The sequence below is a fragment of the Borreliella americana genome, from assembly GCF_021043605.1.
Lineage (GTDB): Bacteria > Spirochaetota > Spirochaetia > Borreliales > Borreliaceae > Borreliella > Borreliella americana.
Genome location: NZ_JAJNFB010000012.1, coordinates 1 through 40,563, shown reverse-complemented (window position 1 = coordinate 40,563; position 40,563 = coordinate 1). Strand labels below are relative to the sequence as shown.

The window sequence follows — 40,563 nt, the reverse complement described above, 5'->3', positions numbered from 1 at the left end:
ACTTAAATTATGTCCTTTTCAAGGATGTTAATTTTATTTTAGATACTTTTAAATTTTTAGAGTTTAAGATTAAAATTTTGTTTGAAAACATATTAAGTTATTTTCCCTTTTCAAATTCATTGGATATAAAAAAAGATATTAAAGTTTATGGAGATCCTGTAGATGATCCTAAAGATTCTCAAGTTTTTGATGAGAAGAAGAATATTATTAATGATGAAGAATATCAAGCTTTATGGTCATTTAGTGCTTTTTTAAGAAACAATAAAAAACCTTCCAATATTAATTTAGACAAAACTGTTTTTGAAGGCTCAGATCTCGAAGAAGAAAGTCCTTTAAATAAGGATGCTTTAAATGAAAATGCTTTAAATTCAGATGAAAATGCAGATGAAATTGATGCGTCTTGTGAGTATAAATATTTAGACAATCTTGAGGATAATAAGTTAATTATTAGCGGGAAGGTTAAAGCCTGTGATATAAGGGCTAAGGGCATAATTAGTCAAGTTGCTATTCCTCATGTTTATAGCGAAAATGTAGCTTTGAATAAAAAAAGCGATTCTTACGTTATTGATATTTCAGTTTTTGATCAGAAAGAGATTAAAAATGATGTAGAGGATATTGAATATGATAAAGAAATTCAAAAGCAATCAACTATTCTCCAGGAGACATTAAAAGAGTTTAATATTAATGCCAAATTAATTGATATTATTAAAGGCCCTGTTGTTACAATGTATGCTGTTTGTCCTGATAAGGGAATTAAGCTTTCTAAGATTACTTCTATTTCTGATAATATTGCCTTAAGGCTTGCTGCTATTAGGGTTAGGATTATTGCTCCAATTCCTGGCAGAGAAGCTGTAGGAATTGAAATTCCTAATAAAAGGCGTGAGTTTATTTTGATTTCAGAGATAATAGACAGCAAGGAATTCAGAGGTGATTTTAGAATTCCTTTTGCCCTTGGAAAGGAGATTAGTGGTGAAAATATTGTTTTTGACCTTGTTAATTCTCCGCATTTATTAATAGCTGGCGCAACTGGGGCAGGTAAATCTGTTTGTGTGAACTCTTTAATTGCTTCAATTATTTTTTCAAAATCTCCAGATGAAGTGAAATTGATTATGATAGATCCCAAAATAGTTGAGCTTAAACTTTTCAATGATATTCCCCATTTATTAACTCCAGTTATTACAGATGTAAAAAGAGCTTTAGAGGCTCTTAGATGGTGTCTTGATGAAATGGAGAGAAGGTATGTCCTTCTTGATAATTTATTGGTAAGAGATATTTCTTCTTATAATAAAAAAATAAAAGATGAAAATTTAAATTTAATGATTTTACCATACCTTGTAATAATTATTGATGAATTTGCAGATCTTATTCTTTCTGCAAGAAAAGATTTGGAAAATTTAATTTCTAGACTTGCTGCAATGGCTAGAGCTGTGGGAATTCATTTGGTTCTTGCAACCCAAAGACCTTCGGTTGACGTTATTACGGGGGTAATAAAAGCCAATTTTCCTTCTAGGATTTCTTTCATGGTAGCCAGCTCTATGGATTCAAGAATAATTCTTGGATCTTCTGGGGCTGAAAAGCTTTTGGGAAAGGGGGATATGCTTTATATTAGTTCTTTAAATCCTTTTCCACAAAGAATTCAGGGTGGATTTTTAAAAGAAAGAGAAGTTTACAGGCTTGTTGAAGAGGTTAAAAAATTTGGTTCTCCAAATTATATTGATGATGAAATATTTATTGATAGTGTAAAAGAGCCAGATTTAGTTGCTCTTGGACCTTCTGATGAACCAATGTTTGATGAGGCTCTTGAGATTGTTAAAGCCACAAGAAAAGCCTCAGCATCTTATCTGCAAAGAAGGTTGAAGATAGGTTACAATAGAGCAGCCAGAATTATTGAAATCATGGAAGATATGGGATATGTAGGCCCTGTTAATGGATCAAAACCAAGAGAGGTATTGATTTAAAATAAAGAGATATCCATTTGAACATCTCTTGCGATCTATCTATTAGTTTTTTGTTTTAATTTTCTTACTTTTTTTGCCTGTTTTCTTTTAAAAGCTTTTTCCTTTTTTACACGTATTGTGGATGGTTTTTCATAGTACTCTCTTCTTTTCCATTCGCGAATAATTGCTTCTTTTTCAATCATTCTTTTAAAACGTTTTAATGCTTTTTCAAGATTTTCATTTTTGTCCACAGTGACTGTTACCAAAAAATCACCTCCTTTTATTCTATTCTTTTAATATTATTTATTATTTTATTTTTGTCAATAAGCATGCCATTTAAAAGAAAATCTGGGTTTATTGCTATACCATTAATTCTTACTTCGAAGTGTAAATGAGGGCCTGTTGAAAGACCTGTATTTCCAGTATGTCCAATATATTCTCCAGCACTAACTATTTTATTTTCACTTATTCCCAATTTTGAGAGGTGAAGATAAATTGTAAATACTCCCGGTAAATGTTGTATTATAAGGGTATTGCCCGTTAGCTCTCTATTTTTTGCAAACACAACTTTTCCTTTACCAGCAGCAAAAATTGGAGTATTTTCTTTTTTAAATGGAGCATAATCAATCCCATTGTGCATTGTATAATTTGAAATTTTTTTGCCATCTTGCATGTAAAGCCTCAAATCTCCATATTGGCTTGTTACAATGTATTGATCTTTTATTGGTTTAACTAAAGTATCATAGTGATATATTGTTGTGTCTCCAGTATTGCCAATAATATTCCACAAAACCAAAGCTTGTTCTTTTTGTTTTGTTGATTTTTTTTGGGTTATAAGCTTGGCTTTTTCTTTATTAAAACTAATTTTTGTTCTTTTGAAGTTAAATTTTTTTATTTCTATTTCTTTGATGTAGCTTTTATTTTTGAATTCTATTTGAATTTTTCTTTTGCCCTCTTTTATCATTGGTGTAATTCCTATGAATGCTATATAGTAAGTTTTGCTTCCTACTGTAAATTTAAGCGGAGAAGAGCTTATGATTGGATTTTTACTTGTGCTTAAAAGTGATAAACTTTTAAAGATTTGATTACTTGCAAAGTATATGTAATCTCCTTGAAATGCCTCTTTTTTATATTGAACTTTGGGGATAGTATCTATTATTTCTGAATTTATATTTTCTATTCCTAGAATACACAATACAAGTAAGGCTTTTTGTATTCTATACATTGATTTGAGCACTCTTTTTTATGTCTATGATTTTCAAAATTTTTTCTCTAGGATAATAAAAATCTTCATTAACTGTAAAAATGATGTCTAAATATTGATCTTCTTTTATGTCCAATTCTTCTATTTTTTTTGTTCCGTTAAAAAAAATAGCTTTATAGTAATCGTTTTGTGATTTAATTCGCATATTTATATGTTTTGAGCTATGATTTTTGTCAATTATTTTGAGTTCTTGAAGGTAGACGTTTTCCATCATTAATACCGGCTCTCTAAATTCATAGCCATAAGGTTCAAATATTTCTATTGTTTTGAAAAGAGAATCTTTTGTTAAATTCTTTGGAAGAATAGCATCTATTAGTATTGATTCGTTTTCATCAGTAGTTTCATATTCAACTTTTGTAGTTGCATATTCTAATTCTTTAATAAAGTCTTCGAGTAAATTTTCATGCAGTGTAAATCCAGCTGCAGCTTTATGTCCTCCTGAATTTATTACTAAATGGGGAGGTATTATTGATATTAGTGTTTTTGAATTGATTTTATTGTTTGATCTAATTGATCCTTTAATAATATTATCTTGCTTTGTTAAAAAAATAGCAACTTTTTGGTAGTAAGAAGAAAGTCTAGTTGCAATTCTAGAACTTATTCCTTTTGGAGTATTTTTATCATAGCAAACTATGAATTTATCGTTTTTAAAAATGGTATTTTTATTATGCGAATTCCAAGCTTTTTCTTCTTTGTATTTTCTCAGTTCGTTGATTTCTTTTATTTCTTTAAATTTGTTCTCTATTTGATTAATATCGTTAGTTAGTAAAAAATTTATTGCAATATCTGCTTTTTCAAGCCTTCCTGTTGAGTTTAGTATTGGTGCAATTTTATATGCAATATCCATTGAAGTTATATTTGGTTTTGTTAATATGTTTGCATCTTTTAATAGATAATTAATAGACATTCTCTCTCTTAGGGCAATTTCTTTAAGCCCTACTTTTAGGATTATTCTGTTTTCATTAATAATGGGCATATTGTCTGCTATTGTTCCTATTGCAACAAAACTAAGTCTTTTTAGGCATTTTTGGAGCAAGTTTTTATTAGTTTCAAAAATTATGTTGTAAAATATGTAGTAAAGCTTGTCTTTAATTTCAACTTCTTTATATTTGAAATATTTAGTTGCTTGGATTAAGTCTGTTAATGTTTTTTTTCTAAAATTTGGATATTTTTTTATAAAATTTTCACTAATATCAATTGTGTTTATGTTTATGTTTCTTGCTAAGTGTTTATTTAATAATTGATCTTGATCTTCTTTATTAAAGATTGCTATGTATTTGTTTTGTACAAATTTTTCTAGTTTGTTTGAGTTAATTAAGGGATCATTTTTATTATTTAATCTTAGATATTGTTTTAGAATATAGTTGTTTATTTCTATTGCATGAAGAATAATTTCATTTTTTGTTTTTTCTAAAAATAAAAATACAAGGTTTTTAGAATAAAGGTCTGTAAAGGACATGCTAAGTGCAAGGCAAGTTTTAAAGCTTACACAACAGCCTGCTATTTCTTTGAATGGATATTTGTCATCTTTTAGGTGAGGATTTATAACTATGCTTTCAGTTTTAAAATCTTCGCTTGGAAGATGGTGGTCTGTTATTATTATTTCTATTCCTTTTGAATTTGCATAGTTTATTTCTTCAATGCTAGAAATACCATTATCAACAGTTATGATTAAAGAGATTTTTTTTTCTAAAGCCATATTGATTAATTCGTTTGAAAGTCCATAAAATTCTCCATTTGAAGGTATTTTGTAGCTCACATTAAGTCCAAAATCTTTAAGAGTTTCATACATTATTATTGTTGCTGTGATTCCATCAGCATCTTTATCTCCAAAGATTAATGTGTTTTCATTATTTTTTATTGCTTTATTAATTCTTTTTATAAATTTATCTATATTTTTCAATAAAAATGGGTTGTGTAATAAATTGACGCTGTCTTCAAGGAAAAACATGAAATCTTCTTCTTTGATTTCTCTTTTTATAAGTAAACTTGCCTGAAAGGTATTGATATTGTATTGCTTAGCAACGCGAGTTAATTCTTGGGTTTGTATATTAGTTTCTTTTTGTTTCCAAATTTTCATTTACTTCTCTAGAATTTATTTTTAATCGATTTTTCAAGGATTATTCTTTACTAACTTCACCATGGATTAATTAATTTTAAGTAGTAGTCATTATGTTTGTTGTTGAATGGTATATTCTTAGCGGATTGTGATTTTTATCATAATCCAAATTTATAGGCATAATTTTAATTGTTAAAATTCTCATTTTATTATTTTATAATAAAAAAAATTATTATTAAATGAATTTTCATAAAATATTTGTTTTGTTATAATTAGCTCAGGAGATTTCAAATTTTATGGATGAATCTAAAAAAGCTAGGTCAGTAGATAAAAAAAAAGAAAAAGCCATAGCTGGGATTTTGCCTCATTCTAATAAACCTGCAAGGGTGCCTTTAATATCGGTTCCTTCTCACCCAGTTTTTCCAGGGATGTTTATTCCGATTGTTCTAATTTCTGATTCTGATATGAAAGCAATCGATTATGCTATGAAAGGCAATGGGATCATTGCCTTGTTTGTTTTGAATGATAAATTTTTAGAAAAAAACAACAATAATGCTCAACAGAAATTAATTATTGATTATAGTAAAGATATTTATTCTGTTGGAGTTACTGGAAAGATAATAAAAAAAATTAATCTTCCAGATGGTGGTTACAATATATTTGTTTCAACTTTTGATAGGATTAAATTTGTTAAAGTTGTTCTTAATGACAAGTTTCCCATAATTGAGATTGACTATTTAAAGCAAATTCCAGTTAGAAAAGATGATATTCAATCAAAGGCGGTTTACAGTAGTATTTTGCTTAGAACCAAAGAAATATTTGCACATAGGAAAATGCCGGAAGTTCAATTAAATATGGTTAATATTGAGGATAAGGGAAAACTATGTGATATTGTGGCCAGCACTATTTCATCTTCAAAAAATGATCATCAAATAGTTCTTGAAACTTTGAATGTAAAAGATAGACTTAAAAAAGTTTTAGAACTGATTTATGAAGAGCTTAATTTAATTGAAATTCAAAATAAAATTACTAAGGGGATTCAAGAGAGATTAGAGAAACAGCAAAAAGAATTTTTTTTAAAAGAACAGCTTAAGGCTATTAAAGCTGAACTTGGAATAGGAGATAAAAAAAGTAGCGATTTAGAAAAGCTTAAAACTAAGCTAAAGGCTTTAGAGTTAAAGGGAGAGCCTTTGGAGGTAGTTGAAAAAGAGCTAGAAAAATTTTCACTTCTTGAGACAAGTTCGGCTGAATATATTGTTGTTAGAAATTATCTTGAACTTATTACTGAGCTTCCTTGGCGAGATTTGAAAATTAATTTTGATAAATTAGATTTGCAAAAATCTAAAAAAATTTTAGATAAAACTCATTATGGAATGAACGAAGTTAAGGATAGAATTATTGAATATATTTCTGTTCTTAAATTAAGAAAGACCCAAAAGGGGGCTATTATTCTTTTGGTGGGACCCCCTGGTGTGGGTAAAACTTCTATTGGGGCCGCTATTGCAAAGGTTTTGCGTACTAAGTTTTTCAGATTTTCTGTTGGCGGAATGCGCGACGAGTCAGAGATTAAGGGACACAGAAGAACCTATGTTGGTGCTTTGCCTGGAAAAATTATTCAGGGTTTAAGAATTACTAAGACAAATTCCCCTGTTTTTTTAATTGATGAGGTAGATAAGATTTCTGCTTCAAGTTATGGAGATCCTTTTTCAGTTCTTCTTGAAGTTTTAGATCCTGAACAGAATGTTAGATTTAGAGATCATTATCTTGATCTTCCTTTTGATATTTCGAATGTATTTTTTATTTTAACTGCTAATTCTGTTGAAACAATTCCAAGACCTTTATTAAATAGAATGGAGATTATTGAAATTTCTGGATATGTTGATAACGAAAAAATAGAAATTGCAAGAAAGTATCTAATTCCCAAAGTTTTAAGTGAAAACGGAGTTGATAAAGATTCTTTAAAATTTCAAAGTTCTTCTCTTGTTCAAATTGCTCAAGAGTATGCAAGAGATAATGGGGTGAGAAATTTTGAAAAATATTTAAACAAAATTGTAAGGAAGGTTGCTAGAAAGCTTATTGAGAATACTGAGGTTAAATCTTATCAAATTTCCAATGACAATCTAGAAGAATATGTTGGTGTGCCTGTTTTTAGAAAGGAAAGCATGTCTAATGCTATGTATTCAGGAATGGTAATGGGTCTTGCTTGGACAAATTATGGAGGTTCAACTTTAATGATTGAAACTGTAAAGACAGAGTCCAAGGTGGGTGGAATTAAATTGACAGGTAGACTTGGTGATGTTATGAAAGAATCTGCTAATATTGCCTATACTTATGTTAATAGTATTAAGGAAGAATTAAGTATTAGTAAATCTTTTTTTGAAAAAAATATTATTCATTTACATATTCCAGAAGGAGCTACCCCAAAAGATGGACCTTCTGCAGGAATTACAATAGCTAGTGCTTTTATATCTCTTGCTCTTAATAAGGTTGTTAGACCTCATTTGGCTATGACAGGAGAACTTTCTCTTACTGGGAATGTAATGATGATAGGAGGCCTTAGGGAAAAAATAATTGCAGCAAAGCGCAGTGGTGTGGAGCACATTATTGTTCCTAAGGCAAATAGAGTGGATTTAGAAGAGATTCCTATTAATATTAAGAGTGGTATTAATTTTTATCTTGTAGATAATATGCGCGAGGTCATTAAATTATTGTTTTAATTTTTTAACATTGTTGTTTGAGACTAATTTTACTCTAGGTTTAAATAAATGAATTAATAATGGAAGAAGGGTTAGCGATGCAAGAGATGTTGTTAGCATTGTAAACGCAATTATTGCTCCAAGAGTTGATATTATTTTATAAGACGAAAATGTTAGTGTTAAAAATCCTATTCCAACAGAAATGGAATTTGCAAATATTCCATTAAAAACGCTGGGTATTGATTCAAGAAGTGCAGTTTTGTAGATTTGATTTTTTTTGTATTGTAAAATAAACGTATTGAAAAAATGAATTGAATAATCTACTCCCACTCCCATGCTTACAGATGCAATTGTTGCTGTTGCAGGGTTTAAAGTTATGCCAAATAATCTCATTATAGCAAAGTTTAAAAACACTGACCATGCTACTGGGATTGCAATAATTATTCCGGTTTTTATAGATTTGAAGAAAAACATAAGTAGTAGTGTTATTGATCCAAGAGTTGTTATAATGTTCATAACCTGTTCTTTTACCATTGTTTTAGCTATTAATACCTTATCATAAACTCCTGAGAAATGATATTTATTATTTCTCATATATTCATTAATTGTTTTAATAGCATATTTTTCAAATTTTTTTATTCCTTCGGTTGAGTTGTCTTCAATTCTTACTATAATAGATATTAACGACCAATCATCATTAATGTACATTTTTTTATTTTCTTTAGTCCAATCACCTCTATCTACCAAATTTATTAGTTTGTTTAGTATAATTTTGTTTTCAGGCAGTTTATACTCTAGTGGCGATTCTTTTTTAATTTTAAAATTTGTAAATTTTAAAATTCCATTAATAGAACTAGATTGAGTTTTTGTAGAAAATGCATCAAGTTTGTCTGTAATTAAGTCTAATGTTTGCATTGCTTTAGCATTTTTGAATTCACCGGGGTTGCCTTCAATTTCTATTTTGAAAATCGATATTCCCCCCATCTCTTTTTGCATTAGATTTAGTGTTTTTTTTACACTTGTGCTTTCTTTAAAGTAATCTTTTTCATCAAAATTGATTTCTATTTTTAAAAGACCTACAACAGAAATTCCCAGTATAATAAGTACCATTATAGAGGATGTATATTTTCTTTTTAATATAGATTTTGTTGTTTGTGTGTTTAGTTTGGCAAGCTTTTCAAGGAAAAATATTTTATTTGCTTTATTTTCTTTTTCAAAAGACCTTTTTTTTGTAAATGGGATTAATGTTATTATTCCAGGTAAAACGGTTAATGAGATTATCATTGAGATAATTACTCCAATTGACATGAAAATTCCCATTGTTTTGTATGCATTAATTGAAGAGGTTGTAAGAGATAAAAATCCAAATGCAGTGGTAAGAGATGTGAGCAAGATGGGCGTTTTAAGTTTTTTAATTGTTGCTTTTATGGATTCTTTTGAGAGCTGTTCTTTTTTTATTAATTTAAATATTTCATTTATTATGTGCACAGCATTGGCACATCCTATTGAAATAAGTAAAACAATCATTGAAGTTTCTGGCACTGTAATAGGGGATTGTACAAGCCCTTTAATTCCAAAAGTCCAAATCAATGATAATAATGCAATAAAAATAGGAATTAATGCGCCAATTAGATTTTTTATAATAAGATAAAGTAAAATTATTACTACAAAAGTAGCAAGAGGTCCTAAGATCTTAAAGTCTTCAACCATATAATTTAATATTTTTTCTCTTACTATTAAATCCCCCGTAAGATACAACTTTAAGTCGTCTGTTTCATATTTTTTAATTGTTTTCTCCATTTCATCAAGTTCAGTTTTTAAATTTCTACTGAAGTTGATTTGGTCACTCTCTGATGGAATTATTATGAAGTATATTAAATTTTCTGAGTTGCCTAAGAATGTGTTTTTTACAAATGGAGTTGACTTTATTTTGTTTTTTATTTCTTCTATATCTTTATCCGTGTAGATTTCTTTTTTAAATTGTGGAAAATAAGAAAATATGCTTGTAACAGCATTTGGAGATACTTTTAAAATTTTGGTTATTTCATTGATTACGCTGTTTATTGTTTCAAAATTTTTTTTATTGAAAATATTTTTTTTATCTTGAAATATTACTATTGTAGATAAAAGTGAATTACTTTTGTCAATGTCTATTAAGCTTTCAGTTTCTTTGGTCTTGGGTATAAGTTTTAAGATGTTTGCATCGAATTTAAGATTTTTTAAAAAAAATCCTAAAAAAATAGTAATTAAGATAAATATTGTGAATATAGTTCCTTTATGTTTAATGCTTAGACCTTCAAAATCCATATCATGCCTCTTTTTTACTTTATCACTATGTTGACAAGCTTGTTTTTAATTACAATTATTTTTACTATTTTTTTATTTAATAAGTTTGATTTTATTTTGCTATTTCCCATTGCTATTTCTTTTAGTTCTTTTTCGCCTGTCTCTTTGTTTAGTAAAATTTTGTCTTTTATTTTTCCATTTATTTGTAAGACAATTTCTTTTTTATCTTTAATAATAAGGCTTTCATCGAATTTTGGCCATTTTGAATTTTTGAATAAACTGGGAAGCTCTCCAATATATTCCCATAACTCTTCTGCTAAATGGGGTGCATAGGGAGATAAAATAATGATAAACGGTTTAAATATGTTTAAATAATTTTTTTCATACTTTAGAAGTTCATTTATAAATATCATCATGGCGGAGATTGCTGTGTTAAAATTTAGTTTTTCTGTGTCTTCTGTGACTTTTTTTATTACTTTATGTAGTTCAGATATTATTTCCTTTGGGGGATTCTCTTTTGATAGTTCTTTTTCTCTTAAGTTCCAAATTTTGTTTAAAAATCGAAAAACACCAATAATGCCTTTAGTGTTCCAAGGCTTAGAATCTGTTAGTGGTCCCATAAACATTTCATAAATTCTCATTGAGTCTGCTCCAAATTCCTTAATGATGTCGTCTGGGTTTATTACATTTTTTAAAGATTTTGACATTTTGGCAATTACTTGTGTTACTTCTTTGTTATCTTTTTTGTCAAAAAATTTATTGTCTTTTTCTATAACTTGGTCATTGGGTATTAAAATCCCATTTTCTTTTTGATAAGAAAATGACGTTATTATGCCTTGATTTATTAATTTTTTAAAAGGTTCTTTGGTATTTACGTATCCTAGATCATAAAGAACCTTGTGCCAAAACCTTGAGTAAAGCAGGTGTAATACTGTATGTTCGGCTCCCCCTATGTATAGGTCAACTGGCATCCAATATTCAATTTTTTTTTTATTTGCAAACTCTTTTGGGTTTTTAGGGTCTAGGTACCTTAAATAATACCAACAAGAGCCTGCCCATTGAGGCATTGTGTTTGTTTCTCTTGTAAAACCCATATCTTTTACGTTTATCCAATCTTTAATTCTTGACAAAGGAGATTCGCCTGTTCCAGAGGGTTTATAGTTTGCAATTTCTGGGAGTCTTAAGGGGAGGTCATTTTCCTCTAAAGGTATTGTATTTCCAAGCTTATCAAACAAAATGGGTATAGGCTCTCCCCAGTATCTTTGTCTTGAAAAAATCCAATCTCTAAGCTTGTAGGTAACTTTTTCTTTCCCTTTTTTGTTTTTAGTAAGCCATTTTATTACTTTGTCTTTTACTTCAGAATTTTTAAGATTATTAAATTCATTAGGAGAATTTATTGAAATTCCATCATCAATAAATGCTTTTTCTAATATTTCATTTTTTCCTGATTTTGATATCACAGGTAAAATTTTTAATTGATACTTTTTAGCAAATTGAAAGTCTCTTTCATCATGAGCTGGAACACCCATTACAGCTCCAGTCCCGTAAGTTCCTAGCACGTAGCTTCCAACCCAAATTGGAATTTTTTCATTTGTTATTGGATGAAATGCGTAAGATCCTGTAAAAATTCCCGATTTATCTTTTTCAAGAGAGGCTCTACTAAGATCGCTTTTGAGTTCTTCCTGCTTTACATATTTTAATACATCTTTTTTAAAGTTGTTTTTTGTTATTTTTTCTATTAGTTTATTTTCTGGTGCGATTACTAAATATGTTATGCCAAAAATTGTGTCTGGTCTTGTTGTAAAGACTTTGATTTTATCGTTGTGGCCTTCAATTTCGAAGTCAATTTCAACTCCTATTGATTTGCCAATCCAATTTCGTTGCATTTCTTTTACAGATTCAGGCCATTCCAATTCTTCAAGGTCGCCTAACAATCTTTCAGCATACTTTGTAATTTTTAAAACCCACTGTCTTAAATATTTTTTTTCTACGTTGTAAAATCCTCTCTCAGATTTTGGTCCATCTGAAGTTTGAATAATCTCTTCATTTGCCAGTACCGTTCCAAGCTCGTGGCAGTACCATACAGGCATTTCTTTTACATAGGCCAGCCCTTTTTTATATAATTGCAGGAAAATCCACTGAGTCCATTTATAGTAATTCTCCTCATGTGTTCTAATTTCTCGATCCCAATCATAGGCAAACCCTAAAGCTTTTATTTGTTTTTTAAACTTATTAATATTTTCTTCTGTACTTTTTTGAGGGTGAGTTCCTGTTTGTATTGCGTAATTTTCAGCAGGAAGTCCAAAGCTATCAAATCCTATTGGGTGAAGTACATGAAATCCATTCAAAAGCTTGTATCTTCCAAATATGTCAGTGGCTGTGTATCCTTCTGGATGGCCAACATGAAGTCCGTTGGCAGAAGGATAGGGAAACATGTCAAGTATATATAATCTTTTTTCCTTGGGAATGTTTGGGTCTTCTTCTACTTTGTATGTTTTGTCATTATCCCAAAATTCTTGCCATTTTTTTTCAATTTTTATGAATTCGTATTTAGACATTTATCCTCTTGAAAATAACTCATAACAACTTATTCTCTAATATCCTTTTATATCGCATTTTTGTCAATTTTATTTAATAATATGCTAACAATTTTGATGCTGTGAACTGGACTTGAACCAGCACGGGCTTACGCCCACTAGCCCCTCAAGCTAGCGTGTCTACCACTTCCACCACCACAGCACTATTAACCATTATATTTTTTATTTTAAATTTTTGTCAACTTTTTTATTTTTTTTAATTACGTAAATTATTATTGTTGTTGCTATTACAGTAATAAATATTGCAAATATAATTATTTTTATTTTTGAAAATATTATTTCAAATGATTGGCCTAGTTTAAAGCTTAGAGTAAAATAAACGATTATTGAGAGCAAAGTTGCAAAAAAGTCAGAAACAATAAATAGATTAGATTCCATATTTCCCATTCCCGCTGATATAAATATTGCGTTTCTAACTCCAAAGGGTATAAACCTTCCTATAAATAAAGTTAATACTCCGTATTGACCATAATAGTAATTTATTTTGTCAAGCAAGTTATTATTTTTTTTGTTTTTAAATAATTTATTCCCCATTAATTTTCCAATGTAAAAAGATATTATGTCTCCAAGATAGGCTCCCCAAAAAATTCCTAAAAATATTAATACAGTATATTCATTTTTTCGACTAGATAAAATTCCGCCCATTAGTACTATTGCATCTTCAGAAATAGGAACATTAAGTCCTGCTAAAATTAGTAAAGAAAAAAATACTATTGGGGAATAAGCTATGTTTGAATCAATATATTCTATTATTGTGTTTATATACATTTTTGTCATCTATTTTTTGTTTTATAAGTTAAATATATGCTTGCTAAGGTTAAATATGCAAAGTAAAGAATAAGAACTGTTTTTGCCATTTTTAACGCTGATGTGGACAGCTCTGAAAATATTGATACAACAAATATTAGGCAACTTATTATTGTTACTGGTATGGTAATTTTCCTTAATTCTTTGGTTTTTGATGGGTAAATAAATTTTATTGGAATAAAGCTTGCTATAATGCATATTGACATTGTAATAAGATTTGTTATTTGTTCCATTTTAAAGATTATGTTTAATATTACAAAGAGATTCCATAGGGAAGGAAATCCCCTAAAGTAGTTGTCATCTGTTTTTGCATCTGTTCTTGAGAATTGGTATGCTGACGAGAGTAAAATTCCGATGCAAATGGCGACTTTATATTTTTTTTCAATAAATTCTCCTAAATAAAAAAATATAACAGGTATGAATGTATAGTTTATATAGTCTGTAATATTATCAAGTAGAGTGCCATCAATTTCAGGTATTAATTCTTTAACTTTAAGTTTTCTTGCCATAGTTCCATCAATTCCGTCTATTATAAGTCCTATTACTGTTAACTTTAAAAGAAGAGAATAATTGCCATTTACAATTGAAATTATTGAGTATAATCCTACAATCAAGCCAGATGCTGTAAAAATATGTACAAGCCAAGCTAAAATCAAATTGATATTTTTCACAGTAAATCTCCTTTTATTGGAATATTTTCTTTATCTCTTCAAGTCTACATTGAAAAATGTTAATAGTGTTTTCTATTGTTGCTTTTTTTGTTAAATCTACTCCAGTAATATTTAAGGAATCTAGTGGATATTTAGAACCACCGGTTTTTAAAAATTTTATATAATTTTCTACTGCATCTTTTTTATTTTCTTTAATGTCTTTGTATATTGAAAGAGCAGCTGCAATGCCTGTCGCATATTGGTACACATAAAAGGGTGAATAAAAGTGGGGGATTCTAAGGCATTCAAGGGGACTTAATTCATCAAATTTTAGGCTAGATCCAAAGTATTTTTTTAGCAAATTCATATAAGTTTCTGTTAGTGTTTCTTTTACTACGGGTTCTTCTTTACTAATCATTTCATGAATAATGTACTCAAATTCAGCAAACATTGTTTGTCTAAAGAATGTTGAAATTATGTCGTCAATTTGTGTGAGTTTTATATATTTTATTTTGTTAGTATCGGTTTCGTTTTTAAGCAAATATTCTGCTAATATTTGTTCGTTTATTATTGATGCTATTTCTGCTTCAAAAATGGAATAATTATAGTGTGGGAATGGGTTGTTTTTTATGCTAAAGTAAGAGTGCATTGAATGTCCTGCTTCATGTGCAAGCGTAAACATATCTCTTATTGATTCGTCTTTGTAATTAAGAAGTATATAAGGTTTTCCGTTGTATGATCCAGCACTAAAAGCTCCTGATCTTTTTCCAGTATTTTCGTATTTATCAACCCATCTTTCTTTTAAAAGACCATTTCTTAAGATTTTTGTATATTCATTTCCTAGTACCTCTAAAGATTTTAATATCTTTTCACAAGCTTCTTCAAACGAATTTTTAAATGTTATTCCTTTTGTTAATGGTACGTAAACATCGTAGTGATATAGATATTCTTGGTTTAAAACTTTTTTTCTAAACTCATAATAGTCATTAAGCACAGATAAATTTTTATTGACAGTTTCGATTAAATTTGTATAAACTTTTTTATCAATATTGTTTGAAAAGAGCTGCATTGAAAAAGTATTTTGAAACTTTCTTGTTTTTGCAATAAAGTGACTTTTCTTAAAGTCTGAGATAATAAGATTAGCAAGCGTATTTTCATTATTTTTGTATTTTTGATAAAATCTTAAGAAAGCTTCTTTTCGTATTTTTTGATTTTCGTTTTGTAGAAATAGTGTGTAGGTAGAATTGGTTAAAGGGTGTCCATTAATTTCTCCAAATTCCATATCAGCATTTGTTAATGCTGAGAATATCTTTTGATAAGATGAGTAAAGAGGTGTATACTTAGCAAGTATTTTTTCTTCTTGTTCACTTAAAATATGGCTTTTTTCTCTTAGTATTTTTTCAATTGCAATTTTTTTATCCTTAAGTTCAGGATCATTTGTCCAAGCTTGAATTTTTTTTTCGTCTGTTTTTAGTATTTTGGGCATGAAGTATGCGGTAGCATTAGCTACTTTTGTAGCTAAATTGACACATATAGAATATATTTTATTTGAATTTTTATTGGTTACATCTGTTTCTAATTGAAGCATTGCATAATAAGAGACTTTCTCTAAATTTTCCATGATTTCGTAGTATTTATTTAAAATTTCTTTAAACAAATTAAAATTTAATTCCAGTTTTTCATATTTTTTAAATTCTTTGATTTTAATTTCAATAGCATTGATTGCTTTTGTATATTCTTTTTCATTTTCAAATAGAAAAGATAAATCCCATTTATCGTTTTCATTGATTTCATTTCTATTTATCACTAAATTCTCCTATTCCTTTTTTATTGTTTGAAAAGAAATAATAAGTTAAAATTTTATAAACATTGTGCTTTTTATTTTACAATAAAGTCTAAACTTTATACATTAAAAAGCCTTTAAGTTTAACTGTTGAATAAAGATTCTAATAAAAATTTTTTAAATTTTAAAAATGCTATTCCTCTATGGGATATTTTGTTTTTTTCTTCAAGAGTGAGGTCGCTAAACTTTTTATTATTTCTAGTTAAAAATATTGAATCATATCCAAATCCATAGTTTTTATCGCCATTTAAACTTAAGGCAATTTGTCCTTTAATAATTCCTTCAAAATTTAATATTTGTCCATTTGTTGATATATAGCTTATGTTACATATAAAATATGCTTTTCTGTTTTTTTCCTTTTTCATTAAGTCTAAAATTAGTTGATTTTTTTCATTAGTGCTTAATTTTTTACACACCTTATAAGTGTCATATCTTTTAGAGTAAATTCCAGGTTCCAAGTTTAGTGCCTCAATGCATAACCCAGAATCTTCTCCGAAAACATTTTGATTTTTATTTAAAATTTCAAACAGTGCTTTTGCTTTAAGCAAAGAGTTTTCTTTAAATGTTTTTCCTGTTTCTTTTATGTTAAAGTTTTGAGGGACTATTAAGTTTAAATTGGGGATATCTAATATATTTTTTACTTCATTTATTTTATTTTCATTTGTTGTTGAAAAAAATAGTGTTTTCATCTATATAATAATAAAGTATTTATGAGTTTAATTGTACAATTATATTGGTTTTAAGTATTATTCTCTTTAATTTTGTGCATTTGTTACGTATTTGTGTACCAGGGTTTTATTGAAAAATTTGGATTTTTGTCTAAGGTATTAAAATAAATTTTTAATTTTTTGTTTGAGCATGGTAATTTTTGGTAAGGTTTGTTATGAAGAAAAGAATTAAATTTAAGATTATTTTGGGTTTTAAAGGAATTTTAAAGTTTTTTTTAGCTATTTATAATTCTTTGTTTATGGCCCTTAAAGTTATACATTCTTTTTTTAAGCAAAATATTAGTTTTATTGTTATTCCTCATGTTAAAGGGAATGTAAAAAATATTAAAATTTCTTTTTTGACTCTATTTTTCTTTTCTATTTTTTTTTTAGGTGGTTTTATAGGGTTTGTTTTGCTTGCTGTTAATTATGTTACTCTCTCATCCATTGTTAAGTCTACAGAAAAAAATTACTCTTTAGCAGAATCTGAGATTGAAGATTTTAGAAATACAGTTGTAGAAATTAATTCTGTTGCAAAAAATTTTTCTAAAGTTTTAGATGAGCTTAAAACTTCTTTAAAAATCAATTCCAATGGTGTTGATTTAAATAAAAATAAACTAGATGGAGATCTTTCTGATTTTATTGATTTGCAAATTTTAGAAGCTAATTCAATAAAAGAGCTTAGCGATCTTAAAAATATTAAAAGCAAAATTGAAAGTTCAATTCCTCCTCTTAAAAGCATAGTTAAGGTCTTGCACGCTCAAGATAAGCTTTTAAATGATATTCCGTCTCTTTGGCCTCTTGCGGGTGGATCTGGAATTATTACCTTACATTTTGGGCCTGCCATTGAACCTTTTACTAGGCAATGGTATATTCACAAGGGCATAGATCTTGGGGGAGTTAGAATTGGAACTCCTATTGTTGCAACTGCTGATGGGGAGGTTGTTAGGGCAAGTTATCAGTCAGCAGGCTATGGCAATTTTGTTCAAATTAAGCATAAATACGGACTTGCAACCCTTTATGCGCATATGTCGCGTCTTAATACTTCTAAAGGGTCTTATGTTAAAAAGGGGCAGATAATTGGATTTATGGGGCAGACAGGTTATGCAACAGGGCCACATGTTCATTATGAGGTTCGTGTAGGTTCTCAAGTTATTAATCCCGATATGTATTTGAATTTAGCAACAGGGGCTTCAAAATAGATGTTAAATTTTTTGACTTTAAAAAAAGAAAGAAAAGCCCCTTCTTTGTTTATTTTTGATGAAATAAAAACAATAGTGGGTGTTGGTGATTTTTTTAAAGGAGACTTGGTTTCAAACAATTTTATTCGTCTTGATGGTGATTTTATAGGCACTATTAGCTCTACTAAAAGAGTAATTATTGGAGAGAGTGGTAGGGTTAAATCTAGTATTGATGCTAATGAACTTGTTATTTCTGGAATGGTTGTGGGCAATATTTATGCTAAAAGCAAGATTAAAATATTTGCATCAGGATGTGTTATTGGAAATATTTCTTGTAAGTCAATTGAAGTTGAAGAGGGCGCTATTATTGATGGGTATATGGATATTGGTGCTGAATATCTTAGAGCTCCTGAAAGAAATACATTTTTTTATACTGGTTCTTACAAGGTCAATGAAGATCTTTTAATTGAAATCAATAAAGCGCATCAAGAAGATAAAAAATCTTTTCAACTTTTAGAAGGTAAAGATGATAAATATTTTTCAAGTATTGTGAACAAAATAGATGAAAGTAAATAATTTGATTGCTGGGGCATTAAATCTCAATTCAAAAAATTATAAAAAAAGTGGCAAAAAGGTATCTTTTGATAAGAATAATCCATTTTCTTCGGTGTTTCAGACTGAAAGCGTTAAAGAGGATAAGCATTTTATTTTGCTTGAAAATGGAGAATTTAATCTTGATTTAATTAAAAGTATGTTAGATGGAATAAATGAGACTGGCGAGAGACTTTTGAGCGAGCCTTCCAGACAAAATGTGATTTTTTATAAAAAAGTTATTTCAGAGTTTATATCCATTATCATATCATCTTCTGTTTGTTTGAAAGAGCAAAAAGGGGGAAGTTTTGGAGACCCCAAGCGTCCCAAGTATAGAATTATTAAGATTATTAATGATAAGTTGGACAAACTTGCCTATTCTGTTTTACAAAATCAAATGACTCAAATTAAACTTTTAGATAGTATTGAAGAGATTCAGGGCTTGCTTGTGAATTTGCTAATGTGAGTTGGGTTTAAAGGCTTTTTAATGTTTTAATTTTTAATATTAAAGAAAGGGATTGTTAAACAATCCCTTTCTTTAATATTAAAAATTAAATTAATTTTAAATTAAATATTTTTTACTTATTTCTAAAAAGGTTTTTATTTGATCATTTTTCCACTCTTCAGATTTATTTAATTTTTTCATCATTATTTCAGCAATTTTTGGAGCAGCCTCAATTGTAGCTTGGGGATTTAAAGGTAGTGATCTTGTTCTTCTTGCTAAAACATCCTCAATAGTTTTAGCTTGTTCAAATTTAATTGAAAAATCTATTTGAGCTTCATTTAAATCCAAGTTATCGTGTATTTTTTTGTCAAAACCTTCCATATTTTTTAGAATTTCAAAGTCGCTGCCATAAGCTCTAAAAGGTTCAGGAATTTTCATTGCCTCTTCTTTTTTAAGATAACCGTGCAACTTTAAATCTTCTGTAACTGGTGCACAATCTGGTATTAAATTTTGTTCTATGGCCTTAAGTAAGGTTTTTTCTGCCATTTTTCTATATGTAGTATATTTACCCCCCGCTATTGTAATAAGATTTGAATCCGATATAAATATTTTTTCATTTCTTGAGATTTTTGAAGTGTTTCCTTTAGCTTTTGGATCCATTATTAATGGTCTTATTCCGGTATATACACTTTTCACGTCTGACTTTTCTATTTTTATATTTAAATAGTTATTTAAATTATTTATTATAAAGTCAATCTCTTCGTCAAATCTTTTAGGTTCTTCTTCTATTTCTTTTATTGGAATGTCGGTGCTTCCGCAAACAACACTGCCATACCAAGGAATAGCGAATAAAATCCTATTATCACTGGTTTTAGGTATTAATATTGCATTATTTTGGGGAAATTTGTCTTTTTTGACTATTAAATGGCTACCTTGGGAAGGTTTGATTATGTTTAAGGCTTTTTCATCATCTAACCTTCTTATTTCATCTGAAAATATTCCCGTTGCGTTTATTATGCATTTGCTTTTTAATGAAATTTGTTCTTTTGACAATTTATTTTGTATGAGAACTCCCGAAAGCTTTCCGTTTTCTTTGTTAAATTTTTTAAGTTCTGTGTAGTTAAGGGCAATGCCTCCTTTTTCGGTAAAAGTTCTTAACAATGTTATTACCATTCTAGCATCATCGAATGAATTGTCGTAATATAGAACAGAGCATTTAAGGCCTTCTGTTTTAATATTGGGAGCTTTTTCAATGGTAGATGCTTTGGATAATAATTTAGTTTTGTATTTGGTAGTTTTTTCTTTACCCATAAGGTTGTGGTAATAACTTAATCCAAAATAATAATAAGGTATTTCTAAGGAATTATAAATAGGGGTGATAAGCGCACATTCATTAATTAAATGAGGTGCATTTTTTTCAAGAATGGCTTTTTCGTGCAAAGCTTCTTTAACTAAAGAAATATTCCATTGGGCTAAATATCTTACTCCACCGTGAATTAATTTGCTTGATCTAGAGGAAGTTCCTTTTGCGTAATCAAATTTTTCTATAAGTATTGCTTTATATCCCCTTGTAATTGCATCTACCGCAATTCCAAGGCCTGTTGCGCCTCCTCCAATTATTATAAGATCAAATTCTTGATTTTCAAGATCTTTTAATTTTGTTTCTTTGTTATTATTCATGAAATTTAAATATTCCTCCATTTTGGTTAATTTCTTTTCTTTTTAGTTAAATACTAGATTTAATAAATTCGAAAAGACCATTTGTTTTAATTTTATTGAATAGCGCTATAGATCAATTGCACTGGTGAATTTTTCAATTTTTTGTGATTTTCCTTTAGATTAAATATATTATTAATCATTTTTTGTATTGCTCCAATGATATTGTTTTGCTTTTAAAAAATTAAATAAATTATGCATAATTTTGTTCCCAGTGTATTTTTGTTATAATCTTAAAGCTCTGTTTTGAACTTTTATAGATTATTAGAATTCTGTATCCATGATTTTGCTTTTTCAATTGCTTTGTTCCAATTCCCAAGAAGCATTTCTTTTTGATTTTTTGGCATTGAAGGTTCAAATATCTTATCTACTTGCCAAAGACTTACTATTTCTTCGGCGCTTTGCCAATAACCTGTTGCAAGCCCCGCAAGATAAGCAGCGCCAAGAGCGGTTGTTTCTGTTATTTTTGGTCTTACAACTTTGCATTCCAAAAGGTCAGCTTGAAATTGCATTAATAGATTGTTTTGACTTGCTCCTCCGTCTACTCTTAATTCTTGAATTTCAAAGTTGGGAACGGATTTTTTCATGATATTTAGTATATCAAAACTTTGAAATGCGATGCTCTCAAGAGCGGCTCTTGTAATGTGAGCTTTTGTTGAGCCTCTTGTTATTCCAATGATTGTTCCTCTTGCATAAGAATCCCAGTGAGGTGCACCAAGCCCAACAAATGCTGGCACAAAATAAACTCCACCATTATCTAAGACAGAGCTTGCCAATGCTTCTGCATCTGAGCTTTTTCTGAAAAATTCAAGACCGTCTCTTAGCCATTGGATTACAGCCCCGCCAATAAAAACACTTCCTTCAAGAACATAAGTTACAGATTTTTTTCTTCCCCATGCAATTGAGGTTAAAAGCTTGTCATGGCTAATGATTGGTTCTTTTCCTATATTGACTGTTAAAAAGCAACCAGTTCCATAAGTATTTTTTGCCATACCTTTTTTAAGGCAGGCTTGTCCAAATGTTGCTGCAAATTGATCTCCAGCAATCCCTGCAATAGGAATTGCTGCTCCAAATAGTGCTTTGTCTGTTTTGCCATATATTGCAGAACTTTCTTTAAGTTCAGGCAAAATTGCTTTTGGGATATTTAATATGCTTAAAAGCTCATCATCCCACTTTAATGTTTTAATATTTAGTAATAATGTTCTTGAAGCATTAGAGTAATCGGTTGCATGTTCTTTTTTTTGAGTCAGATTCCACAATATCCATGTATCTATTGTTCCAAAGCACAATTCGCCATTTTCAGCTTTTTGTCTGGCGCCTTCTACATTATCCAAAATCCACATTATTTTTGTTCCACTAAAATAAGAATCTAACACCAAGCCTGTTTTTTCCAAAATAATTTTGTCTTTTCCTTCTTTTTTTAATTGGTCACAAATTTTTGCAGTTCTTCTGTCTTGCCATACTATTGCATTATAAATGGGTTTTCCTGTATTTTTTTCCCATATGACCGTAGTTTCTCTTTGATTGGTTATTCCAATAGCATCAACTTCATTTGGCAAGATTCTTGCATTTGCCATAGCTTCTGTTATAACTCCAAGCTGTGAGCCCCATATTTCTGTAGGATCATGTTCCACCCAACTTGGTTGTGGATAAATTTGAGTAAATTCTTTTTGAGCAAACCCTTTTATGTTTGCATTTTTATCAAATACCATTGCTCTCGAGCTAGTAGTACCTTGATCAATAGATAAAATGTATTTCATAATTTTTCCTCTTTTCTTTAATAAGATAAATATCTTTTCTTTTAGTCTTTGTTATTTTTTAGTGTAAATTCGTAAATTGTAGCTCCCAAAATTGCTCCAATTATTGGGCCAATTATTGGTACAATAAATATACTTAGGTTGTTAAATCCATGATTTTTAAATCCAGCAAATAAGAGTAAAATTCTTGGTCCCAGGTCCCTTGCAGGATTAATAGCATAACCGTTCATTCCCCCAAAACTTATTCCTATTGATAAAACCACTGCTCCCACAATAAATGGAATAAATGGATTGTCGCTATGTTGTTTTGTAAAATCTCCAACAACAGAAATTAAAAACATTAACAAAAAGGTTCCAAAAATTTGATCAATAAATCCAGGCAAAAATCCAGGAATAGCGGGGAAAGTTGCCATTATTCCTTGAGTATTTTCAAGTCCAGGATCCATTTCTATCCATTTAGGATAAAATACGACAAGTGTCATTAATGCACCTGTAAAAGCTCCTAATATTTGCGCCACAATGTAATGTAAAAGTTTTGAAACGGGAAATTTTCCAACACTTGCCAATCCTATGCTAACAGCCGGGTTTAGATGTGCTCCACTTATTCTTGCTGCCGTATAAATACCAAACGTTACACCCAGTCCCCATCCAAATACTATATTTGTATATCCCCCTTTTATTATTTCTCCTGGTATTTCAGGACTTGAGGAAAATAATACTGTCATTGCAACAGATCCTGTTCCTAGTGCCAATAGGATGAATGTTCCCAAAAATTCCGATATAAATTCTTGGAATTTTGTATAATTCATAATTACATCTCCTTATCTTTATAACAATTTTATTCTTTCTTAAGAAGTTTTAATTTTTGATTTTTGAATCCGAATATATTTAATTTTTTAATTAAATTTTATTTTGTTTTTTGCAAGATAGTCAAGATTTTTTATACTTTAGCTTTTTTTTATTAAAAATAATTAATTTTTTTAATAAAAGCTTTATTAAAATTATATTTATTATCTTATTTTTAATTAAGATTAATGTCAATAATTTAAGAATTTTAATTTTTTAATTCTGAATTTCTTTTCTAAAATTTGTTTAAGGATTTTTTATTTTATATTAGAATTTTTACATTGGATTTTTTGATTAATGAAGTTTTATTCTTTAGCAATTCTTTTTTTAGCTTATATTTGAATTTATTTAAGTTATTTTGGAGGTAGACTTGGTGATTGTAATAGAAGGTTTAATTGGAGTAGGAAAGACTACTCTTGGAAATATTTTATCAAAAGAGCTAGAAGTTCCTTTTTACAGTGAACTTAACAATGATTTTACTTTGGCTGTATTAGACAAATTTTATAAGGATAAATCCAGATGGGCATTTCCAGTTCAAATTAATTTTCTTAACGAGAGGTTTAAATTAATAAAAGGCATATTTAGAACAAAAGGGGGCATACTAGACAGATCTATTTATGGCGATTGCGTGTTTGCGTCTCTTTTAAATTGTGATGGGCATATTTCTGATGAGGAGTATAAAATATATATTGATCTTCTTGATAATATGCTTGAGCATTCTCAGCGACCAAGTTTGCTTGTTTATCTTGATTGTAGTATTGATGAGGTTGAGCGCAGAATTAAAAATAGAAATAGAAGCTTTGAAATGAATATTCCCAGGGATTATCTTGAGGGTCTTAATAGAAAATATTTAAAGTGGTATGATGAATATAGCTTGTCGTCAAAAATAAAATTTTCTTACGATAATATAAATATTTTTAGTGAAGAAGATAAGAATAAAGTGATTTCTTTAATTAGAGATAAACTTGTATTATAATTATTTATAGTAGATTGACATTCTTTTGTTTTATTTTAAGGCTGAGTGTTAATGGAGGTTCTTATGAGAAGATTATTTCTTCTGTATATTTTATGTTCTTTTGTTTTTTTGAATTTGTTTGCTCAAGGCGGCGGTTCTTCTTATATTGATAAGCAAAAAGAGCTTGCTATTTTTTATTATGAGGTTGGCCAAAGATATATAAACGTTGGTAAAATTAAAAAGGGAAAACTTTTTCAAGCAAAAGCTTTAAAGATTTATCCAGATTTGAAAAAGGGAGTTGATATCAAGCTTGCAGTTAAAGAGCTTGATGCTAGGATTAAGGATGACAATTCCAAGGTTGTTGTTATGCTTGAGGATGTTAAGCTTGAGGAGATACCTGGAATAGTGCACGAAAAAATAGAAATCAATGATTTTACAAATGCTCCTAAAATAGAATATATTGCTCAAAGAGAGAGAAGCAAAAATCAAGATAAAATTATTAAGTTTCAATTTGGAAAGTTTGCAAGAGCTTTAATTTCTAGAAACTTTGATTTGTTTGATTCTGTTATTGCGGATAAAATTAATGTTATGGGTCAATTTGAATCAAAAGATGCTTTTATATCAACTTTATCAAAGGCTTCATCTAAGGCCGATGCTGATGAATTAGAGTATTTATCAGTTGATGATTATTACGATTTAAAATCTTTGAAAATTTCAAAATCCAACGACACTTCTTTTGCTGTTAATGTGAATGCCAAAAAAAATGATGTTACTAAAAATTTTCCATTTTGGAAAGAACGTCAGACCTTAATTTTTACTACAAGGGATGATAATAATTGGTTTTTATCTTCCATAAATTGAAATCTTAGTGTTGTGATTAAAAACATCATTACTAAGATATGTATAAACAAGTCTCCAATTTTTTCATAAATGGTTGTAAATGTTGGGGACAGTTTTACGGTTGATAATAAATATCCTTTTTTAAAAGTTTCTAATTTTTTAATGCTTTCTCCGTATTCATTGATGACCGCAGTAATTCCCGAATTTGTAGCTCTAATAGTTTTGATTCCATTTTCAATGCTTCTAAATTTGGCCACAACAAAGTGTTGCCACTCTGCTGAATTTGTTTTTGACCAGGAGTCGTTTGAAAAATTTAACAATGTATTAGCACCTTGGGTTTTATAAAACCTTGAAAGTTCTGGAAATGCATCGTCATAACATATTAAGGGAGCAAATTTAAACTTTTTCAATTTTAATATTTCAATTTTTTTTCCTTCAATTTGTCCTAAAATTCTAAAATTTTCTAAAAAAAAGTTTCTTACAAATTCATATTCATAAAATGGAATTTTTTCTGCAAAAGGGACTAAGAATATTTTAGAGTATATGTTTGCAATGTTAAGGTCTGGCTCTATCATATAAATAGAATTTTGTTGAATTCTTATAGTTTTGTTTACATTTGAAGGAGCCCCAATGGCAAATGGGATTTTTCGTTCTTTTATAAAATTTTTAAGTTCGTTGTGCAAATCAGAACTTTTAAAGTAATGATCTTCTTTGTTAAAAGGGTAGGTTAGTACCCCTTCGCTCCAGATTACAAATTCTATTTTTGGATTTTTTTTTAAGGCTTGTTCTGTAATTTCAATAGAGTCCCTTATTCCTTTTTTGTCATTTCCTGGTAACCATGGATCAGTGTTGAGCTGAATAGCTGCAATGTTTAGACTGTCTATTTCTGTTGTTAATAAGTTTTTTAGCTCCGTTTTTTTAAGCATTCCATAAGCAAAAGATGTTGTTATTAGTAATGTTGGTAATATTATGTTTAGCAAATTTGTTTTGTTTTTTTGGATTAGAAAGTATGCAATTCCCGAGTTTAAAAAGTAGATGGCAAATGATACAAAAAATACACCAAAAATGTCTGCTACTTGAAGTAAATTATTGAAATTATTTACGGTGAAAGCTGCAAGCCCCCAGGGATATGCTAAAAATCCAATTGATCTTGAGTAATCATAAAATGTAAAAAGCATTGCTATGCTCATCGTTTTATTTTTAAAGCTTTTTAAAGAGTAATAAAGGAAATAGCCCAAAGTTAATGAATATGGAATGTACCCTATTACCACCCCAATGAGCGTAATCCATCCAAATGCATGAAAAAATCCAAGCCAAAAATTTTGCAGGCTGTTGGCTATTATAAAGTAAAATACTGTCAGCCCTACTAATGTTTTTTTATCTTCTAGTTTGTTTAAGGCTATAAAAAGTGGCACATAGGCAACAAATCCCAGGATTGAATATCCGGTTTCTTTAATTTCATTTGGAATTGCAAGTGTTGTAAGAATTCCTGAAAATGCAGCTAAGCAAAAGCATCTAGTTTTCATTTTTACCCTTTTTTACTTTTTTACTATATATTAGTAGCATAATGGTGTAATATATTTAACATTATCATTAATAATTTTATATGATAGTATTTATTTTTTTGTACTATTTTTTGAAAAATTTATAGCTTATAATAGGTATTTAAAGAGTAAAGGGGATTATGTTAATTTTTGCTTTTATTGGTTTGTTTTTTTTAAATATTTTTAGTTTGCATGCCCAAGGAATAGTTACTAACAAAGATGCTCAAGAAGAATTTAAATGGGCTCTTAATTCTTATAATAATGGAATTTATGATGATGCTCTTTTATCTTTTAAAAAAATTTTAAGCTTTGATCCTAATAATCTTGATTATCATTTTTGGACTGGCAATGTTTATTATAGACTGGGTTATGTCGAAGAAGCTTTAATGGAGTGGAGAAATTTAAAAGATCAGGGTTATAAGGTTCCCTATCTTAGGCATTTGATTTCTACTATTGAGCAAAGGAGAGGTATTTTTTCAAATTATGAACTTAATTTTAAAAAACTTGTAAAAGTCGCTTCTCTTGATAATTCTATTTATAAAAGGTCACATGGATATCAGATTACATCTTTGAGGGCTGATAAGTATGGTGGATATTATGCTGTTAACTTTGTAGGTAATGAAATATTGTATTTTGATGTTAACAATAATGTTAATACTTTAGTTAAAGATGGTTTTAGTTATTTAAAATCACCTTATGATGTTATTGAAGCTAATAATTTACTTTATGTTACTCTTTATTCAAGTGATGAAATTGGTGTTTATGACAAAGTTCTTGGAGTTAAAAGGAAATCTATTGGGAAAAAGGGCACCAATGATGGCGAACTACTTGCTCCTCAGTATATGGCCATTGATAAGAGAAATTACATTTATGTAAGCGAATGGGGAAATAAAAGAGTAAGTAAATTTGGACTTGGGGGTGATTTTATTTTGCATTTTGGTTCTAGGGCTTCAGGCTATAAGGGCCTTTTAGGTCCTACGGGTGTTACTTATTTGAATGAAAACATTTATGTTGCAGATTCTCTGAGAAATGCCATTGAAGTTTTTGATACTAGTGGTAATCATTTATATTCAGTTTTTACTTCTATTGAGGGAATAGAGGGGCTTAGTAGTGATTTTGTCGGCAACAATGTTATAGTATCCTCAAAGGATGGTGTTTATAAGTATAGTATTGCTAAAAAGACAATTACAAAAATTTTAAAAGCAGATAAAATGAATTCTAAAATTTCTTCATCTATTTTGGATGCTAATAATCAGATTATTGTCTCAGATTTTAATAATGCCAAGGTTTCAATTTACAAGAGCGACTCAAGTCTTTATGACAGTTTAAATGTTGATGTTAGAAGAATAGTTAGGCTTGGGGGGCCTAAAATTTACGTTGAGCTTAATGTTAGTAGTAAAAGCGGATTACCAGTTGTTGGACTTAAAAGTGAAAATTTTTCAATTTCAAATGAAAATTATTACATTGTCAATCCCAAGGTGGCATATAATGTAAATGCTTCAAAAGACATTAATATAGCAGTTGTTTTTGATAAATCTTCTTATATGAAAAAATATGATACAGATCAAATTGTAGGGTTAAATGCCCTAATGGAGTTGTCAAAAAATAAAAACTTTAGTTTTATAAATGCAACAAGTGTGCCTATTATAGATAATATTGATAGCTTGACAAATAGCATTAGAAATACAAGTTCTCTTGGACCCTATAGTACAGATGCTGTAAAAACAGACGTTAGTTTGAAGTTGGCAGGTTCTGGGCTTATGTCAAAAAGCTCAAGAAGAGCAGTAGTTTATTTTAGTGGTGGTATTTTGAATCGTAAAGCTTTTGAAAAGTACTCTTTAGATACAATAGTAAGCTATTATAAAAATAATGACATACGGTTTTATTTAATACTATTTGGCAACGATCCTGTTAATAGTAAGCTGCAGTATTTAGTTAATGAAACAGGTGGTGCTATAATTCCTTTTTCATCTTATGAAGGAGTATCTAAAGTTTATGATTTGATTTTAGAACAAAAAACAGGTACTTATTTGCTGGAATATTATTATCCAGGCCCTCAAGAACCTAATAAATATTTTAATTTATCTGTTGAGGTAAATATAAATCAACAGACAGGAAGAGGAGAGTTCGCATATTTTATTAATTAGATTTCTTTTTAATTTTATTAGAGGTTTAGGTTATGAGACTTAATGCAGGGATTGTGGGGCTTCCCAATGTGGGTAAATCTACTTTATTTTCATCTTTGACATCATCTGATGTTGAGACCGCGAATTATCCTTTTTGTACTATTGAGCCAAATATAGGAATAGTAGAAATTCCTGATGAAAGACTTTTAAAAATCGCAGAGTGCATTGTTCCACGCAAAATTATTCCTGCTGTTATGGAATTTGTAGATATTGCGGGCCTTGTCAAGGGAGCATCAACAGGCGAAGGGCTTGGCAATAAATTTTTGGCTAATATTCGCGAAGTTTCTCTTATTGTTCATGTTGTAAGATGTTTTGAAGAGAAAGAGGTTATTCATATTAATGATGATATTAATCCTGAAAGAGATATAACCACAATTAATATTGAGCTTTGCCTATCTGATCTTGAAACTGTTAAAAAAAGTCTTCAGAAACAAGAGAAAAATGCTAGAAGTGCCGATAAAAAAACTAGTGAATCTTCTAAGGCAATTGTATTAATGCTAAAAAGACTTGAAGACCATTTAAGCAATATGAATCCTGCTGTTGAGTTTAAATTTAATGATTTTGAATACAGTTTTATTAGATCGTTAAATCTTTTGACTTTTAAAAAAGTTTTGTATGTTTGCAATGTTGATGAAAATTCACTTAGTGGTAATAAATATACAGATATTGTAAAAAATATTGCCCTGAAGGAAGGAAATGATTTTTTAATCTTATGTGCCAAAATTGAAGCTGAACTTGCCCAAGTAAAAGATATATCTTATAAAAATGAAATGTTAGAATTATTTGGAATAAATGATAGCAGTCTTGGTAATTTAATTAAAAAAGCCTATTATACTTTGGGTCTTAGAACCTATTTTACAGCAGGTTTGCAAGAAGTTAGAGCCTGGACATTTAAACAGGGCATGAGAGCACCCGAAGCTGCAGGAATAATTCACAGTGATTTTGAGAGGGGTTTTATTAAAGCAGAAGTTTATTCTTGTGATGATTTATTTAAATTTCAAAGCGTTCAAAAACTAAAAGAGAAAGGACTTGTTAGGATTGAGGGTAAAGAATATCTTGTAAGAGATGGAGATGTAATCTTTTTTAAATTTAATGTATAGATTTGTTTTTATATTATATGCGTGATTTATTTTTTGATAATGTAAAATTAATTAGTTTGTTTGTTTTTAATATTGCAATTTGTTTGCTTTATATGTTTTTTTATGACACAATTTTTTTTTACTTTGTTATAGCACTTCTTTTAGTAAATTTTTTTGTAATTTTTATTTATTTAAGATATTTTTGTTCTATCTCGTTTAAGGGATCTAAGATTTATTATAAGGGCATTTTTTTAGGTTATAATTTTGATTTTGATGATATTATTTCGTTTGAAAAAAGATTATCAGACAATGTTTTGATTTTGCAATTAAAGAATAAAAAAAAGATTAAGGTTTGTTTTTGGATAGGTAATGGTTCAAGTGAATTATTCAAAGAGCTTAAAATTAAGAGAAAAGATCTATTTGTTCCAAAATTGGAAAATTTCCCAATAAGATATTATTTGTCCTGTACGTATCTTTGTATGTTTTTAGCTCGCATTATGATTGGTTTATTTGTTTATTACATTTCATTAAGTAATATATTTATTTTTTTATTTATTTGTTTTATTGATATTAAAGTTTTGTTGGGGGATTTTTCAGTTATTAGCAACATAGTGTTGTTTTACGAGTTTAGGAAAGATTCAATCTGTGAAAGAAAGATTTTTAAAAGTGAAATTTATTTTTATAAATTTTTTGAAAAAGTTTTTATTTCTAGAGAATTTGAATTTGACAATAAAAATTATTTATGCTTTTTATATAAAGGAAATCATCAGACAAAAAAAGTATATATTTTGAATAAAAAAATTTCTTATTCCATGCAAAAGATTTTTGAATATATTAATAAAAACTATTGTGCTAATATTGCACTGAATTAACTTAAAGCTTTGATTGACTATATTAAAATTAGTTGATATATTAAAGCTATTGTTTAATAATATTATTAAGGAGTATAACTTGAGAAAAAATGCATCTGCATTGAAGCGCTCTCGTCAAAATTTAAAAAGAAAGATTAGAAATGTAAGTGTCAAAAGTGAATTAAAAACAATAGAAAAACGCTGTATCAATATGATAAAAGCGGGCAAGAAAGACGAAGCTATTGAATTTTTTAAATTTGTTGCAAAAAAACTAGACACTGCTGCTAGAAAGCGAATAATTCATAAAAACAAGGCTGCTAGAAAAAAATCTCGTTTAAATGTTTTGCTATTAAAGTAGGGAAATTGGTTTATGTCTTTTTCAAGAAGACCAAAGGTTACTAAGTCAGACATTGTTGATCAAATATCTTTGAATATTAGAAATAATAATCTTAAATTAGAAAAAAAATACATAAGACTTGTAATAGATGCTTTTTTCGAAGAGCTTAAAAGTAATCTTTGTTCGAATAATGTTATTGAGTTTAGATCTTTTGGTACATTTGAAGTTAGAAAAAGAAAGGGACGCTTAAATGCTCGTAATCCTCAAACAGGGGAATATGTTAAGGTCCTAGACCATCATGTTGCGTATTTTCGTCCAGGCAGAGATTTGAAAGAGAGAGTGTGGGGTATTAAAGGTTAAATGCCGGTTAATATTGTAGATTCTTATAAATGGGATTGTAAGCTGGACTCTAGTTTAACTTTTAGAGGAAAATTAAAATTTGAAGGAACTTTGTATCTTGATTCTTCTTTTGAGGGTGAAATATCTTCAAAAGGAGGGGTGCTTTTTATTGGTAAGAATAGTAAGGTTATTACCAATGTGGTAATTTGTGATACATTAATAGTAGAAGGAATTTTGAAGGGTAATGTAAACGCTGCTAGTAAAGTTTATTTAAACAGCGGTTGTAAAATATATGGAGATGTAAAAACAAAAAAGATATTTATTAATGATAATATAATTTTTGATGGCAAGTGTGAAATGATAAAGTCTAATGAAATTGTAGATTTATTTTCTTTCACTGTTTCACAAATAAAAGATACTTTGCAATAGGGTCAGTGTTTTTTATTAGTTAATAATAAGTAGATTTTTATAAAATCCTTTCTTAAAAATTTAATTCGTAGAGGAAAATATGGATAAAAAAAATGGTGGATTTGATTTAGAAAGTGAAATAAGGCGGTTGGATATTTCTAAAGAGTTTAAGATTGAAGATAATTTGAAAAAAAAAGTAGTTAAAGTTGTTGCTAAAAAGGATTCTGCATCTAGCGTGAAAAAATCTGCAGATTCAAGTAGCGTAAAGGATTCAAACGGTGTAGTATTTCCTGAGTTTGATTATGATATTCCTTCTTCAGGTTTAGAAAATAATATTAAAACTTTAGAGCAAAGTAATATCATCAAGTTTTTTAATGGTAAAGATTATGTAGAAATTGAAAAACTTTATGATAAGCCAATTACAGAGGTTAGAAAAATTGTTGAGGGCCTTGGAACCAATCATACTATTGCTGTAACAATGAAAAAAACAGAATTAATATTTTTATTGGTAAAAATATTAAGTGAGAATGATATTAATGTTTTATTTACAGGTGTGCTTGATGTGCTTAGTGATGGTTATGGGTTTTTGAGAACCGCATCAAATTCTTATCTTTCTGGAGGCAATGATGTTTACGTTTCTCCTTCTCAGATTAGACTTTTTAATTTAAGGACGGGCGATATTTTATATGGCCAAATTAGATCTCCTAGAGATGGTGAGAGATTTTTTGCAATGGTTAAAATTAAATCTATTAACGATCAAGATCCTACGTTTGCTCAAAACAGAATACCTTTTGATAATTTAACTCCTCTTTATCCTAATATGAAATTGAATCTTGAATATGAAAATTGCAATATTTCTACAAGGCTTATTAATCTTTTTTCACCTATAGGTAAGGGGCAAAGGGCTTTAATAGTTTCTCCTCCAAAAGCGGGAAAGACTACCTTGCTTCAGAAAATAGCTAATGCAATAACTACTAATTATTCAGATGTTATTTTAATGATATTGCTTATTGATGAGAGACCAGAAGAAGTTACAGATATGATTCGTAGCGTTAAAGGTGAAGTAATTGCATCTAATTTTGATGAGCAGGCCAGTAGACATGTTCAGGTAGCAGAGATGGTTATTGAAAAGGCAAAAAGGCTTGTTGAAAACAAAAAAGATGTTGTTATTTTGCTTGATTCTATTACAAGGCTTGCAAGGGCATATAATCAAACGATGCCAACTTCTGGTAAAATTTTATCGGGTGGAGTAGATTCTAATGCTCTTCATAAGCCAAAGAGATTTTTTGGATCTGCTAGAAATATAGAAGAAGGGGGAAGTTTGACCATTATAGCTACTGCTTTGGTTGATACTGGCAGCAAAATGGATGAAGTTATTTTTGAAGAATTTAAAAGTACCGGTAATATGGAATTAATTCTTGATAGGAGTTTAGCAGACAGAAGACTTTTCCCCGCTATTAATATTAAAAAGTCAGGTACCAGAAAAGAAGAATTACTTCTTAGTGAAGAGGAACGTTCTAAGATTTTGCTTATTAGAAGAATACTTGGGGGCGTTGATGATTATGAGGGAGTTGAGGTTCTGATAGAAAAGATGAAAAAAAGCAAAAACAATGAGATTTTCTTAAAGACAATGAGCAACGGCAATTAAATAAATTGACATTATTTCTAATGTAAATTAAACTTTATTGAAGATTAAGAGGAAGGTTTTATGAGAAAAGATATACATCCTAAAAATAATTTAGTGGTATTTAAAGACGGGTCAAATGGAGCAATGTTTTTAACCAGGTCTACTTTGAATTCAAAGGAAACTATTAAATATATTGATGGAAAGGAATATCCATTGATTACTGTGGAGATTACAAGCAAGTCTCATCCTTTTTATACTGGCCAACAAAAGTTTGTTGATGCAGCAGGAAGAATTGATAAATTTAATAAAAGATATAAAAAGTCCTGAAAATTGGCTTTTTTATGAAATTTTGAGAAAATATTAATAAATTTTTTTTACGCTATATTCTTTTCCTATTAATTTTTCTAGATTGTTTTTTTCTTCTTCGTATTTTTGGTTATTTACTAAGGATGCAATGCTATTATGGTGTCTTATTTGTGTTAAAATATTTGTTGATATTTCTTTAATATCTTGCGGTGTAATTGTAAAGTAGGCATTTCGAATATCTTGTCTTAAGCTATCACTAATATTTAGAATTTTTCTTCTATAGCTTTGCAAAGCTTCTGTAGCTTTAGTTTTTACATAAATGTTAGTTCCTATTAAGCCTATCAAATATGTATAAATCTCTTCATCTGTCATTTTATTATTAGCTAGTTCTTCTAAAGAGTTTTCGAAAGCCTGGTATGTTTTAGTGAAGTTGGGATCTCTGTAGGACGTAAAAGAGAAGATTCCATTAGCGATTGATGCACTTGCTCCGTATGCACCTCCTATTACCCTTATTTTTTCCCAAAAAATTCCACTTCTTAATATATGCTCTAGAAAATTTGCTTTTGGATAATTCTCATCGTTGATTTTGTAGCTGGGGAAACATACAGCATTAAAAGCTACTTTTGATTGGATAATTATTATTTCTCTTAATGCCTTGTTATTTGTATCAAGATTGAGCAACCTATCGTAATGATTACCCTCTTTTAGGGCTTCTTTTAGATTTAAAAATTCACTTTCTAAATTTTTAAGAATATCATCAGTATTCCCCATTATTAGTACAGATAAATTGTTTTTTAAAATTATCTTATTTTTTAAATTGTCTAATTTATTTGCGATTTCTTTTAAAGATTCCGTATCGGTTTTTGCTTTTTGCCAAAATTCTCTACCCGTTATTCCATTTTGCAATTCTTTTAAATACTCATTTAATTTTAGTTTTGATTTGGCTCTTAACATTGCTAAAAGATGTCCCTTGGGGATTAATAAGGATTTAAAATCATTTTTCAAGCTTAGTGTTATTTCTTTTAATCTCTCATAATCATGAAAGTTGATATTAATTAAAATTTCTTTTATCAGCTCAAACGATTCTTTAACTTTATTGTTAAAAGACTTAAAGCTAATATTAAATGAATTTAAAATATTTCCATCAATATCTTCGTCGTAACTTTCAGACATATTTATTTGTCCCAAAGTATTTTGGATTTTATTGTTAATGTCTATGTAAGAATAATTTTTTGTAGATAAATCTTGAAGAGCTCTTTTGAATAAAGATAGGTATATATAATCTTCTTTTTCTAAAAAATTTAGTTTAAAAAATAAATTTACATTAAAAATATTGTTACTCTTAAATTTAAAAGAATGTAGATTTAGCTCTTTTATTTCATCAAGATTCAAACTTTTTTCTATTTGTTTTGGCAAATCTTCTATTTTTAGTAAGGGAAGTTTTGCTATATCTGCTTTAGAGTCTTTTTTATTTTGGTATTTTTTAAACTGATTATAGTCTTTTTTAAATTGTAAAAATTCTTCCGGATTTTGTTTAATTTCAATTTCTTTTGCCATTAATTTTTTTTCAATTTCTTCTTCCATTTCCTTTTCTGTATCGTGTGATGGGATAAAGCTTATTAATGTATAATGATTATTAAATATTAGATATTTTTCAATTAAATTTTCAAAGTAATAAATTCCTTTTTTCAATTTGTTTGTAATTTCATTTATATAGTAGCTTGTTTGTAATGTTTTGATTGGATGCAGGCCATTTAACCAACCTTTGAAACTTTTTATCATTAAAGCGATAGGGAAATTTTGCCCTTTTTCTTCTTTTAAGGCAAATTCGTAGCCAAAAAGAATTCCTTTTATTAATTCTTTTGGAATTTTATTTTTTACTAAATTTTTAAGCTCGCTGAAAACCAAATTTTTAAATTCTTTTTCTTTGTTTTCGACAACATTTTGGAGTCCAAATGAGAAAATAGATTCTTTTAAATCTGTATTTATTCCGCTAATATGGGCTATGTCTTCGCCTATCCCACTTTTTAAGATATTGATTGTGAATGAACAAGAATCGTCTAAGAGTATTTCTGAGAGAATTTCAAGACCAATGCTGTCTTCAATATTGCTAATTTCTGTGCAAAGCCAATTTATTGTGTATACCCCGAGAGAATTATCGTTTTCTTTAGGAATTTTGTATGTTAATTTTTTCCCCTTTTCCCATCTTTTAACGTTTTCTATGTCAACATTAACGTTGCTTTTTTCTTTTTTATAAGGCCTTATTATGTATTTTTCAATGAAATTTAGATTTTTTTCAGTTTGAGTGTTTCCGCATAAAAATATTTTACAGTTTTCAAGTATATAATATTTTTTATAAAAATCTAAAAAACTTTCATAGGTGAGATCAATAATATTTGTTGGAATTCCGCCTGAATCGTATTTATATACTCCCTCCTCAAAAAGAGAGCTACTTGCTATTTCGTTTATTAGAGAATTTTTATTTGAATAGCTACCCTTCATTTCATTAAAGACAATTCCAGATACTTTAAAATCTTTTGGATTTATATTGTATCCTTCTTGCATAAATGATTCTTTTTTAAGCAATGGATTAAATATAGAATCGGCATAGATATTAAATAAATTAAAATAGTCTTTTTCAATTGTTGATGCTGCTGGGTAGATGGTTTTGTCTGGGAATGTCATTGCATTTAAAAATGTGTTTAGACTTCCTTTTAATAGATAAAGAAATGGATCTTTTATTTTATATTTGTTAGAGCCGCAAAAAATTGTGTGCTCTAAAACATGTGCAATCCCAGTATTGTTTGAAGGTATTGTCTTGAAAGCTATGCAAAATGCATTTTCTTTAAAAGAATCACTTTTTAAGTGAAATACTTCAAGACCGCTGTCATGTTTAAAATAATATCCCTCTGCATCATATTCTTCTAAATAAGTTTTTGAAATTAGTTTGAAGATTTTTTTCTTTTTCATTTATATCTTTAATCCTTATTTTACAAATTGTGCTATTTCACTCTCATTAAATTCAAATATGTTTGATAACTCCTCTGTGTCGTCGTCTAGTTTAAATGTGTATTCAGGGAATTTGATAATAATTTTTTTGTTTTCAAAGTAAATTACTGCTTGTTGTAAATCAAATAATAATTCGTTAGGTAAAATTTTTTCTTTAATTTTTTTTATAAAAAATGGGAATGCTTCATCTGTTTTAATTATGTCGTCAATATTGTGAATATAATTTCCTTTATCTTGAATGTAATAGCTTCTGTAATTTGTAATAGGGCTGTCATTGATTTCTTGAGTTGCAATAAGTATTATTGTATAAATATTGTGCCCATGGTAAATTTCATAGTCTATTTTTAAGCTGAATTTTTTATTCTCAGGTTTAAGCTCTTTACTAACAATGTCAAGCCTTGCTACAATTTGACTCACATATTCATTAATCTCATTATTCAATTCTTCAAGATTTCCTTTTTCTTCTCCCTCAATTATTAATTTGGGTATTCTAATATTGTATTCATAAAATTGTGATTCTTCTTTTGAGCTTCTTGAAGTTATTATTAAAGAATTCATTTTGTTGTTATTTAAGCTAATATCTTTAAAATTGATCTTGTTTAATTTTTTTGTACATCCGTTAAAAATCATTAATGTAGATATTAACATAAAAGTTATTTTTGTTGTTTTTCTTGGATTTAGCATGCGATGATTTCTCCCTGCAATATTTATTCTAATCCTGTTATAAGATATTATATAATAACCTTGATATGAATTAATATTATTTGTAATTTTGTTTAAAAATTTTACTTAAAACATATCTTAGGAGATAGGATGCTTGATCTGAAATTTGTTAGAGATAACCTTGATCTTGTTAAGAGAAGTATTAAAGCAAGAGGCCTTGTTTTAGATATTGATAAGTTAATTTATCTTGATGATAAAAGAAAAAAAATAATTACCAAAATTGGCGAACTTAATGCAAAAAGAAATGAAAATTCTTCTAAAATGCGAGAAAATCCTGATAAGGTTTTAAAAACCTCTTTAATAGAAGCCGGAAAGATTTTAAAAAAACAGCTTATTGATCTAGAAGAAGAGCTTGAAAGAGTATCTGTTGCTTTTGACCTTGAAAATAAGCAGGTACCCAATATTTTGTCACCTGATGTGCCTATTGGTAGTAGCGAAGAAGATAATTTTGAAATAAAAAAAGTTGGAGTTGCTACAAAGTTTGATTTTAAGCCAAAAGATCATTTAGAGCTTGGCAGAGATTTAGATCTTCTAGATTTTGACAGAGCACGCGAGATTAGCGGGAGTAAATTTTATTATCTTAAAAATGAAGCGGTTTTTTTAGAAATTGCTCTGATTAATTTTTCTTTAAATAAATTAAGAGAAAAGGGTTTTGATGTTTTTATTACTCCTGATGTTGCAAGAGAGTTTATAGTTGATGGAATTGGTTTTAATCCTCGTGGCAACGAAAGCAATATTTATAAGATTGAAGATACAGATAAATATCTTGTGGGCACTTCTGAAATTACGCTTGGTGGTTTTTATTATAATAAAATAATAGATCTCACTTTGCCAATAAGAATGGCAGGGTTTTCACATTGTTTTCGAAAAGAAGCTGGAGCATATGGTCAGCTTTCAAAAGGTCTGTATAGAGTTCATCAGTTTAGCAAGGTGGAGATGTTTTGTTTTTGCAAAGCAGAAGAATCCGAAGTTATTCATGATGAATTTTTGAGCATTCAAGAGCAAATTTTTACTGAACTTGAAATTCCTTATAGGGTTTTAAATATTTGTTCTTTTGATCTTGGTTCTCCAGCCTATAAAAAATATGATATTGAAGCTTGGATGCCTGGAAGAGATGGGGAAGGTGGTTATGGGGAGGTTACTTCAACTTCAAATTGTACAGATTATCAAGCAAGAAGGCTTAAGATTAGATATAAAGATCAAGATGGACAAAATAAATTTGCACACATGGTAAATGGAACGGCAATAGCCACAACAAGGGTTATTATTTCCATACTTGAAAACTTTCAAGATCAAAAGGGAGGAATTAGAATTCCTAAAAGTTTGGTTAAGTATACAGGCTTTGATTATATTCCTTTTAAGAATTAGAATTTAGTATTTTTTCTGGCAATGTTTCTATAGCTTTTAGCAATATTTCATGTTTTTTTAAGTTTTTTGGAAATGGTGCTGTTAAGTTTTGTCTAAATTTCTTAGTTCCTTCTTTGGAAAATACTATTCCCATGAGATGCTTTAATAATATATTTATCGACAAATAATTTTCGTATTCTTTAATGTATTCTACCATTTGCATCAATATATCTTTTCTTGTAAGAATTTCATCAGTTTCGTTTAAAAATTCTCTTGAGGCTTTTGCAATAAAGTATGGATTTTCAAACGCACTTCTTCCAATCATGACAGAATCAACAAAAGATAAGTGTTTTTTAATTTGATCTGAGTTATTGATTCCTCCATTTATCTCAATAAACAAATTTTTATTCTCTTTTTTTAGCTTATATACAAATTCATGTCTTAATTTTGGAATATTCCTATTATTTTTAGGAGAAAATCCTTTTAATATTGCAATTCTTGCGTGTACAATGAAGTTTTTGATACCAAAATCTGAGATTATTTTGACAAAGCTTTTTACCTCAGAATAACTCTCATTTTTGTAATCACTAGATAAAGGCCTTATACCCAACCTATGTTTAATTGAAATAGGCTTATTTGTATTTTCTTTCATCGTTTTTAAAATTTCACCTACTTGATTAGCATTGCTCATGAGACAAGCTCCGCAATTTGCATTTTGGATTTTTAGAGATGGGCATCCAACATTAAGATTGTATTCGTCAAAATTAAAGTGTTTTTCAAGAATTTGAATAGCCTTAAGAGCATCATTTTTTGAGTTTGTTGCTATTTGAATTGCAATTGGAGATTCTAGGGGGTTTTGCTTTACAATTTTTTTTACATCGCCCATAATTATTGACTTTGCAGAAATCATTGGGGTGTATAATGTAACTTTTTTTGATAAAAGTCTTATTAAATATCTAAAATGTTCGTCTGTGATGTTTACCATTGGGGCTATTGATATTTTCCGATTCATTAACATTACATAATATGTTAGAATAAACGAGCTAATTTAACAATTATTTGTTCTTTTTTTAGGAGGAATTGTTATATGTCTGAAAGAAAAGATTTATTTTTTTTAATACTTTTCCTGTCATTATCAATTAGAATTTCTTGCAGAATAAAAAAAATTGGCATTAAAAATGGCAATTATATTAAGGCTATAGGCATAGGCGAAAAAGAAATCCTTTTGGCATTTTTGAGTTGGAATTTGCAGTACGATTTGAATAGTGATTCAATTAATGACCGTATTAAAGTAAATAATTTAAATTTATTTAAGATTGAAACTTTTTTATTAAATATGTATTTATGTTTCTTTAATTGCTAATACAATTGATATTGAAAAAATGAAAACACTAGAAAAAAATATTATTGAGTTTTATAATCATCACTTGTCAATTGGCAGTAATAAAGATTTAAGATATTTAAATAAAATTAATGATATAAATCCTCAAATTTTAGCGGGTTCAATAAGAAATGCAGAACTCTCGGCTTTAGAATTTGCGAAACATTTTAGTTCTAAATTAGATAAAATTAAAAATGTAAATCAAAAATACTTAAAATTTTTTCTAGTTGATAGAAAATTTGGCAACCA

At 28.7% G+C, this 40,563-nt stretch carries 34 protein-coding genes and 1 tRNA gene; 18 read left to right on the top strand and 17 right to left on the bottom strand.

From position 1 onward, the window contains the following. On the top strand, positions 1-1,958 hold a 1,958-nt coding region (locus tag LRB30_RS04220; protein WP_231019749.1), incomplete at its 5' end, for a DNA translocase FtsK. Positions 1,959-1,993: 35 nt separating this feature from the next. Here the strand turns inward: LRB30_RS04220 and rpsU are convergent. Genes rpsU through recJ form a run of 3 tightly spaced genes read right to left on the bottom strand, consistent with a single transcriptional unit; the run spans position 1,994 to position 5,281 of the window. Next, positions 1,994-2,203, bottom strand: coding sequence for a 30S ribosomal protein S21 (rpsU, locus tag LRB30_RS04215; protein ID WP_002656880.1), 210 nt, complete (start codon positions 2,201-2,203; stop codon positions 1,994-1,996). Positions 2,204-2,217: 14 nt separating this feature from the next. Continuing rightward, a complete protein-coding gene (locus tag LRB30_RS04210; protein ID WP_231019747.1) occupies positions 2,218-3,162 on the bottom strand; it encodes a M23 family metallopeptidase in 945 nt (314 codons plus the stop codon). Further along, entirely contained in the window at positions 3,155-5,281 is a 2,127-nt protein-coding gene (gene recJ, locus LRB30_RS04205; protein ID WP_231013616.1) for a single-stranded-DNA-specific exonuclease RecJ, read from the bottom strand. Before recJ ends, LRB30_RS04210 begins: the two co-directional genes overlap by 8 nt. 275 nt (positions 5,282-5,556) lie before the next feature. Between recJ and lon the strand changes: the two genes are divergently transcribed. Continuing rightward, positions 5,557-7,977: an endopeptidase La gene (gene lon / locus LRB30_RS04200; RefSeq protein ID WP_231013617.1), complete on the top strand. Its 2,421-nt coding sequence runs from the start codon at positions 5,557-5,559 to the stop codon at positions 7,975-7,977. Here lon and LRB30_RS04195 read toward each other — a convergent pair. From LRB30_RS04195 to rdgB, 7 genes are all read right to left on the bottom strand, one after another. Beyond that, entirely contained in the window at positions 7,966-10,263 is a 2,298-nt protein-coding gene (locus LRB30_RS04195) for an efflux RND transporter permease subunit (RefSeq protein ID WP_231019744.1), read from the bottom strand. The two genes, lon and LRB30_RS04195, sit on opposite strands and share 12 nt — an antisense overlap. Before the next feature lie 14 nt (positions 10,264-10,277). Beyond that, entirely contained in the window at positions 10,278-12,800 is a 2,523-nt protein-coding gene (gene leuS, locus LRB30_RS04190) for a leucine--tRNA ligase (RefSeq protein WP_231019742.1), read from the bottom strand. 97 nt (positions 12,801-12,897) lie between these two features. Continuing rightward, positions 12,898-12,981, bottom strand: a tRNA-Leu gene (locus LRB30_RS04185). A gap of 20 nt (positions 12,982-13,001) precedes the next feature. Then, positions 13,002-13,616 (bottom strand): DedA family protein, encoded by a 615-nt coding sequence (locus LRB30_RS04180; protein ID WP_231013620.1) that lies wholly within the window; start codon positions 13,614-13,616, stop codon positions 13,002-13,004. Further along, the gene (gene pcsA / locus LRB30_RS04175) at positions 13,613-14,317 is read right to left on the bottom strand and encodes a phosphatidylcholine synthase (RefSeq protein WP_231013621.1); all 705 of its coding nucleotides are present in this window, start codon (positions 14,315-14,317) and stop codon (positions 13,613-13,615) included. The genes LRB30_RS04180 and pcsA overlap by 4 nt, the downstream gene beginning before the upstream one ends. Positions 14,318-14,330: 13 nt before the next feature. Further along, a complete protein-coding gene (gene pepF, locus LRB30_RS04170) occupies positions 14,331-16,103 on the bottom strand; it encodes an oligoendopeptidase F (protein WP_231013622.1) in 1,773 nt (590 codons plus the stop codon). Positions 16,104-16,222: 119 nt separating this feature from the next. Then, positions 16,223-16,828: an RdgB/HAM1 family non-canonical purine NTP pyrophosphatase gene (rdgB, locus tag LRB30_RS04165; protein ID WP_231019740.1), complete on the bottom strand. Its 606-nt coding sequence runs from the start codon at positions 16,826-16,828 to the stop codon at positions 16,223-16,225. Between the two features lie 194 nt (positions 16,829-17,022). Between rdgB and LRB30_RS04160 the strand changes: the two genes are divergently transcribed. Genes LRB30_RS04160 through LRB30_RS04150 form a run of 3 tightly spaced genes read left to right on the top strand, consistent with a single transcriptional unit; the run spans position 17,023 to position 19,084 of the window. Next, the gene (locus tag LRB30_RS04160; protein ID WP_231013624.1) at positions 17,023-18,048 is read left to right on the top strand and encodes a M23 family metallopeptidase; all 1,026 of its coding nucleotides are present in this window, start codon (positions 17,023-17,025) and stop codon (positions 18,046-18,048) included. Then, entirely contained in the window at positions 18,049-18,603 is a 555-nt protein-coding gene (locus LRB30_RS04155) for a bactofilin family protein (protein ID WP_231013625.1), read from the top strand. Then, the gene (locus LRB30_RS04150; protein WP_231013626.1) at positions 18,590-19,084 is read left to right on the top strand and encodes a YaaR family protein; all 495 of its coding nucleotides are present in this window, start codon (positions 18,590-18,592) and stop codon (positions 19,082-19,084) included. Before LRB30_RS04155 ends, LRB30_RS04150 begins: the two co-directional genes overlap by 14 nt. A 96-nt stretch (positions 19,085-19,180) precedes the next feature. Here the strand turns inward: LRB30_RS04150 and LRB30_RS04145 are convergent, their stop codons facing one another. From LRB30_RS04145 to LRB30_RS04135, 3 genes are all read right to left on the bottom strand, one after another. Further along, a complete protein-coding gene (locus LRB30_RS04145) occupies positions 19,181-20,764 on the bottom strand; it encodes a glycerol-3-phosphate dehydrogenase/oxidase (protein WP_231019737.1) in 1,584 nt (527 codons plus the stop codon). 269 nt (positions 20,765-21,033) lie between these two features. Then, positions 21,034-22,539, bottom strand: a complete 1,506-nt coding sequence (gene glpK / locus LRB30_RS04140) for a glycerol kinase GlpK (protein WP_231019736.1) — start codon at positions 22,537-22,539, stop codon at positions 21,034-21,036. A 41-nt stretch (positions 22,540-22,580) separates the two neighbouring features. Next, entirely contained in the window at positions 22,581-23,345 is a 765-nt protein-coding gene (locus LRB30_RS04135) for an MIP/aquaporin family protein (RefSeq protein WP_231013629.1), read from the bottom strand. Positions 23,346-23,755: 410 nt separating this feature from the next. On the opposite strand from LRB30_RS04135, the gene LRB30_RS04130 reads away from it, so the two are divergent. Together LRB30_RS04130 and LRB30_RS04125 are read left to right on the top strand one after the other, a co-directional pair. Then, positions 23,756-24,358: a deoxynucleoside kinase gene (locus LRB30_RS04130; RefSeq protein WP_231013630.1), complete on the top strand. Its 603-nt coding sequence runs from the start codon at positions 23,756-23,758 to the stop codon at positions 24,356-24,358. A 63-nt stretch (positions 24,359-24,421) separates the two neighbouring features. Then, complete coding sequence (locus tag LRB30_RS04125) at positions 24,422-25,198, top strand: hypothetical protein (protein ID WP_231019733.1); 777 nt, start codon at positions 24,422-24,424, stop codon at positions 25,196-25,198. Here LRB30_RS04125 and lnt read toward each other — a convergent pair. Then, positions 25,138-26,703, bottom strand: coding sequence for an apolipoprotein N-acyltransferase (lnt, locus tag LRB30_RS04120; protein ID WP_231013632.1), 1,566 nt, complete (start codon positions 26,701-26,703; stop codon positions 25,138-25,140). The genes LRB30_RS04125 and lnt overlap by 61 nt on opposite strands. 158 nt (positions 26,704-26,861) lie before the next feature. On the opposite strand from lnt, the gene LRB30_RS04115 reads away from it, so the two are divergent. From LRB30_RS04115 to LRB30_RS04080, 8 genes are all read left to right on the top strand, one after another. After that, positions 26,862-28,868: a hypothetical protein gene (locus tag LRB30_RS04115; RefSeq protein ID WP_231013633.1), complete on the top strand. Its 2,007-nt coding sequence runs from the start codon at positions 26,862-26,864 to the stop codon at positions 28,866-28,868. A gap of 32 nt (positions 28,869-28,900) precedes the next feature. After that, a complete protein-coding gene (ychF, locus tag LRB30_RS04110; protein ID WP_231013634.1) occupies positions 28,901-30,007 on the top strand; it encodes a redox-regulated ATPase YchF in 1,107 nt (368 codons plus the stop codon). 17 nt (positions 30,008-30,024) lie between these two features. Further along, complete coding sequence (locus LRB30_RS04105) at positions 30,025-30,858, top strand: hypothetical protein (RefSeq protein ID WP_231013635.1); 834 nt, start codon at positions 30,025-30,027, stop codon at positions 30,856-30,858. Between the two features lie 79 nt (positions 30,859-30,937). Next, positions 30,938-31,195: a 30S ribosomal protein S20 gene (gene rpsT / locus LRB30_RS04100; RefSeq protein WP_002556832.1), complete on the top strand. Its 258-nt coding sequence runs from the start codon at positions 30,938-30,940 to the stop codon at positions 31,193-31,195. A 12-nt stretch (positions 31,196-31,207) separates the two neighbouring features. Continuing rightward, complete coding sequence (locus LRB30_RS04095; protein ID WP_231013636.1) at positions 31,208-31,534, top strand: HU family DNA-binding protein; 327 nt, start codon at positions 31,208-31,210, stop codon at positions 31,532-31,534. After that, positions 31,535-31,942, top strand: coding sequence for a bactofilin family protein (locus LRB30_RS04090; protein WP_002656070.1), 408 nt, complete (start codon positions 31,535-31,537; stop codon positions 31,940-31,942). It begins immediately after the preceding gene. 79 nt (positions 31,943-32,021) lie between these two features. Continuing rightward, a complete protein-coding gene (rho, locus tag LRB30_RS04085) occupies positions 32,022-33,569 on the top strand; it encodes a transcription termination factor Rho (protein ID WP_231019731.1) in 1,548 nt (515 codons plus the stop codon). A gap of 60 nt (positions 33,570-33,629) precedes the next feature. Next, entirely contained in the window at positions 33,630-33,875 is a 246-nt protein-coding gene (locus LRB30_RS04080) for a type B 50S ribosomal protein L31 (RefSeq protein ID WP_151551523.1), read from the top strand. A 33-nt stretch (positions 33,876-33,908) separates the two neighbouring features. Here LRB30_RS04080 and LRB30_RS04075 read toward each other — a convergent pair whose 3' ends face one another. After that, positions 33,909-36,824, bottom strand: a complete 2,916-nt coding sequence (locus LRB30_RS04075; protein ID WP_231019729.1) for an insulinase family protein — start codon at positions 36,822-36,824, stop codon at positions 33,909-33,911. A 15-nt stretch (positions 36,825-36,839) separates the two neighbouring features. Continuing rightward, positions 36,840-37,547 (bottom strand): hypothetical protein, encoded by a 708-nt coding sequence (locus tag LRB30_RS04070; RefSeq protein ID WP_231013641.1) that lies wholly within the window; start codon positions 37,545-37,547, stop codon positions 36,840-36,842. A gap of 129 nt (positions 37,548-37,676) precedes the next feature. Between LRB30_RS04070 and serS the strand changes: the two genes are divergently transcribed. Next, on the top strand, positions 37,677-38,954 hold the full coding sequence (gene serS, locus LRB30_RS04065; RefSeq protein ID WP_231013643.1) for a serine--tRNA ligase: 1,278 nt from the start codon (positions 37,677-37,679) through the stop codon (positions 38,952-38,954). Here the strand turns inward: serS and dusA are convergent. After that, on the bottom strand, positions 38,944-39,951 hold the full coding sequence (dusA, locus tag LRB30_RS04060; protein WP_231013644.1) for a tRNA dihydrouridine(20/20a) synthase DusA: 1,008 nt from the start codon (positions 39,949-39,951) through the stop codon (positions 38,944-38,946). The two genes, serS and dusA, sit on opposite strands and share 11 nt — an antisense overlap. A 69-nt stretch (positions 39,952-40,020) precedes the next feature. Here dusA and LRB30_RS04055 point away from each other — a divergent pair, with 69 nt between their 5' ends. Beyond that, positions 40,021-40,296 carry an SIMPL domain-containing protein gene (locus LRB30_RS04055; protein ID WP_231019728.1) on the top strand — a complete coding sequence of 92 codons (276 nt, stop codon included), beginning with the start codon at positions 40,021-40,023 and terminating at the stop codon, positions 40,294-40,296. 19 nt (positions 40,297-40,315) lie between these two features. Beyond that, a partial coding sequence (locus LRB30_RS04050; RefSeq protein WP_231019715.1) for an SIMPL domain-containing protein occupies positions 40,316-40,563 on the top strand: 248 nt, incomplete at its 3' end.

Coding starts and splice junctions, on each gene's coding strand:
- leuS (WP_231019742.1), bottom strand. CDS start 12,800: ATGTCTAAATACGAATTCATAAAAATTGAAAAAAAATGGCAAGAATTT.
- LRB30_RS04090 (WP_002656070.1), top strand. CDS start 31,535: ATGCCGGTTAATATTGTAGATTCTTATAAATGGGATTGTAAGCTGGAC.
- LRB30_RS04080 (WP_151551523.1), top strand. CDS start 33,630: ATGAGAAAAGATATACATCCTAAAAATAATTTAGTGGTATTTAAAGAC.
- LRB30_RS04145 (WP_231019737.1), bottom strand. CDS start 20,764: ATGGAGGAATATTTAAATTTCATGAATAATAACAAAGAAACAAAATTA.
- rdgB (WP_231019740.1), bottom strand. CDS start 16,828: ATGAAAACACTATTTTTTTCAACAACAAATGAAAATAAAATAAATGAA.
- LRB30_RS04155 (WP_231013625.1), top strand. CDS start 18,049: ATGTTAAATTTTTTGACTTTAAAAAAAGAAAGAAAAGCCCCTTCTTTG.
- LRB30_RS04055 (WP_231019728.1), top strand. CDS start 40,021: ATGTCTGAAAGAAAAGATTTATTTTTTTTAATACTTTTCCTGTCATTA.
- LRB30_RS04075 (WP_231019729.1), bottom strand. CDS start 36,824: ATGAAAAAGAAAAAAATCTTCAAACTAATTTCAAAAACTTATTTAGAA.
- ychF (WP_231013634.1), top strand. CDS start 28,901: ATGAGACTTAATGCAGGGATTGTGGGGCTTCCCAATGTGGGTAAATCT.
- LRB30_RS04125 (WP_231019733.1), top strand. CDS start 24,422: ATGAGAAGATTATTTCTTCTGTATATTTTATGTTCTTTTGTTTTTTTG.
- LRB30_RS04150 (WP_231013626.1), top strand. CDS start 18,590: ATGAAAGTAAATAATTTGATTGCTGGGGCATTAAATCTCAATTCAAAA.
- LRB30_RS04195 (WP_231019744.1), bottom strand. CDS start 10,263: ATGGATTTTGAAGGTCTAAGCATTAAACATAAAGGAACTATATTCACA.
- rho (WP_231019731.1), top strand. CDS start 32,022: ATGGATAAAAAAAATGGTGGATTTGATTTAGAAAGTGAAATAAGGCGG.
- LRB30_RS04135 (WP_231013629.1), bottom strand. CDS start 23,345: ATGAATTATACAAAATTCCAAGAATTTATATCGGAATTTTTGGGAACA.
- dusA (WP_231013644.1), bottom strand. CDS start 39,951: ATGTTAATGAATCGGAAAATATCAATAGCCCCAATGGTAAACATCACA.
- LRB30_RS04070 (WP_231013641.1), bottom strand. CDS start 37,547: ATGCTAAATCCAAGAAAAACAACAAAAATAACTTTTATGTTAATATCT.
- LRB30_RS04180 (WP_231013620.1), bottom strand. CDS start 13,616: ATGACAAAAATGTATATAAACACAATAATAGAATATATTGATTCAAAC.
- lnt (WP_231013632.1), bottom strand. CDS start 26,703: ATGAAAACTAGATGCTTTTGCTTAGCTGCATTTTCAGGAATTCTTACA.
- LRB30_RS04095 (WP_231013636.1), top strand. CDS start 31,208: ATGTCTTTTTCAAGAAGACCAAAGGTTACTAAGTCAGACATTGTTGAT.
- serS (WP_231013643.1), top strand. CDS start 37,677: ATGCTTGATCTGAAATTTGTTAGAGATAACCTTGATCTTGTTAAGAGA.
- LRB30_RS04115 (WP_231013633.1), top strand. CDS start 26,862: ATGTTAATTTTTGCTTTTATTGGTTTGTTTTTTTTAAATATTTTTAGT.
- glpK (WP_231019736.1), bottom strand. CDS start 22,539: ATGAAATACATTTTATCTATTGATCAAGGTACTACTAGCTCGAGAGCA.
- LRB30_RS04210 (WP_231019747.1), bottom strand. CDS start 3,162: ATGTATAGAATACAAAAAGCCTTACTTGTATTGTGTATTCTAGGAATA.
- lon (WP_231013617.1), top strand. CDS start 5,557: ATGGATGAATCTAAAAAAGCTAGGTCAGTAGATAAAAAAAAAGAAAAA.
- LRB30_RS04160 (WP_231013624.1), top strand. CDS start 17,023: ATGAAGAAAAGAATTAAATTTAAGATTATTTTGGGTTTTAAAGGAATT.
- recJ (WP_231013616.1), bottom strand. CDS start 5,281: ATGAAAATTTGGAAACAAAAAGAAACTAATATACAAACCCAAGAATTA.
- LRB30_RS04105 (WP_231013635.1), top strand. CDS start 30,025: ATGCGTGATTTATTTTTTGATAATGTAAAATTAATTAGTTTGTTTGTT.